Annotated in this window: 47 protein-coding genes (2 of these 47 running past the window's edge); 18 read left to right on the plus strand and 29 right to left on the minus strand. The window is 62.3% G+C overall.

Annotated elements, in window-relative coordinates; translation table 11 throughout:
* The 3 genes in view from ACQ4WM_RS00260 to ACQ4WM_RS00270 are tightly spaced (at most 22 nt apart) and all read left to right on the plus strand, a layout consistent with a single transcriptional unit that may run on beyond the window.
* Positions 1-289, plus strand: the 3' end of a protein-coding gene (locus ACQ4WM_RS00260; protein WP_436544716.1) for a TIGR04063 family PEP-CTERM/XrtA system glycosyltransferase. 959 nt of this gene lie to the left of the window's left edge; the window shows 289 of its 1248 coding nt (coding positions 960-1248); its start codon lies off the left edge, out of view; its stop codon occupies positions 287-289.
* Positions 286-2718, plus strand: coding sequence for a glycosyltransferase (locus ACQ4WM_RS00265; RefSeq protein ID WP_436544717.1), 2433 nt, complete (start codon positions 286-288; stop codon positions 2716-2718). Before ACQ4WM_RS00260 ends, ACQ4WM_RS00265 begins: the two co-directional genes overlap by 4 nt.
* A 22-nt stretch (positions 2719-2740) precedes the next feature.
* Positions 2741-3553 (plus strand): O-methyltransferase, encoded by an 813-nt coding sequence (locus ACQ4WM_RS00270; RefSeq protein WP_436544718.1) that lies wholly within the window; start codon positions 2741-2743, stop codon positions 3551-3553.
* A 15-nt stretch (positions 3554-3568) separates the two neighbouring features.
* On the opposite strand, the gene ACQ4WM_RS00275 is transcribed toward ACQ4WM_RS00270, so the two are convergent.
* The 6 genes from ACQ4WM_RS00275 to ACQ4WM_RS00300 all read right to left on the minus strand — a co-directional run bounded on the left by ACQ4WM_RS00275 (position 3569) and on the right by ACQ4WM_RS00300 (position 12017).
* A complete protein-coding gene (locus ACQ4WM_RS00275; RefSeq protein WP_436544719.1) occupies positions 3569-4567 on the minus strand; it encodes a 2-hydroxyacid dehydrogenase in 999 nt (332 codons plus the stop codon).
* A gap of 79 nt (positions 4568-4646) precedes the next feature.
* Positions 4647-5867, minus strand: a complete 1221-nt coding sequence (locus tag ACQ4WM_RS00280) for a hypothetical protein (protein WP_436544720.1) — start codon at positions 5865-5867, stop codon at positions 4647-4649.
* A 2-nt stretch (positions 5868-5869) separates the two neighbouring features.
* Entirely contained in the window at positions 5870-7399 is a 1530-nt protein-coding gene (locus tag ACQ4WM_RS00285) for an MBOAT family O-acyltransferase (protein ID WP_436544721.1), read from the minus strand.
* The gene (locus ACQ4WM_RS00290; RefSeq protein WP_436544722.1) at positions 7389-8453 is read right to left on the minus strand and encodes a glycosyltransferase; all 1065 of its coding nucleotides are present in this window, start codon (positions 8451-8453) and stop codon (positions 7389-7391) included. Before ACQ4WM_RS00290 ends, ACQ4WM_RS00285 begins: the two co-directional genes overlap by 11 nt.
* Before the next feature lie 9 nt (positions 8454-8462).
* On the minus strand, positions 8463-9947 hold the full coding sequence (locus ACQ4WM_RS00295; RefSeq protein WP_436544723.1) for an oligosaccharide flippase family protein: 1485 nt from the start codon (positions 9945-9947) through the stop codon (positions 8463-8465).
* Positions 9948-9950: 3 nt separating this feature from the next.
* Positions 9951-12017 (minus strand): glycosyltransferase, encoded by a 2067-nt coding sequence (locus tag ACQ4WM_RS00300; RefSeq protein ID WP_436544724.1) that lies wholly within the window; start codon positions 12015-12017, stop codon positions 9951-9953.
* Positions 12018-12160: 143 nt separating this feature from the next.
* Here ACQ4WM_RS00300 and ACQ4WM_RS00305 point away from each other — a divergent pair, with 143 nt between their 5' ends.
* Positions 12161-13462: a putative O-glycosylation ligase, exosortase A system-associated gene (locus tag ACQ4WM_RS00305; RefSeq protein WP_436544725.1), complete on the plus strand. Its 1302-nt coding sequence runs from the start codon at positions 12161-12163 to the stop codon at positions 13460-13462.
* On the plus strand, positions 13459-14394 hold the full coding sequence (locus tag ACQ4WM_RS00310; protein ID WP_436544726.1) for a polysaccharide deacetylase family protein: 936 nt from the start codon (positions 13459-13461) through the stop codon (positions 14392-14394). The genes ACQ4WM_RS00305 and ACQ4WM_RS00310 overlap by 4 nt, the downstream gene beginning before the upstream one ends.
* Here ACQ4WM_RS00310 and ACQ4WM_RS00315 read toward each other — a convergent pair.
* From ACQ4WM_RS00315 to ACQ4WM_RS00325, 3 genes are read right to left on the minus strand one after another with little or no spacing between them, the layout of a single operon-like run.
* Positions 14312-16213, minus strand: coding sequence for an asparagine synthetase B family protein (locus ACQ4WM_RS00315; RefSeq protein WP_436544727.1), 1902 nt, complete (start codon positions 16211-16213; stop codon positions 14312-14314). The two genes, ACQ4WM_RS00310 and ACQ4WM_RS00315, sit on opposite strands and share 83 nt — an antisense overlap.
* Positions 16210-17448, minus strand: coding sequence for a pyridoxal-dependent decarboxylase, exosortase A system-associated (locus ACQ4WM_RS00320; protein ID WP_436544728.1), 1239 nt, complete (start codon positions 17446-17448; stop codon positions 16210-16212). The genes ACQ4WM_RS00315 and ACQ4WM_RS00320 overlap by 4 nt, the downstream gene beginning before the upstream one ends.
* Positions 17445-19070 carry an acyl-CoA ligase (AMP-forming), exosortase A system-associated gene (locus tag ACQ4WM_RS00325; RefSeq protein ID WP_436544729.1) on the minus strand — a complete coding sequence of 542 codons (1626 nt, stop codon included), beginning with the start codon at positions 19068-19070 and terminating at the stop codon, positions 17445-17447. The genes ACQ4WM_RS00320 and ACQ4WM_RS00325 overlap by 4 nt, the downstream gene beginning before the upstream one ends.
* Before the next feature lie 193 nt (positions 19071-19263).
* Here ACQ4WM_RS00325 and ACQ4WM_RS00330 point away from each other — a divergent pair, with 193 nt between their 5' ends.
* The 6 genes from ACQ4WM_RS00330 to ACQ4WM_RS00355 are packed head-to-tail and all read left to right on the plus strand — an operon-like array spanning position 19264 to position 23894.
* The gene (locus ACQ4WM_RS00330) at positions 19264-20001 is read left to right on the plus strand and encodes a hypothetical protein (protein ID WP_436544730.1); all 738 of its coding nucleotides are present in this window, start codon (positions 19264-19266) and stop codon (positions 19999-20001) included.
* Entirely contained in the window at positions 19988-20245 is a 258-nt protein-coding gene (locus tag ACQ4WM_RS00335) for an acyl carrier protein (protein WP_436544731.1), read from the plus strand. The genes ACQ4WM_RS00330 and ACQ4WM_RS00335 overlap by 14 nt, the downstream gene beginning before the upstream one ends.
* Positions 20245-21102, plus strand: coding sequence for a hydrolase 2, exosortase A system-associated (locus ACQ4WM_RS00340; RefSeq protein ID WP_436544732.1), 858 nt, complete (start codon positions 20245-20247; stop codon positions 21100-21102). Before ACQ4WM_RS00335 ends, ACQ4WM_RS00340 begins: the two co-directional genes overlap by 1 nt.
* Positions 21092-21955 (plus strand): hydrolase 1, exosortase A system-associated, encoded by an 864-nt coding sequence (locus tag ACQ4WM_RS00345; protein WP_436544733.1) that lies wholly within the window; start codon positions 21092-21094, stop codon positions 21953-21955. Before ACQ4WM_RS00340 ends, ACQ4WM_RS00345 begins: the two co-directional genes overlap by 11 nt.
* A complete protein-coding gene (locus tag ACQ4WM_RS00350) occupies positions 21952-23235 on the plus strand; it encodes a glycosyltransferase (RefSeq protein WP_436544734.1) in 1284 nt (427 codons plus the stop codon). Before ACQ4WM_RS00345 ends, ACQ4WM_RS00350 begins: the two co-directional genes overlap by 4 nt.
* Entirely contained in the window at positions 23232-23894 is a 663-nt protein-coding gene (locus ACQ4WM_RS00355; RefSeq protein ID WP_436544735.1) for an ABC transporter permease, read from the plus strand. The genes ACQ4WM_RS00350 and ACQ4WM_RS00355 overlap by 4 nt, the downstream gene beginning before the upstream one ends.
* On the opposite strand, the gene ACQ4WM_RS00360 is transcribed toward ACQ4WM_RS00355, so the two are convergent.
* The 6 genes from ACQ4WM_RS00360 to ACQ4WM_RS00385 form a co-directional block, all read right to left on the minus strand.
* Positions 23881-24618 (minus strand): hypothetical protein, encoded by a 738-nt coding sequence (locus ACQ4WM_RS00360; protein WP_436544736.1) that lies wholly within the window; start codon positions 24616-24618, stop codon positions 23881-23883. The genes ACQ4WM_RS00355 and ACQ4WM_RS00360 overlap by 14 nt on opposite strands.
* Complete coding sequence (purT, locus tag ACQ4WM_RS00365) at positions 24615-25835, minus strand: formate-dependent phosphoribosylglycinamide formyltransferase (RefSeq protein ID WP_436544737.1); 1221 nt, start codon at positions 25833-25835, stop codon at positions 24615-24617. The genes ACQ4WM_RS00360 and purT overlap by 4 nt, the downstream gene beginning before the upstream one ends.
* Positions 25836-26119: 284 nt before the next feature.
* On the minus strand, positions 26120-26629 hold the full coding sequence (locus ACQ4WM_RS00370; protein ID WP_436544738.1) for a hypothetical protein: 510 nt from the start codon (positions 26627-26629) through the stop codon (positions 26120-26122).
* Positions 26630-26699: 70 nt separating this feature from the next.
* Positions 26700-27161 carry a hypothetical protein gene (locus ACQ4WM_RS00375; protein WP_436544739.1) on the minus strand — a complete coding sequence of 154 codons (462 nt, stop codon included), beginning with the start codon at positions 27159-27161 and terminating at the stop codon, positions 26700-26702.
* Positions 27162-27351: 190 nt separating this feature from the next.
* Positions 27352-27891 carry a CPBP family glutamic-type intramembrane protease gene (locus ACQ4WM_RS00380; protein WP_436544740.1) on the minus strand — a complete coding sequence of 180 codons (540 nt, stop codon included), beginning with the start codon at positions 27889-27891 and terminating at the stop codon, positions 27352-27354.
* A gap of 77 nt (positions 27892-27968) precedes the next feature.
* A complete protein-coding gene (locus ACQ4WM_RS00385; RefSeq protein WP_436544741.1) occupies positions 27969-29549 on the minus strand; it encodes a methyl-accepting chemotaxis protein in 1581 nt (526 codons plus the stop codon).
* A 407-nt stretch (positions 29550-29956) separates the two neighbouring features.
* Between ACQ4WM_RS00385 and lpxO the strand changes: the two genes are divergently transcribed.
* A complete protein-coding gene (lpxO, locus tag ACQ4WM_RS00390) occupies positions 29957-30856 on the plus strand; it encodes a lipid A hydroxylase LpxO (RefSeq protein ID WP_436544742.1) in 900 nt (299 codons plus the stop codon).
* Between the two features lie 315 nt (positions 30857-31171).
* Here lpxO and ACQ4WM_RS00395 read toward each other — a convergent pair whose 3' ends face one another.
* Positions 31172-31741 carry a DUF1439 domain-containing protein gene (locus tag ACQ4WM_RS00395; RefSeq protein ID WP_436544743.1) on the minus strand — a complete coding sequence of 190 codons (570 nt, stop codon included), beginning with the start codon at positions 31739-31741 and terminating at the stop codon, positions 31172-31174.
* Between ACQ4WM_RS00395 and ACQ4WM_RS00400 the strand changes: the two genes are divergently transcribed.
* The gene (locus ACQ4WM_RS00400; protein WP_436544744.1) at positions 31740-31961 is read left to right on the plus strand and encodes a hypothetical protein; all 222 of its coding nucleotides are present in this window, start codon (positions 31740-31742) and stop codon (positions 31959-31961) included. The two genes, ACQ4WM_RS00395 and ACQ4WM_RS00400, sit on opposite strands and share 2 nt — an antisense overlap.
* A 4-nt stretch (positions 31962-31965) precedes the next feature.
* On the opposite strand, the gene ACQ4WM_RS00405 is transcribed toward ACQ4WM_RS00400, so the two are convergent.
* The 5 genes from ACQ4WM_RS00405 to ACQ4WM_RS00425 all read right to left on the minus strand — a co-directional run bounded on the left by ACQ4WM_RS00405 (position 31966) and on the right by ACQ4WM_RS00425 (position 38335).
* Positions 31966-32925 (minus strand): hypothetical protein, encoded by a 960-nt coding sequence (locus ACQ4WM_RS00405; RefSeq protein ID WP_436544745.1) that lies wholly within the window; start codon positions 32923-32925, stop codon positions 31966-31968.
* Between the two features lie 38 nt (positions 32926-32963).
* A complete protein-coding gene (locus ACQ4WM_RS00410; RefSeq protein WP_436544746.1) occupies positions 32964-33407 on the minus strand; it encodes a hemerythrin domain-containing protein in 444 nt (147 codons plus the stop codon).
* Positions 33408-33508: 101 nt separating this feature from the next.
* On the minus strand, positions 33509-34864 hold the full coding sequence (gene prsR, locus ACQ4WM_RS00415; RefSeq protein WP_436544747.1) for a PEP-CTERM-box response regulator transcription factor: 1356 nt from the start codon (positions 34862-34864) through the stop codon (positions 33509-33511).
* A 28-nt stretch (positions 34865-34892) separates the two neighbouring features.
* On the minus strand, positions 34893-36950 hold the full coding sequence (gene prsK, locus ACQ4WM_RS00420; protein ID WP_436544748.1) for an XrtA/PEP-CTERM system histidine kinase PrsK: 2058 nt from the start codon (positions 36948-36950) through the stop codon (positions 34893-34895).
* Positions 36947-38335 (minus strand): TIGR03013 family XrtA/PEP-CTERM system glycosyltransferase, encoded by a 1389-nt coding sequence (locus tag ACQ4WM_RS00425; RefSeq protein WP_436544749.1) that lies wholly within the window; start codon positions 38333-38335, stop codon positions 36947-36949. Before ACQ4WM_RS00425 ends, prsK begins: the two co-directional genes overlap by 4 nt.
* Positions 38336-38540: 205 nt before the next feature.
* Here ACQ4WM_RS00425 and nadB point away from each other — a divergent pair, with 205 nt between their 5' ends.
* Positions 38541-40154 carry an L-aspartate oxidase gene (nadB, locus tag ACQ4WM_RS00430; protein WP_436544750.1) on the plus strand — a complete coding sequence of 538 codons (1614 nt, stop codon included), beginning with the start codon at positions 38541-38543 and terminating at the stop codon, positions 40152-40154.
* A gap of 87 nt (positions 40155-40241) precedes the next feature.
* Here the strand turns inward: nadB and ACQ4WM_RS00435 are convergent, their stop codons facing one another.
* On the minus strand, positions 40242-41552 hold the full coding sequence (locus ACQ4WM_RS00435) for a toxin-antitoxin system YwqK family antitoxin (protein ID WP_436544751.1): 1311 nt from the start codon (positions 41550-41552) through the stop codon (positions 40242-40244).
* Between the two features lie 309 nt (positions 41553-41861).
* Here ACQ4WM_RS00435 and ACQ4WM_RS00440 point away from each other — a divergent pair, with 309 nt between their 5' ends.
* From ACQ4WM_RS00440 to ACQ4WM_RS00450, 3 genes are all read left to right on the plus strand, one after another.
* Positions 41862-42332, plus strand: coding sequence for a hypothetical protein (locus tag ACQ4WM_RS00440; protein WP_436544752.1), 471 nt, complete (start codon positions 41862-41864; stop codon positions 42330-42332).
* Positions 42333-42406: 74 nt separating this feature from the next.
* The gene (locus ACQ4WM_RS00445) at positions 42407-43591 is read left to right on the plus strand and encodes a helix-turn-helix transcriptional regulator (RefSeq protein WP_436544753.1); all 1185 of its coding nucleotides are present in this window, start codon (positions 42407-42409) and stop codon (positions 43589-43591) included.
* A 99-nt stretch (positions 43592-43690) separates the two neighbouring features.
* Positions 43691-45097, plus strand: coding sequence for an amidase (locus ACQ4WM_RS00450; RefSeq protein ID WP_436544754.1), 1407 nt, complete (start codon positions 43691-43693; stop codon positions 45095-45097).
* 144 nt (positions 45098-45241) lie between these two features.
* Here ACQ4WM_RS00450 and ACQ4WM_RS00455 read toward each other — a convergent pair whose 3' ends face one another.
* The 6 genes from ACQ4WM_RS00455 to purL form a co-directional block, all read right to left on the minus strand.
* Complete coding sequence (locus ACQ4WM_RS00455; RefSeq protein ID WP_436544755.1) at positions 45242-45697, minus strand: tellurite resistance TerB family protein; 456 nt, start codon at positions 45695-45697, stop codon at positions 45242-45244.
* 290 nt (positions 45698-45987) lie between these two features.
* Complete coding sequence (locus ACQ4WM_RS00460; RefSeq protein WP_436544756.1) at positions 45988-47529, minus strand: S41 family peptidase; 1542 nt, start codon at positions 47527-47529, stop codon at positions 45988-45990.
* Between the two features lie 23 nt (positions 47530-47552).
* Positions 47553-48668: a helix-turn-helix domain-containing protein gene (locus tag ACQ4WM_RS00465; RefSeq protein ID WP_436544757.1), complete on the minus strand. Its 1116-nt coding sequence runs from the start codon at positions 48666-48668 to the stop codon at positions 47553-47555.
* Between the two features lie 603 nt (positions 48669-49271).
* Positions 49272-49973, minus strand: coding sequence for a RelA/SpoT domain-containing protein (locus tag ACQ4WM_RS00470; protein ID WP_436544758.1), 702 nt, complete (start codon positions 49971-49973; stop codon positions 49272-49274).
* A 4-nt stretch (positions 49974-49977) separates the two neighbouring features.
* Positions 49978-51084 carry a ParA family protein gene (locus ACQ4WM_RS00475; protein WP_436544759.1) on the minus strand — a complete coding sequence of 369 codons (1107 nt, stop codon included), beginning with the start codon at positions 51082-51084 and terminating at the stop codon, positions 49978-49980.
* 197 nt (positions 51085-51281) lie between these two features.
* Positions 51282-55319, minus strand: coding sequence for a phosphoribosylformylglycinamidine synthase (gene purL / locus ACQ4WM_RS00480; protein ID WP_436544760.1), 4038 nt, complete (start codon positions 55317-55319; stop codon positions 51282-51284).
* Between the two features lie 253 nt (positions 55320-55572).
* Here purL and ACQ4WM_RS00485 point away from each other — a divergent pair, with 253 nt between their 5' ends.
* A complete protein-coding gene (locus ACQ4WM_RS00485; RefSeq protein ID WP_436544761.1) occupies positions 55573-57198 on the plus strand; it encodes a response regulator in 1626 nt (541 codons plus the stop codon).
* Between the two features lie 21 nt (positions 57199-57219).
* Here ACQ4WM_RS00485 and ACQ4WM_RS00490 read toward each other — a convergent pair whose 3' ends face one another.
* A protein-coding gene (locus ACQ4WM_RS00490) for an NAD(P)-dependent alcohol dehydrogenase (protein WP_436544762.1) crosses the window boundary here: on the minus strand, positions 57220-57671 show its final stretch. It continues 601 nt past the right edge of the window; 452 of the gene's 1053 nt are visible here — the last part of the coding sequence; its start codon lies beyond the right edge, outside the window; its stop codon occupies positions 57220-57222.

A 57671-nucleotide genomic window follows, 5' to 3' on the forward strand; every position in this document is an offset into this window, starting at 1 on the left:
CCGGCTAGTGGCCGCGTCGGACGTCGGCGGCCACCGCGAGCTGATCCAGGATGGCCAGACCGGCGTGCTGTTTCGTGCCAACGACGCCGATGCGCTGGCGCAATCGGTGCTGGCCCTGCTGGGCCAGCCGGCCAGTTGGCCGCTGTTGCGCCGCCGCGCCCGTGCCTATGTGGAACGCGAACGCAGCTGGGCCGGCAGCGTGGCGCGCTACGCCGATCTCTATCGGCGCCTGAGCGCGCAACGCACACACGTCGGCATGGTGCGGCAGCCGGCGGAGCGCACACGATGATGCTCGCCGGCATGCGCATCGCGCTGGTCGGCCCGCAAGCGCCGCCGGCCGGCGGCATGGCCAACCAGACGGCGCAATTGGCGGCGCTGCTGCGCGCCGAAGGGGCAACAGTGGAACTGCTGGCCGTCAATGCCAGCGTGCTGCCGCCTTGGCTGGCGCGCGTGCGCTACCTGCGCGCGGCCCTGCGCCTGCCCATCTTCCTGTGGCACCTGTGGCGCGCCAGTCGGAACGCTGACCTGTTCCATGTAATGGCCAACTCGGGCTGGTCCTGGCATTTGCAGGGCGCGCCAGCACTGTGGGTCGCCAGCCTGTGCGGCAAACCCGTGCTGCTCAATTACCGTGGCGGCGAGGCGGCAACCTTTTTTGCGCGCCACCGGCGCCTGGTCGACGCCAGCCTGTTGCGCGCCGACGTCATCGCCGTGCCCTCGCGCTTTTTGCAGGAGATTTTCGAACAGTGCGGCCACACTGCCCATATCGTGCCCAATCTGGTCGACTTGCGCAGGTTCACGCCAGTGCAAATCGAGCGAAAAAACAAGGATCCGGTGATCCTGGTGGCGCGCCACCTGCAGGCGCTGTACGACAACGCCAGCGCCGTGCGCGCCTTTGCCATCGTGCGCGCGGCGTATCCCGGCGCGCGCCTGGTGCTGGCCGGCGACGGTCCCGAGCGGGCCGCGCTGGAAGCCCTGGCCCGCGACCTGAACGTAACGCAGGCGCTGACATTTGCAGGCCATGTGGCCAACGCCGCCATGCCGGCGCTGTACCAGTCCAGCACCATCGTGCTCAATCCCAGCCTGGCCGACAATATGCCGATCTCGGTGCTGGAAGCGCTGGCCTGCGGCGTGCCCGTGGTCAGCACCAATGTGGGCGGCATTCCGGCCTTGCTGCAACACGGCGTGACGGGCCTGCTGGTGTCGCCCGGCGACGCGCCGGCCATGGCGCAGGCCATGCTGGCTTTGCTGCGCGAGCCGCAACAGGCCAGCCGGCTGGCAGCCAACGGCCTGCTGCATGCGGCGCAGTTCGACTGGCGGGATGTGGGGCCGCATCTGGCGGCGCTGTACCGGCGCATCCTGGCCGCGCCGCGTCCGTCCGGCTACGCGCGCCTGGTCGCGCACTGGCTGTTTCCCCTGCATGAAAAGCTCAAGCGGCACGACAGCGTGCGCCTGCTGCGCCGCATGGAGCGCTCGCAATGGTGGACTCCGCTGCAGCTGGAGCGCTGGCGCCTGGCGCGGCTGCGCCGCCTGCTGCGCCATGCGGGCGCCCATGTGCCTTATTACGGCGCGCTGTTCCAGCGCATCGGCTTCGATCCGCGCCAGGTGCACAGCTTGAGCGACCTGGCGCGCCTGCCGCTGCTGCGCAAGAACGATATCAGCGCCGCGCGCGAGGCCTTCAAGTCCGACCGCGCCGATGGCCTGCGTCCGTTCTCCACCGGTGGCTCGAGTGGCGAGCCGCTGCTGTTTTTCCTTGGACGCAGGCGCATCAGCCACGATATCGCTGCCAAATGGCGTGCCACGCGCTGGTGGGGCGTCGATATCGGCGAGCGCGAAGTGGTGCTCTGGGGCTCGCCCATCGAACTGCACGCCCAGGACCGGCTGCGCCGCCTGCGCGACTGGCTGCTGCGCAGCACCCTGCTGCCGGCGTTTGCCATGTCGCCCGCCAGGGTCGACGGTTTCATCTGCCGGCTGCAGCGGCTGCGCCCGCGCATGCTGTTCGGCTATCCATCGGCGCTGTGCCGCATCGCCAGCCATGCCGGCGCGCATAGCGTGCCGCTCGACGACCTGGGTGTGAAGGTCGCTTTCGTGACATCCGAACGCCTCTACGACGAACAGCGCACGCAGATCGCCACCGCCTTCGGCTGCCCGGTGGCCAACGGTTACGGCGGGCGCGACGCCGGCTTTATCGCCCACGAATGCCCGCACGGCGGCATGCACATCACGGCCGAAGACATCATCGTCGAAATCGTCGACACGGCCGGCCAGCCGCTGCCGCCAGGCAGCCTTGGAGAAATCGTCGTCACCCACCTGGCCACGCGCGACTACCCCTTCATCCGCTACGCCACCGGCGACGTCGGTGCGCTGGGCGTCAACGCCTGCGCATGCGGGCGCGGCTTGCCGCTGCTGCAGAAAATCGAGGGCCGCAGCACGGACTTTCTCACCGCCACCGATGGCACCGTGATGCACGGCCTGGCGCTGGTCTATATCCTGCGCGAACTGCCGCAGGTGCGCGGCTTCAAGATCATCCAGGAAAGCCTGCTGCACACGCGCGTGCTGCTGGTGTGCCTGCCGCTGCTGGACGGGCCGACCCGCGCGCTGATCGTGGCAGGCTTTCGCGCCAGGCTGGGCGAGCAGGTGGCGATCGACATCGAAGAGGTGGACGAGATCGCCGTCGAGGCGTCAGGCAAATACCGCTATGTCGTCAGCAAGGTCAGCTGATTTTTCCTTGAAAGGTCTTTTCATGTCCAACTACCTCACTGTCCTGCTGCTGGCCGCCACGCTGCTGCTGTGCGCCTGGACCTTGCACAAGGTGCGCCAGATCCACCTGCTGGCGCATCAGTTGCGCGACCAGGCAGACAGCGCACCGGCCGCCCTGTTCCACCAGCTCGAAGCGCTCGATGGCCTGCAGCGCGAGCTGCAGCTGGACAAAAGCCTGCCGCGCACGCGGGGCTGGGCCGGTTCGCCCGATTTTTTGCTGGAACTGGCGCGCCATGCGCGCTCGGCACGGCCGCAGCTGGTGGTTGAATGCAGCAGTGGCACCTCGACCGTGGTGCTGGCGCGCTGCATGCAGCTGCAGGGAGCGGGCCAGGTCTACAGTCTGGAGCACGATGCTGCGTATGCGGCGCAGACACGCGCCGAACTGGCGCGCCACGGCCTGTCGGATTGGGCGCAGGTGATCGATGCGCCGCTGCGCACGCACCAGTTGCAGGGTGAAAGCTGGCTCTGGTACGCCGCCGAGCGCCTGCCCGCCGGCTTGCCGATCGACATGCTGGTGATCGACGGCCCGCCGCAGGCGACCGGCAAGCTGGCCCGCTACCCTGCCGGCCCGCTGCTGTTTCCCCGTCTGGCGCCGGGCGCGGCCGTCTACCTGGACGACGCCGCACGCAGCGACGAACAAGCGATTTTGCGGCGCTGGCGCAGCGAATTTCCGCTGCTGCAGCAGTCCCGGCTGGCCTGTGAAAAAGGCTGCGCGCGGCTGGTGAATGAAGAGCTGGCGGCAGATGCGCAGCTTGCGCCAGCGTTGCCGCAGGCGATGCTGGCGCCGCAACACTGAGCGCCGGCTTGAACTTTAGGCCACGCTGTTGCCGCAATCGCCGCCGTTGCGGAAGCAATCGAGGTTGTGAAAGGTGATGGCGGCAATTTCACGCAATGCTTCGATGGTGAAAAAGCCCTGGTGGCCGGTCACCAGCACATTCGGGAACGTCATCAGGCGCTGGAACACGTCGTCATCGATGATGTCGGATGAGTGATCGTTGAAGAACAGACTGCTTTCCTGCTCGTACACATCGATCGCCAGGGCACCCAGCTGGCGCGACTTGAGCGCATCGATCACGGCGCCGGTGTCGATCAGGGCGCCGCGCGAGGTATTGACCAGCATGGCGCCACGCTTCATCTGCGGCAAGGTGGCCGGGCCGATCAGATGGCGCGTGCTATCCTGCAACGGGCAATGCAGCGAAACGATGTCCGCTTCGGCCAGCAGCTGCGGCAAGTCCACCATCGTGCCCAGTTCGGCAAAGTCAGGCGAGGGATAGGGATCGTGGCCCAGCACCTTGCAGCCAAAGCCCCTGAAGATGCGCGCCGTGGCCAGGCCGATCTTGCCGGTGCCGACGATGCCGACCGTCTTGCCATGCAGGTTGAATCCCAGCAAGCCATCGAGTGAAAAATTGCCTTCGCGAACGCGGGCATAAGCGCGGTGCGTATGGCGGTTCAGGGTCTGCACCATGGCCAGGGTGTGTTCGGCCACGGCTTCGGGCGAATAGGCCGGTACGCGCGCGACAAAAAATCCCAGCCGCCTGGCCGTCGGCAAATCGAGGTTGTTGTAGCCAGCGCAGCGCAGCAGGATGGCGCGCACGCCGTAATCGTGCAAGGCGGTCAGTACGGCCGCGTCAAGTACATCGTTGACGAAGACGCAGACGGCCTCGGCACCGCGCGCCAGGATGGCCGTTTCTTCAGTCAGCAAGGCGCTGTGATAGCTCAGTTCAATGTTGGGTGCGTCCGGCTGGGACGACAAGGCTTCGTCAAAGAAGCGGCGATCATAGGGCTGGCTGCCGAAAAAGGCGATTTTCATGTTGCTTTCCGAGAATTATTGAGGTGATGACAAAAACGTCATCATAGCGCATGCCTGCCGGCATGCCGAAAACGGCGGGCTATGGCCGTACGCGCGGCAAGGTGATCAGCTTGCGCACGAAGGCGGTTTCCTGCGGATGCTCCTGGTGAAAGCGGTCGCGCGCAGTGCGCATGGCCTGTTGATGCGCGGCCAGGTTCTCGCTGCTCAGTTCGATGCCGAAGTCCTCGGGTGGCACGGGGCTGCCCTCGCTGCCGCCGAACAGGCGCGACAAGATCATGCGGCCCACATTGTCACGGTAGTGAGATGCCTCCCAGTAATAACGCATTTCTCGCGCACCGCCAAATTGCGGTATGGCTTCGCTGGTGATGCTGTTAAAGCCTGAAAAGTCGACCAGCCGCAGGTCGCAGCCCTGGCCCCGGTGGCGTTCGGCCAGCGCGGTGATATCGGCTTGCCACTGCTCCATGGCCGGCCACTTGCCGCGCCAGTACAGCACGTCCATCGTCAGCGCATGCGTGGGATTGATATACAGGCGCAAGCGCGTGCCGTCGCGACACAGCATGCCGACGGTGGCGTCGAACGCCTGCAGCGCATCGGGCGTGGGGCCTGCGCCGGTGCCGAACTCCTGCAAACGCGGCACCATGGCTGGCGCCGTGCCGCCCCAGCCCCTGATGCGATCGCTGAAACAGCGGTGGTCGCGCTGGCCGTGCAAGGCCAGGCTGGACAAGCACACGCTGCCGAAACTGCCCTGCAACAGGCGCAAGGTGTCTCGCGTCATGTCGAGCGTCAGGCCGCGCTTGACGTTAAGCAAGGCGCGCCGTGCGAAAAACGCCGGACCGGCCTCCGTCAGGCCGGGCTCGATGCCGGCCGAACCCTGCTCCATGGAAAACGAGGGCGCATCGATGCCCCACACCATGGTATCGACATGGCTGACCTGCGCCGCGTGCCGGGCCAGCAGCATGGCGTCGCCGATCGACGCGCCCGAGACGGCGCTGTTGAAGACGGTCTTGCCATCGAACAGCGTGCGCACACCGGCCGGCAGGCCCATTTCCGTGCGCGAATTGCCGATATACACGACGGCCGGCCGGTAGCGCGCCACGGCATAAGTCTTGCCCCACACGCTGAGCTTTTCGCGCGTCGGCTGCAGCCGCTGCAGCAGCGGGCTGTCCCACTGGTGCAGCAAGTAAGGATCGACCTGGTAATTGACAGTGGAAACGAGCAGCAGCGTACCGGCCACGCAGCCGCAGAACACGGCGACATAGCGGCGCAAAGACAAGGTATCCGAGGTATCCGGGTTATCCATGGTCAGAATTGAAAGTAGAGAAATTCGGTAACGCGGTTCATGCCGAAGATGCAGGCGACAAACAGCGCCGCGAAACCCAGGCTCCAGCGGCGCGTGGGCCGCCAGTGCCAGGCCAGGCGCCCCAGCTGGGCATTTTGAAATATTCTTTCAATACCGGGCTTGTAATGAATAAAAATTTCTTGTGTATTGGGCGCCCTGAAGGCCAGCAGCATGGCCAGCAGCAGCACCGGCAGGCCCGGTCCTCCCAGCTCGATCCAGCGAACGCCGTCAAAGGCAGGCTGCCAGCCCCAGTGCGCCAGCGGCACCGCAAGGGCTTCCAGGCCGCGCGGCAAGCTCACGCCATTCGCGCCGAACAGGGCGCCGGCGATGTCCCGGGCGGTGGCCACGTCGGGCGCGCGAAAGAATATCCAGGCCAGCATGACGGCAAAAAACGTCAGCGCCGGTGGCCACCAGCGGCTGCGCGCGACGCCGAACCGCTGCTGCCAGGCTTGCTGCACCACCAGGTACAGCCCGTGCAGGCCACCCCAGATGACAAAGGTCCAGCCAGCGCCATGCCACAAGCCGCCCAGCAACATGGTCAGCATCAGATTGCGATAGCGCCTGGCTTGTCCGTGCCGGCTGCCGCCCAGCGCGATATACAGATAGTCGCGCAGGAATCGCGACAAGGTCATGTGCCAGCGGCGCCAGAACTCGGCGATATTGACGGCTTTATAGGGCGAGTTGAAATTGAGCGGCAGCCTGACGCCGAACAGGCGCGACAGGCCGATGGCCATGTCGCAATAGCCTGAAAAATCAAAATACAGCTGGAAGGTATAGGCCAGCACGCCGATCCAGGCCTCGATCAGGGTCGGCCCGGCACCGGCAGCAAATACGGGAATGGCCATTGGCGACAGGTTGTCGGCAATCAGCACCTTCTTGGCAAGACCGAGCACGAAGATCGACAAGCCAATGGCAAAATTGCCGGCATGCGGGCGCGTATTGGCCGCATCGGCAAATTGCGGCATCATTTCGCGGTGATGCAGCACCGGCCCGGCAATCAGGTGCGGAAAATAGCTGACAAACAGCACGTAGTGGATAAAGCGGTATTCGCGAACCTCGCCCCGGTAGCAATCGACCAGGAAGGCGATCTGGGTAAAGGTAAAGAAAGAAATGCCGATCGGCAGGATGACCGCGAGCGGTGGCAAGCCGCCAGCGCCAGCCGCCGCAGCCAGGGCATTGACGCTGTCGACGAAAAAATTGGCGTATTTATACCAGGCCAGCAAGCACAGATTGGCGCTGAGCGCCGTCACCAGCACACGCTTCCTGGCCGGCCCGGTGCAAGCGCCGATCAGCCGCCCGCCCAGGTAGTTGACGGTGATTGACGCCAGCAGCAGCGGCACGTAGCGCACCTCCCAGTAGCCGTAGAAAAACAGCGATGCCAGCGCGAGCCAGGCGGCAGGCAGCAGCGGCCGGCCCGACTGTCCCAGCAAAAAATAGCCGGCCAGCACGATCGGCAGGTAAAAAAACAGAAAGCTGAAGGAATTAAACAGCATGAGCGCTCCCGGCATGCAGCTGGACATAGCATTCAGCAATCTGCGCCGCCACCCTGTCCCAGCTGAATTGGCTGACCAGCGCCTGCACCCTGGCGCGCTCGGGTTGGCGGGCCACCAGTTGTTCGATGAGCAGGCGCTGGGCGGCGCCATCGTTCCAGCGCACCTTGCGCAGCGCAAACGCGGAATCGGGCAGGTCGAGCGCGCTTTGCGCCGTCATCACCACCGGCGTGCCGGCCGCCAGCGCTTCAAGCACGCACAAAGGCAGCACTTCGCCCTGGCTGGGCAAGGCCATCACGGCGGCCGCATGGTAGGCGCTGGCCAGCAGCGGATCGGCGTGTTCCAGGCCGCCCAGCCAGGTGACATGCGGCAAGGCCAGCAATTGCTGCAGATACGGCAATTCGTGGCGCGCCGCGGCGCCGATCAGCACCACCGGCAGCGTACTGCCGGCCAGCGCCAGCGCCAGGCCCAGTTGGTTTTTATACGGCGAGATACTGGCGACCATCAGCACGAAGGGGCCGGCAATGCCCGTTTCTTGCCGGAACAGCTCGCCATTGGCCGTAAAGAAATGCGGGTTGACGCCATTTGGAAACACACGGATTTTTTCAGAAGCGACGCCGTATCCCTGCGTGATGGCGTCGCGCTCGGCCTCGCCCAGGGCAATCACCAGGCTGGCCAGTTGCAGCGCGCGCTTGGTCTGGGCGTAGCTGGTTTGCACCGTCCAGTCCGTCAAGCGGCCGACCAGCCGGTCCGCCAGCGCGGCGCGGCGGGCGGTGGCGCGGTTCCAGCTTGGTGCCAGCAGTGGTGACAGCACCACCGGCAGGCCCAGCTCGCTGGCCATTTCGACGATGCGAAAATTGCCATTGATCGCAGAAAACACATGGATCAGATCGTAGTCGGCCAGCCGCTCGCGATTGGCATCGACAAGTTGTACCTGCAATGGCTGCCCGGCGCACGGTGTCAGGCGGTTCAGTGCGGCAAGGGTTTCGCGCAGCTGTATCTGCAGGCCGCCATCGCGCTGGAACAGCATGGGATAAGACAGGATGCCAACTCGCATGGTATGCCCTCAAGGCGGTGTCCTGGCCGCCAGCAGCATGCCGGCCAGCCTGCGCTGCAGCAGTAAAAATTCGGCAGCGAGTTCATGTTTCAACAGAAAAATGCCGGCGATCCAGCACACCAGGCTGGCCAGCCCGCTTGCCAGCAGCACCAGCAGCGCCAGCAAGGGCATGGCCTGCGGCAACTCATTCGGCAACCACAGTGATGCCAGCAGCGGCGCCGGCGCGGTACAAGCACACAACAGCAGGCTTTTTCTGACCGTGCGCAACAGCAAGTACCCATCGAGATTGCAGGCCGCGCGCAGCGAACGGTAGCTAAGTGCGCTGCGCAGCAGCAGCGCCAGCACTACCGCCCAGGCCACCGCCACCAGGCCAAACGGCGCCGCCGCCAGCACCAGTGCCACCTTCAGCACGCCGGACCAGGCATCGATACCGACTTGCAACCGCATCTTGCCGGTGGCCACCAGCAGGTAGCGCGCCATGCTGAACATGCTATACACGGCCGATGACAGGCACATGATGCGGATCAAGGGCACACAGGCGATCCACTGCTGTCCGTACAGCAATTTGACCAAGGGCAAAGCCATGCACGCAAGAAAGAAGAAAAACGGCCAGCTCAAGGCCGTCATATAGCTGACGGTGCGCAGATAGGCCGGCGCTGCCCCACCCTTCCCGCCGGCGCGCTCGTTGGCAGCGAACAGGGGAAACACCACCGGCGAGATGGCGCTGGTAATGAGCTGATTGAACATATTGAGCACGCTTTGCGCCTTGCCGAACAGTGCCAGGCTTTCGATATCGATCAACTTGCCGATAATCAGGTCCGGCGCCGCCACGCTGGCTTCATCGATCAGCCCGCCGCCGGTTGAATACGCCCCAAACGCCGCCACCGTGCGCATGCCTTGCCGCCCCGGCAGCCACGGCAGTGCACGCGGGCGCAGCAGCAGGCTGGCCAGCAGCGATGCCAGGCTGCCCGCCAGTGCCGCCCATACCAGGCTCATGTAGCTGTAGCCCAGCAACGCCAGGCCGACCGCCACCAGCAGATTCGTCATGCTGTTGGCCGCATTGATGGCGTAGATGGCGCGAAAGCGCAACTGCCGACGCAGCAAGGGGATGGTCAGCGCGCTGAAGGGGATCAGGACGAAATTAATCGACAGCAATTGCAGCACCAGCCGCAAGCGTGGCTCCTGGTAAAAGCTGGCAAGCGGCCCGCTGGCTGCCAATACCAGCAGCGCCAGCAGCCAGGCAACGAGCACGCTGGTCCCCAGCGCCGCGCGCAGCTTGACGATATCGAGCTGTTTTTCCTGGATCAGGTATTGCCCTACGCCAAAGTCGCGTACCACCTGGGCCAGGGCCACCAGCACCGCACCGAGCGAATACACGCCCACTTCGGCTGGCGTGAGCAGGCGCGACAAGATCATGGTGGCAAGCACGCCCAGCAGCAGCACTGTGTATTTTTCGGCAAAGGAAAACAGCAGGGAGTGGCGGGTGGCGCTCATGGGTCAGACCAGGCCAGCATAAAACTGACGCAACTGCCGTTCCAGGCGCGGCATCGAGTAGCGCTGCTCGGCTTCCCGGCGGGCCGCCAGCGCCATCGCCGCGCGCCGTGGCGCATCGTGCAGCAGGCTGGCCACCGCCTCGCAGGCCGCCAGCTCATCGTCCAGCGGCAACAGCAGCCCGCCGGCGCAATCGTGCAGGATATCGCGGGTGCCGGGCACATCCGTCCCCACGGCCGGCACGCCGCAGGCCATCGCTTCGATGGTGGCGATGCCAAAGCCTTCGTTGCGGCTGAGCAGCAAATGCAGGTCGAATGCCGGCATCAGCAGCTCGATGCGGGCCTGGTAACCGGTAAAGATCACCTGCCCATCGACACCGGCCGCCTGCACCTGCAGCCGCAGTACCGCTTCCAGCGGCCCGCTGCCGGCCAGCACCAGGTACAGCCCGGGAAAGCGTGGCCGCAGGCGCAAGAACATGGCCAGCAGCGCCTCGGGCCGCTTTTGCGGCGACAGCCGGGCCACCGAGCCGAGCACCAGTGCGTCTTGAGGCAAGCCCAGCTGTTCGCGCGCCAGCCGCCGCCGCTCGGCAGACACGGTAAACAGCGCGGTATCGACGCCGTTCGGTATCACGGCCAGGCGCGTGCCAGGCGCCAGCATGTCGCGGTACAAGTCCATGAAATGTTGCAAGGCCGACGGCGAGACGGCATACACGCCCTTGACGCACTGCATGGCCGTGGCCAGCAGCGGCCGCTGCCAGGCGCTGAACGGCTCCAGGGGAAACGCATTGTGCACGCTGACCACGGCTGGCAGCCGGCAGCGGCTGGCCTGCCACAGGATCGAGGCGCCAAAGGCAGTCCAGCACAACGCCACGTGGACCAGGTCGGGCCGGTAGCGCCGCAGCTGCCAGGCGCCCGTCAGCCGCGCGCGCAGCAAATTGAGCCGGCGCCATCGCCAGTGCTCGATGAACAACGGCGGCTGGTACACGCTGATGCGCACCTGCTGGGCCAGCAAGCCTTGTGCCCACCGTTCGAAGCCGGCAAAGCGCCGCAGCGCCAGCAGGCTGTGGTAGCCGGCGCCGTCGAGCATGCGCGCCTCTTGCGCCATGCGCAGTTCCATGCCGCCCAGCTCGCCCGAGTAACTGGTAATCAGGATGCGCGCGGGGCGCCGCAACTTGTTTTGCCACGCCTCCTGGCAATACCCGGCGATATTGGCCAGCTCCCAGCGCAGGACGAATACCTGCTTATGGTCGCGCCGCAGCCAGGCGCCCAGCCATCCTGTACTGTCGCGCAGGAAACGCCCCAGCATCCAGCGCGGCACGGCCCTGTCTGTTTGCTGGCGGAAACGCCCCCGTCCATGCAGCCAGGCGCGGCGCAGCACCCACGACACGGTCACCTGATGCACGCGGATAATATGCGCCACACATGCTTGCGGGCAAAACCAGGCCAGGTGGCCCGCTTGCGCCAGGCGCAGGTTGAAATTGACTTCGCCCCCCATGGCATAGCTGGCGCCATTCGGGCCGATGCTGTCGTCAAAGCGCAGGCCGTCGGCAAAAATGCGCCGCCGCACCGCCATGTTCGCGCCCCACACCAGTCCCGGATAGATCGGGCCGTCCTGCAAGCCGGGTTCGGTCAGGCCCCAGGTCAGGCCCGCTGGCGTATGTTGCCGCAGCCAGGGCGCGGGAGGCAAACGCCAGGCGGGCACGATGGCGCCGCCGAACAGCGCGTGGCCGGGCTGGCGCGCAGCGCATTGCTGCAGGCGTCGCAGCCAGTCCACCTTGGGAATCGCATCGTCGTCGGTAAATACCAGCAAATCCTGGCCGTCGCCGCCCTGGCGCAAGACCTGTTCCAGCGCCGCGTTCAAGGCAGCATTCTTGCCGCGCCGCGCCACCTGCAAGCTGCTCAAAGGCAAGCGCCCCTGGAAGGCGGCGATCACCAGCGCGGTGCCATCGCTGCTGCCATTATCGGCAATCACCAGCCGCCAGCCGCCGGCGGGCCTGGCCAGCGCAGTGTACGCCTGCAGTACTTCAGGCAAGGTGGCAGCGCCGTTGTAGGTCGCCATCAGTACGGTCAACAAGCGCGCGTCTCCTGTGTGTTGGGTATGCAAGGTTACCGAGCAGTGTACTGAGCACATTTCCCCAGCCGTTGACAGGCGTCAATGCAAGGCGCCTGCGATGCGATAACACTTAGCGACACCGCCAGCCAGGAAGCCCTCTCTCCATGCGCGACATACTGATTACCCTGATCGTGTTCGGCTCGCTCCCCTTTATCTTCAAGGTGCCCGCCACTGGTGCCCTGATGTGGGTCTGGGTCAGCGTGATGAACCCGCATACACAAGGCTGGGGCTTTGCCACCCAGTTGCCATTCGCCATGATCATCGCGGTGGCCACCATGTTCAGCATGTTGCTGTCGCGCACGCCCAAGCGCTTGCCGATGACCCCCGTCAGCGCGTTGTTGCTGCTGTTCGTGCTGTGGATGAATGTGACAACCCCGTTTGCGCTGCTGCCCGAACCGTCCTGGGTGCAGTGGAACAAGGTGATGAAAATCATGCTGATGAGCTTTGTGGTGATGATGCTGATACGCAGCCGCACCGATATCATCAGGCTGGTCTGGGTACTGGTCGGCTCGATCGGCTTTTATGGCGTCAAGGGCGGCATATTTACCATCCGCAGCGGCGGCACGGAACGGGTCTGGGGGCCGGAAGCGACTTTTATCGGCGACAACAATGCGCTGGCACTGGCGCTGATCATCACGATTCCGTTGATGTATTACCTGCAGCAAAATAGCGGCAAACGCTGGATACGCCATGGGCTGACAGGCGCAATGGTGCTGAGCGCCCTGGCTGCGCTCGGCTCGTATTCGCGCGGCGGGCTGCTGGCGATCGCCGCCATGTGCCTGTTCATGTGGATCAAGAGCGGCAAGAAAGTGGCTCTGGGTGCGCTGCTGTGTTTGCTCGGGCCGCTGCTGCTTGCTTTCATGCCCGAACGCTGGACCGCGCGCATGGACACCATCAATACTTTCCAGGAAGACAGTTCGGCCCAGGGCCGCCTGAATGCCTGGCAGATGGCGTACAATCTGGCCCGTGACCGTTTCCCGGGCGGCGGCTTCGAAGTCTCCGATGCGGGCATTTTTGCCCGCTACGCGCCCGATCCGCAGGACGTGCATGCGGCCCACAGCATCTATTTCCAGGCCCTCGGTGAACACGGCTTTGCAGGACTGGCAATCTACCTGGCGCTGGGCTGGGCCACCTGGCGCACGGCCGTCGCGATTATCCGTTTGTCGCGCGGAAAGCCCGAGCTGGCCTGGGCGCTGGGCCTGGCCACCATGTGCCAGGCCAGCATGGTAGGCTTTGCCGTAGGTGGCGCTTTCCTCAGCCTGCTGTATTTCGACATGCCCTATTATCTGATGGCGGCACTGATCGCCACCCGCATCCTGGTCGAACAGCATGTGCAAGCACAGCGAACGGTGCCGCTGCGCAAGGCGCCCGCACAGGCCGAGTCCGGCATGGCGGGCCAGCCATGAGCGGGGCCGAGCTGTCGATCCTGATCTACCACCGGGTCCTGGCCCGGCCCGACCCGCTGTTCCCCGGCGAAGTCGACCGCGCCCTGTTCGAACGCCAGTTGCGCGTGCTCAAGCGTTTTTATACGGTGCTGCCCCTGCCGCTGGCCGTGCAGCGCCTGCAGGGCGGCAGCCTGCCGCCGGGTGCCGCGTGCATTACCTTCGACGACGGCTACGCCGACAATGCCGAACACGCGCTGCCGTTGCTGCGGCAATACGACCTGCACGCCACCTTTTTTATCGCCACCGGCTATTTGAATGGCGGCCAGATGTGGAACGACAGCGTGATCGAAGCCGTGCGCCAGTCGCCGGGGGCCACCCTCGATTTGCGCGACCTGGGGCTGGACTGTCTGGCGCTTGCCAGCCTGGCCCAGCGCCGCGCCGCCATCGACCATGTGCTGGGGCGATTGAAATACCTGCCGTTCGAACAGCGCCAGCGCCTGGCGTTTGATATCGGCCGGCGCGCCGGTGGCGCCATGCGCACGCCAGCCGCTGCGATGCTCACGACTGCTCAACTGCAGCGGCTGCACGCGGCCGGCATGGGCATCGGCGCGCACACGGTTAGCCACCCCATCCTGGCCGCCCTGTCCGACCGCGCGGCGCGCAACGATATCGCCAACGGCAAGCGCGAGCTGGAACAGCTGCTGCAAGCGCCTGTGACCCTGTTTGCCTATCCGAACGGCAAGGCCGGCAGCGATTACGGGCCGTCCCATGTCAACATCGTCAAAAGCCTGGGTTTTACTGCGGCGCTGACCACCGACTGGGGCGTGGCGCGGCCCGGCGCCGGGCTGGACCTGTTCCAGTTGCCCCGTTTTACGCCATGGGATAAAGGACGCCTGGCGTTTCTGTGGCGGCTGCGCCAGAACCGGCGGCAAAGCCCAGTGCATGCGCGCTGAGCCATTGTTCCAGCATCATCAGGATCCATACCATGGTGCCGTGATAAGCGGGATGTTCCAGCAGCAAGCGGCCTTGAAGATCGTCGATAAAGGCCGGCCGCACGATGCCGCGCCGGCGCAACTGGGCCAGGTTATCGAAAGCAAACTCGCGCAGCGGCGCGTGGCTTTGCAGCCACAGGCCGAACGGCAGGCCAAAACCGTGCTTTTTCTTGCGCAAGATGGCCGGTGGCAAGATATCGGCCAACGCCTGCTTGAAAAACGGCCGCAGCCGCATGCCCCGCAGCTTGTCACCGGGCGGCAGGCTGGCGGCAAACGCCACCATCGCGTCGTGCAGGAAGGGAAACGCCGCTTCCACGCCAGCCAGCTCGCAAGCCTTGCGCACCTTGGGCAAGTCGTTGTCGGCCAGCGTAAAGCGCATGTCGAGCGCCAGCAAGGCATTGATCTGGCTCAGCTGGCGTTCCGGTCGCTGCAAGTACGCGCTGTTCACGCGATCGAGCGCCATGCCGGGAACGATGGTTTCCAGGAAAGCGTCTTCCAGCACCGTGCAATGGCCATAGCGCTGCAGCAAGTTATAACTTTCCAGCCGTGCCGGCAGCGCCATGGTGGCTTGCACTATGTAGCTGCGCGCCTTGTTGCCCAGCCGTGAAGACCGCGTCCTGTTTTTGCGGAACAGCAGCGGCTCGATCAGGCCCTGGCGCAGCAGGGCCGGCAGGCGTTCATAGCTGGACAGCAAAGCCTGGTGCGCATAACGTTCGTTGCCGCCAAACAACTCATCGCCACCGTCGCCGCCCAGCATGCGCGTCATGCCGTCGTCGCGCGCCATTTTTGCGCAATAGTAGGCGGGAATCGCCGAGGCATTGCCGAACGGCTGGTCAAAGACGGCGGCCATGGCGGGAATCGCGGCCAGCACATCGGCCGCCGTCACATAGTACTCATGGTGTACGCAGCCGGCGTGGCTGGCGGCCAGGTGCGCATAGGCCATTTCGTCGTAGCCGGGCGCATCAAAGCCGATCGAATAGGCGCGCGCGCCCGATCCCGTGACTTGCCTGACGATAGCGGCGATGGTGGAACTGTCTGTGCCACCGCTGAGAAAGGCGCCGGTGACCGCCGCCGCGTCGCCCAGGCTGCTTTCCACCGCCAGGCGCAAGGTGCTCAGAAAAGCCTGCTGGCGGCTGGCAAAGGTGGCGATGGTTTTTTCCTGGAAAGCCAGCGACCAGTAACTGCCCTTGCATTGTTTTCCCGCGCTCACCTGCAGGTATTCGCCCGGCAACAAGCGCTGCCAGCCCAGCCATGGCGTTTCCGGCGCCGGCACCATATGGAAAAACAGATAGTGATACAGGGCCTGCGGGTCGAGTGCAGCGCGGAGGGCCGGATGGGCCAGCATCGCGTCGTTCGAGGAGGCAAACAACACGCCCTTCCCATTGGTGACATAACTGAGCGGATAACTGCCGGCGCGGTCGACCGCCAGCAGCAGTTGACCGGCAGGGCCATCAAGGATGGCCAGCGCAAATTCGCCGGACAAGGCCGCGCAGGCCGCCGCACCGCGCGCCAGCCAGACGGGCGCGAGCCGCTCAGCCACATTCAACCCGGAGCCATCGAGTACGGGGTGTCCCCATAGGGCGACCAACAAGTCATCTTGCTGATACAGGTGGCTGGCGCCGTCGCAGGCGGCCACGGCGACAGCACTACCGCTCACAGTGCGCAGCTGCAAGGGGGCATGATCGAAGCGCGACAACGACGCCGCCATGGCCGTGATCGCCGAAACGGCATCGACGCCGGCGTCAGCCGCGTTCGCCAGCCAACCACACAGGCCGCTCATACCAGTACCTCGGCCGGCAGCGGATGGCCGAGAAACGCGGTCGGACTGGCGCTCAGGCCATACGCGCCCGACTGGAACACCACCACCAGATCGCCCTCGTCCGCGCGCGCCATTTCCATCTGCTCGGCCAGCAAGTCCAGCGGCGTGCACAGCGGCCCCACCACGGACACCACCTCGCGCATGCCGCCGTGCAGGCGGTTGCCGATCGCTACCGGATAATTCTTGCGTATCATCTGGCCGAAATTGCCCGAGGCGGCCAGGTGATGGTGCAAGCCGCCATCGGTGACGAGAAATACCTGGCCATGCGACATTTTGCGCTCGATCACCGTGCACACATAAATACCGGCCTCGGCCACCAGATAGCGGCCCAGCTCGATATTCAACCGGGCGCCGGGCGCCGCCCTCGCCAGCCGGTCCAGTTGCCGCTGCAGGTTCTCCGCCAGCGGTGCCAGGTCGAGTGGCATGTCGCCAGGAAAATACGGCACGCCGAAGCCGCCTCCGATATTGAGCACGCGCAAGGCAGACGGTGCGTCATGGGCCAATTGCAGCGCCAGTTCGATACTGGCCGCCTGGGCTTCGGCCAGCGCCAGGGCCGACAGGTTTTGCGAGCCGGAAAACAAGTGAAAGCCGTGAAAATCGAGCTGCAGCTGGGCTATGCGCGCCAGCAAGGCCGGCACCAGCGCCGCATCGACGCCAAACGGCTGGGCACCGCCGCCCATGCGCATGCCGGCGCGGCGCAGCGCGAAATCGGGGTTGACCCGCACGGCGACCCGCGCCGCCAGGCCCAGCCGGTCGCTGGCCAGGGCCAGCTTTTCCAGCTCTGCGCGCGACTCGACATTGATCAGCACGCCCGCCGCCACCGCACGCGCCAGCTCGTCTTTGCTTTTGCCGGGACCCGCAAAGCTGATGCACGCTGGCACCATGGTGGTGTCGAGCGCGGTGGCCAGTTCGCCGCCCGACGCCACGTCGATGCCGTCGACCAGAGCGGCCAGCAACTGCACCACGGCGGGCATCGGATTGGCCTTCATCGCGTAATGCAGGTGCACGCCGGCAGGCAGCGCGCTGCGCAAGCTTGCCACCCGTGCCGTGATCTGCGCGCGGTCGTAGGCATAGAACGGCGTGCGCCCCACGCGCTGCGCCAGCCGGTTCAAGGGCAGGCCACCAAACTGCAACACATCATCGTGCGTTGCCAACAGTTGCAAGGCCGCATGCACGGGCAAGCCGCGCGCGTTCATGGCCGCTCTCCGGCGTTGACAGGGATGGTGGCAAGCACCTCGGCAATCTCGCGCGCCAGCAGGGCCCGGTCGATCTTGCCGTTGGGATTGCGCGGCAAGGCCTCGCTGCGGATATCGACCCACAGCGGCATCATGTAGGCAGGCAAGCGCTGGCGGCAGGCCGACAACAACGCCTCGCGCCCCAGTTCAACGCCGGGCGCGGGAGTCACCAGCAAGGCGATGGCCGCGCCCAGCAAGGGGTGCGGCACGCCCAGCGCGACCGCTTCGGCCACCAGGGCGCTGGCATACGCCACTTCCTCGATCTCGGCCGGGCTGACCCGGTAGCCCGAGGTCTTGATCATTTCATCGTTGCGGCCGACGAAATACAGATAACCGTCGGCGTCGCGGCGTACCGTGTCGCCCGACCAGACAGCCAGTTCGGGCAGCACCAGCCCATCGGCCTGGGGTGGCAACGGCTTGAAGCGCTCGGCGGTGCGCGCCGCATCGTTCCAGTAGCCGAGCGCCACCAGCGCGCCACGGTGCACCAGTTCGCCCGGTTCTTCATCGTCGCACACGCTGCCGTCGGGCCGCAGCACCAGCACTTCGGCATTTGGAATCGCCTTGCCGATCGAGTCCGGGCGCGTTGCCAGCTGTTCCGGCGGCAGGTAGGTGGAGCGGAACGCTTCCGTCAAGCCATACATCAGGAAAATTTGCGTATGCGGCAGCTGTGCGCGCAGCTTGTCGACCGTGCCCGGCTGCATCACGCCGCCCGAATTGGTGATGTAGCGCAGTGGTGTCGACAGCGGCCAGCTCAGTTGCGACAGTTGTATCCACAGCGGCGGCACCGCCGCCAGGCCGGTGATCGCTTCCTGTTCCACCGCTTCGATAATGTCGCGCAGCAGCAAGTAATTGATCAGCACGGCGCAGGCGCCGCTGGCAAACGCGGTGGTCAGCTGGCTCAGGCCATAGTCAAAGCTGAGCGGCAGCACGCACAGCAGCCGGTCTTGCGGCGTGTTGCGCAAGTAGCAAGATACGCTCGCTGCGCCGGCCACCATATTGCGGTGTGACAGCACCACGCCCTTGGGCCGGCCGGTGCTGCCCGAGGTATATAAAATCGCCGCCATGTCCTTGTCGATCATGGCGTGCTTGATCGTATCGTGGAACTTGGCCGCCAGGTCCGCGCCCAGCGCCAGCACCGACGACCATGACAGAATCTGCACGCCACCCGGGGCGGCGTCCGGACCGCGCTCGCCGGTGACGATAATGGTGCGCAAGCGGGGGCAGCCTGCCAGCGCCGGTGCCAGTTGCGCCAGCCGTTCGCGCGAGGTGACCAGCACGGACACGCCGCAGTCTTTCAGAATATATGCGACCTGTTCGGGTTTCAACAGCGGATTGACGGGCACGAACACGCCGCCGGCTGCCGCCGCGCCGAACATGGCAATTACGTTTTCATGGCGTTTTTCCAGGTAGACAGCCACGCGCCCGGCGCGCTGCAAACCCAGCTGCAGCAGCGCGTCGGCGCAGTCGCGCACGCTTTGCGCCAGCTCGCCATACGCCAGCGTCACGCCCTGGTAGCTCAGCGCCGGCGCGGCGGGCGCCTGGCGCGCCGTCTCGAAGATAAAGTCATGGATCAGTGTCGCCATCGTCGTCCCTCGTCTATGCAGGCATGATGCATTTCATGCATCCCCCTATGATTGAGACAAACGCCGTCGCGGTTCTTGATTCTTATCAACTTACACGGCCCGGTGGCACGACTTGAGGCGGCGCAAGACTCATCAACGCCGCTGCGCTCTAATGGACAACGTTGGCTGCCCAGCCGCCTTATCCCATTCCATCATGGCCTGGTTCCTGAACTTCGTACACCGTATCGCCGCCTCGCTGCGCCAGCTGGGCTGGATAGACGGCGCCTGGCATGCATGCGCGCGCCTGCTGCAGGCGATTCCCGGCGGGCGCTGCGCGCTGCACCGCTATCAATTCGTGGCCCAGCCGGTGGCGCCCGGTTCCCTGTGCCGTGGCCGCGGCAAGGCGATCGCCGTCACGCCCTGCCTGGCGGCCGAAGCGCTGCCACCTGGCCCCGAGCGTCCGTTGACGGTACTGCTGGACCGCTACCATCAGGGCGCGCAATGCCTGGTGGCGCGGGTGGGCCAGGCCAATCATGCGGCGCCGTCCATGGCCGGCTGGCTGTGGCTGCTGCACGGCGCCTGCCAGGAAGACGAGGTGCGCGCGCGCTATGTGCTGGCGCCGCAGCTGTCGTGGGACCTCGACGTGTGGGTGCATCCGCAGCAGCGCGGCGCGCTGGTATTCGCCCGGCTGTGGGAAGAAGCCAACGCCCGGCTGCATGTCCAAGGCGTGCGATGGTCGTGCAGCCGCATCTCGCGCTTCAACCGCAGCTCGCTGGCGGCCCATGCGCGCCTGGGCGCCATCAACCTGGGTACGGCCACTTTCGTGCGCTGCGGCCGCTGGCAATGGATGTTCGCCAGCCTGCCGCCCTATCTGCATTTGTCGCGCCACCCCGCCAGTTTCCCGAGTTTCCGCTTTGACCATTTACCCTGGAGCCGCCATGCCGCCACTTGATACCATCACCGCCATCCTGCGCGCCACGCTGGGACTGGGCACGCAGCCGCTGGCGCACGATACGCCGCTGCTGGGCAGCTTGCCGGAACTCGATTCGATGGCGGTGCTCGGCGTGATCGCCGCGCTGGAAGAGCATTTCGGCTTCACCATCGAGGACGACGATATCCACGCCCGCCATTTCGCCACCGTCGGCACCTTGCAGGCGTTTGTCGACACCAAGCTGGCGCAAGCGGACTTGCGCTGATGCGGGGCGCCACCATCAGCTTGCTGCCGTTTTTCATGCCTGCGCAAGGCGGCCAGCGCTACTGCCTGCTGCACCTGCCGGCGCCGGGCCGGCCCGCGCGTGGCGGCATCGTCTATATCCATCCGTTTGCCGAAGAACTCAACAAAAGCCGGCATGTCGCCGCGATGCAAGCGCGCGCCTTTGCCGCCGCTGGCTACAGCGTACTGCAGCTCGACCTGTACGGCTGCGGCGACAGCAGCGGCGACTTCGGCGACGCACGCTGGAGCATCTGGCGCAACGACCTGCACCTGGCCTGCGCCTGGCTGGCGCAACGCGTCGATGGTCCCTTGATGCTGTGGGGCTTGCGCCTGGGCGCCCTGCTGGCGCTGGAACTGGCCGCGCATCCACCGGTGCCAGTGCAGCGATTACTGCTGTGGCAACCGGAACTGGACGGCCGGAGCGCCATCGACCGTTTCCTGCGCCTGCGCCTGGCCGGCCGCATGCTGGCCGGCCAGGCCGAGGCACCCGGCCATGCGCGCGCCGAACTTGCGGCCGGTCGCGCCGTCGAAGTGGCAGGCTACCTGCTGGCGCCGGAACTGGTGCAGGCCATCGATGCGATCGATGCTGCCAGCTTGCGCCCTTTGGCGCCCGTCTACTGGCTGCAATACCAGAGCGGCGAGGCCGCTGTGCTGCCAGTAGCGGCCGCCAGCCTGGCCGGGCAATGGCGCGCTGCGGGCGTGGCGCTGTACATCGCCGGCTTTGCCGATGGCCCGTTCTGGAACAGCGCCGAATTGCTGGAGTGCCCGCAATTGCTGGACGCGACCGCCAGCGTCTGTCACGACTGGCTCGACGAAGGAGAATGCCAGCATGCACGATGAACTTTCCACCATCGCGCCCTTGTCCGCCGTCCATCAGTTGGCGTTGCGCTTTCGCTGCGCCGACGACGCCGAGGCGCGCCTGGTCGGCATTCTGACCGTACCGCCAGCGCCGGGCCCGCGCGGGGTGCTGATCGTCACCGGCGGACCGCAATACCGGGCCGGCAGCCACCGTCAATTTGTGTTGCTGGCACGCTTCCTGGCCGCGCGCGGCATCGCCGTGCTGCGCTTCGACTACCGCGGCATGGGCGACAGCGAGGGTGAACTGCGCGACTACCGCAGTGTCGATGCCGACATCGCCGCCGCGCTGGCGCAGTTTTTCGCCGCCGTGCCGGCCCTGCGCGAGGTGGTGCTATGGGGCCTGTGCGACGGCGCCACGGCGGCCGCCTGCCATGCGCCGCGCGACCCGCGCATCAGCGGCCTGATACTGCTCAATCCCTGGGTGCGCAGCCCGGCGATCCTGGCCCGCGCCACCTTGCGCCACTATTATTTGCCGCGCCTGCTGCAAGCTGCGTTCTGGCGCAAACTGGCAGGCGGCAGCGTGCGCCTGGGTGACAGCCTGGCGTCACTGCGCCAGGCTGTCACCCTCAACGAGCAGCAGCAAGCGCAGGCGCCGGCAAGCCTGCTGTTCGAGGCGCTGCGCTGCTTTCGCGGCAAGGTGCTGCTGATACTGAGCGGCGACGACCTGGGCGCGCGCGAATGGAGCACCCTGCTGGCGAATGACCGCGCCTGGCGCGAACTGGGCACCAGCCGCAGCTGGCGCCAGGAGGAAGTGCCCGGTGCCAACCACACTTTTTCCAGCGCCGCCGCGCGCTCCAGGGTCGAGCACCTGTGCGCCGACTGGATCGCTGCATGATCACCGTGCAACCGGGCCTGCGCCCGCGCCGCCTGCTGATGGTGGCCTACCATTTCCCCCCGCTGCAAGGCGGCAGCGGCGTGCTGCGCACCCTGGGTTTCGCGCGCTACCTGCCCGAAGCGGGCTGGCAGCCGCTGGTGCTTAGCGCCAGCCCGCGCGCCTATGGTCACACCAGCGACCAGACCAGCGGCGACGGCCAGCTGACGGTGCGGCGCAGTGCGGCGCTCGATGCGGCGCGCCATCTGTCGCTGCGTGGGCGCTATCCCGCCTGTCTGGCCCTGCCCGACCGCTGGAGTTCCTGGTGGCTTAGCGCCGTGCCGGCCGGGCTGGCCATGATACGGCGCTACCGGCCCGACGCGATCTGGTCCACCTACCCGATCGCCACCGCCCACCTGATCGGTTTGACCCTGCATAAACTGACGGGCCTGCCCTGGATCGCCGACCAGCGCGACCCGATGATCGACGACAGCGACCCTGAAGCGCTGTATCCCGCCAATGCCCGCGTGCACCGCCTGCATGGCTGGATCGAACAGCGCATCGCGGCGCGCAGCGCGGCCATCGTCTGCACCACGCCGGGCGCCATCGACAGCCACCGCCGGCGCCTGACGCAAGTGGACGCCAAACGCTTTTGCCTGATCGAGAACGGTTACGACGAGGCGGGCTTTACAGAGTGCGCCAGCCACGCGCGGGGCAGGCACCGCAGCCGCTTCCTGCTGCTGCACAGCGGCGTGATTTATCCGTCCGAGCGCGATCCGCAGGCACTGTTTGCTGCCCTGGCCCGGCTGAAGCAAGGCGGCGCGCTGGCCGCGCACAATTTCCAGCTGCTGCTGCGCGCCACCGGCCATGATGACTGGCTCTCTGGCCTGCTGGCCCGCTACGGTATCGCCGACCTGGTCACCCTGGCACCATTGCAGGCGCACCACGAAGCGCTGCGCGAAATGCAGTCGGCCGACGGCTTGCTGCTGTTGCAGGCGGCCAACTGCAATGGCCAGATTCCCGCCAAGCTATATGAATATCTGCGCTGCCGCCGGCCCGTGCTGGCCCTGACCGACCTGGCCGGCGACAGCGCGGCCAAGCTGCGCCTGTGCGGCATCGACACCATCGGCCAGCTGGCTTCCAGCAGCGACTGCGCACGCGCCCTGCTGCGCTTTCTCGACCTTGCCCGACAAGGCTGCGCGCCGCTGGCCAGTGACGGCGCCATCGTGCTGCAGTCGCGCCAGGCGCGCAGCCATGCGCTGGCCGAGCTGCTCGACCAGGTCACCCACCGGAGTCCACCATGAAAAACCTGCTGATATTTTGCGCCTTGCTTGCCGCCACCGCTACCGCTGGCGCGCAATCGAGCTGCCCGCCGTATGTCAAACACGATCCGGGCGGCGACTACACCAGTTCCGACGACCGGGCCGGCCTGGCGGTGGTCGAGCAATACCATTTTTCACGCAACGTGGAGACCCTGAAACAGGGCATGACGGGCAGCCTGGGCGGCGACATCAGCTACACGCTGGAGCACTTCCCCAACCACCATCGGGCACTGGCCGCGATGGCGAAACTGAGCCTGCGCGACAAGCGCGTGCAGCCGGTGGGCGCGCGCTACACGGTCAGCTGCTACTTCGAGCGCGCGATTGCGTATGCGCCGCACGATACGACGGCGCGTATGGTGTTCGGTAACTACCTGCTGGCCACCAGGCAGGACGCGGCGGCGCTGGAACAACTGCAGGAAGCGGCGCGCCGGTCGCCCGAACACGCCACCCTGCAGTACAACCTGGGCCTGCTGTACGTCAAGCGCAAGGAGTATGCGCAAGCGCGCGAGTACGCGGCCAGGGCCTACGCGCTGGGTTTTCCTTTGCAAGGCCTGAAAAACCAATTGCAGAAAGCCGGCCAGTGGCAGCAGCCAGCGGCGGACATCAAGGATGCGGCCAAGGATGATACTAAGGCAGAGTGACGGCCGGACGATCCGCCACGCTCAGGCGCCCGCTCGGCGATGCGGCCAAGGCCCTGGCCAGTGCCGCGCGTGCCTCGGCGCGGTTTTCGGCTTCGCCGATATACGCCAGTTCGGCCGGCTGCAGCACGGTGGCCGTCAGCATCATCACCGGCCCGTACGGGGTATCAAAGGCAGCAGGGATACCTGGCGCCGTCGCGTCGAGCAGCACGCCCACCTGTTCATTCTCGTCTTCCAACCCGCTTGGCGACGCCTGCAGGTCGAGCGCCATCGACACGCTGCCGTGGCGTTCGACCAATAGATCAATCGAACCGTGATCGGCCACGTTCTGGCTCAGCTGATACACCAGGTCAAACAGCCAGGAACCGGCAATGTCGCCATCCTCGAAGCAGGACAGCGGCGCTTCCACGCACACCTCCACCAGATGGCCCAGCGGCTCGAAAATATCGTCGTCATCCTCGAACGGATCGCTGAGGCCATCGCTGGCAATAATGATGGAGTCGGGGCGGCGTATCACGCGCCAGGCCTGGCGCAGCGACGGCCAGCGCGGCCCGCCCATAAACGACGGGTTCACCAGCGGGGCCAGCACATCGCTGTCGACAGCGCCCAGGCTGGCATAAAAAGCGTCACGGGCGGCGCAGGCGTTGGACAGCATCTTCGCGCCGGCTTCCTTGCCGGTCACCGCGTGCTCGGAAGGTTCTACATCGGGGATCTCTTGTTCGCTCATTTTTTCTCCACAGGTTGGACTTTCGAGGCGGCCAGCACGGCGCGCTGGCGCGCAGTATCAATATCATCGGCCGTGGCCAGCGCCACGCCCATGCGGCGGCGCGCAAACGATTCGGGCTTGCCGAACAGGCGCAAATCCGATCCCGGCACGCTCAGGGCATCGGCCACGCCTTCAAAAGCGATGCCCTTCGCTTCCAGCTGGCCATAGATGACAGCCGAGGCGCCCGGCGAGCGCAGCGCCACATTGACGGGCAAACCCAGAATGGCTTTCGCGTGCAGCTCGAATTCGCTCTGCACCTGGCTGACCATGGTCACCATGCCGGTGTCGTGCGGGCGCGGGCTCACTTCCGAAAACCACACCATATCGTCCTTCACAAACAACTCGACGCCGAACAGGCCCAGGCCACCCAGGTCATCAGTCACCTTGCGCGCGATCTCGCGCGAACGCTCCAGTGCCAGCGGCGCCATGCGCGCCGGCTGCCATGACTCCACATAGTCACCCTGCACCTGCAAGTGGCCGATCGGCTCGCAAAACTGCGTCTCGACCTGGCCCGAGGCGCCGATGGCGCGCACCGTCAGCAAAGTGATCTCGTAGTCGAAATCGATAAAGCCTTCGACGATGACCCGGCCCGTATCGACCCGGCTGCCGCTGGCCGCATAGGCCCAGGCGGCTTCCACGTCTTGCGCGCTGTCCAGTTTCGACTGGCCCTTGCCCGACGAGGACATGACCGGTTTCACCACGCAGGGAAAACCGATTTCCTGGCAAGCGAGCTGCAATTCCTGCAAGCTGCTGGCAAAGCGGTACGGCGAGGTGGCCACGCCCAGTTCCTCGGCCGCCAGCCGGCGTATGCCTTCGCGGTTCATGGTCAGCTGCGCCGCGCGCGCGGTCGGGATGCAGGTAATCTGGCCGGCCGCTTCCAGCGCCGCCAGGGTATCGGTGGCGATCGCCTCGATTTCGGGCACGATCAGGTCCGGCTTTTCCAGCTCGATCAGGGCGGCCAGCGCCACGCCGTCACTCATGTCGATCACATGCGAGCGGTGCGCCACCGGATGGCCGGGCGCGTTCGGATAACGGTCCACCGCAATCACCTCCACGCCTAGGCGCTGCAAGGCAATAATCACTTCCTTGCCCAACTCACCGGAACCGAGCAGCATGACTTTGATGGCGGTGGAAGATAAAGGCGTACCGAAAGTGCGGGGTGTGAGAACGTTAGTCATGGGCAGGATCATGTAGGGCTGAAGGAAAGATGGCTGGAACTATAACAAATGCCAGCGTTCTTTGACAGCGCGCGTCCTGCCGTGCGGCCTGGCATTGGTTACTGCGCTGTTGCTGCTGTACCTGCTGCGCCCGGCTCCGGCTCAGGCGTCGAAGCCATAGGCGACGGCAAACAGCAAAAAGGCGTTATTGCAGGCGCGAGGGCAGTGAATCGTGCGGCAATGCCATTGCCGATTCGCCGAAACAAGATTGGATATGACGAGGATATGGGGCAGTGAAACGAATACTAACGATCGACGCCAAACGTGGTGAGGTCAATCGGCGACACTGTCACGATGTTAATTTCGTATACTTTCTCGATATAGGTTTGAAAGAACCAGAAACTGAGGGCAAGAATGACTATCCCGATGACGGTACTGCTCAGCTCAAAGGTACCGCCGCCCATTCTGAATGTGATGCTGGAACTGTGCCCGCGCCGAAAATCGGTGTAGAACTGCAAACCGCTCAACACCAGGCCAAACCCCACCATGATAAATACCATGATGGAAATCGCGGTAGTCTGCCATTGCTGCTGAGTGAGTTTCTGCTCCATGTCTGCCATCATTTTTTCCTGATGCTGCGCTATGCGCTGCAGGTAAGCACGTTGAATAGCGTACGTCGAATCGCGGTAGTTTTGATAAGCGCCTACGGTGGGCGCAGCGCGCACGCAGGCCATGCACGAAAACAGTAGCAGCATAGCCAAAACAAACGTTTTCATGATGCTGTCCTTCGCCTGATCACTATCGTCAGTTGCCATAACCAGCTTGCTGCCATGATGCCGATACCGTGCCAGGCAGAACTGAGACGCGCTACAGGCTGGTGTGCGCTTAGCGTTTCCTTGTTCTGGCAAGCAGAAGCTGGTACAGATCATCACTGATCATGAGGCAGGTGCCGTTACACTCCGACTTGTCTGCCGAGACGCATTTGCGTGCGCTCCCGGCGACGGCGCTACCAAAGGAGGAGGCGCCGACGTTGCCGCCAACAATCGTCGCGCCGCCGATGGAAATGACCGTCGAGCAGCTTGGACAGGCCTGACGAATTTTCTCCGCCAGGTCCTTCAGTTCCGACTTCTTCAGTTCATCAACGGGTGGGGCCACCAGCACTGCAGACGCTACGGGCTCTGCCGGCTTCAGCCTTTGCCGCTGCCATATCTCCATCATGGATTTTTCCGCCATGGGGGTGGATGGCCGCTGCGCAGAAGGGGCGCCCCCTGACGGTTGTCCTGCCGCGTTCAATGAGGTCATCAGCATGATGGCGGGTAACAGAGACAATATCGCAGTCGAACGCATGGCTACTCCGTGGGTCAGGTGCAATATGGCAAGGATGTCAAACCGTGGTGGAAGCTTCGCCGCCTATCTGTCACGGTATGCCGCGTGGCGCAAGATGGCAAGCCTGCCTGACGCTGGCCTGACGTGCATCAATGCATTATCGTCCTGATCATTGTTTGCAAGAAAAACGATCCAAGAACCCGGCGCCGCCTCAGGCATCAATGCCGTAGGCGACGGCGATCAGCAGCAAGCAATTGTTAACGGCGCGGGCCAGGGCGGTGGTCGCATAAGCGGACGCCACGCCAGGCTCGCGGTAGCGCAGATAAACCAGGCTGAACATGGCGCCGGACCCGAGCGCCACGATTGCATGCAGCAAGCCGCCGCTCAGGTAATGGACGATGGCCCACACCACGGCGCCAATGAAGATGCTGACAGGCTGGTTGACCCGAAAGCGCCGCAGGATTTCCAGCGGCAGCAGCTGGCCGACGAAGGTTTCAAGAATGGGGGAATAGAGCACGACCCAGAACAGCAGCAGCGGCAGCGACATTTCGCGCTCGAAACGGGCCAGGCCCGTGTGCGCCCCCCAGTATTGCGGCGGCAACAATGCCTTGGTAATGGCCAGAATGGCAAAGCATACGCTGCAAGTGAGTACCGCCCAGCCCATCGCGCCGGCGACATGGCGCAGCACCGGCACTTTCGCGCTCGGGGCACTTTCCGGGCTGTTCGCCTCGTCACTCTGGTGCAGCTGCATATACGATCCTGGGAGCGCTGGTCCGGCTTCCATTGTAGCGCGTAAAACAGCACTTGCACGTCCGGCGAGGCAAGTGATCAGTTGGCCGTCAGCAGCGGCCGGCTGTGCACCTGTTCCAGCTTGAAGATGCCCACTTCCTGTTCCAGCTGCTCGGCTTGCTGCTGCAGTTGCAGCGCCGCAGCCGCCGCCTGCTCGACCAGCGCCGCGTTCTGCTGCGTGACTTTATCCATGTCGACGATGGCGCGGTTGATTTGCTCGATGCCGGCGCCCTGTTCCTCGGTGGCGTGGCTGATCTCGGTCATGATGCCCGTCACACGGCCGATGCCGGCCACCACCTCGTGCATGGTGGCGCCCGCTTTTTCGACCAGCACGGTGCCGGTGCCTACCTTGCTGACCGAATCGTTGATCAGCGCCTTGATCTCGTGCGCGGCGGCGGCCGAGCGCTGGGCCAGGCTGCGCACCTCGGTGGCCACCACCGCAAAGCCGCGTCCCTGCTCGCCGGCGCGTGCCGCCTCGACGGCGGCGTTGAGCGCCAGGATATTGGTCTGGAAGGCAATGCCGTCGATCACGCCGATAATGTCGACAATCTTGTTTGACGACGCATGAATCAGGCCCATGGTGTGTACCACTTCGGCCACCGCCTTGCCACCCTGCTCCGACACGGTCGACGCTTCGCGCGCCAAATGGTTCGCCTGCCGCGCGTTTTCCGCATTCTGGCGCACGGTGGCGATCAGCTGCTCCATTGAGGAGGCGACCTCTTCGAGCGAGCCGGCCTGCTGCTCGGTGCGCTGTGACAAATCACGGTTACCGGAGGCAATATCGGTCGATGCGGCGGTAATATTTTCGGTACCGAGACGCACCTTGCCAACAATGGCCGACAGATTGTCTCGCATGGTTTTCATGGCAAACAGCATGCTGCTGTCGTCACCTGGCCGCGTCACGACTTCGATGCCCAGTTGGCCATGGGCGATACGGTCGGCAATCGCCGCCGCGTAATCGGGCTCGCCGCCCAGTTGGCGCAGCAGGCGGCGCGTAATGATGGTGGCCACCACCACGCAGACAAGCACGCTGATGGCGGCGAGCACGGCAATCCAGCGTACCGAATGGCCATAAATGGCGTGCGCCGCTTCGCTGGCCAGCATGGACTCGCGCTGCACCGATTTCAATACCGTGTCGATATCGGCCACGATCTGGCGCCGCAAGGGGCTGCAGTCATTGACCAGGAAGGCACCGTATTGTTCCATCTTGCCCGCTTCGCGCAATTGGCGCGGCCGCAGCAGTTCTTGCGCCATCTTGTTCAAACCAGTGCTGACCTTCTCGAACTGCGGATCGCCCCTGAACATGGGTGTCAGTTTCGACAAGGCTTCCAGATACAGCGCTTTTTGCTGGTCGACAATCGCCAATTCCCTGGCGGCTGCCGCTTCATCGTGGAAAATATAGGCATTGCGAGCGGCAAGGCCCGTCTGGTCAAGCGCTTCGCGCGCTACATACAGCGGCTCGAGCTTTTGCTGCTGCACAGTTTCCTGGGCGCGCATGGCGTTCGAAATGGCACCGATGCGCAGCAAAGCGAAGGCGGCCAGCACCAGCATCAGTACCACCAAGGCAGCGAAGCCGAGGCTCAGGCGCATGCCAATGGTCAGGCGACGTTGTGAGTTCATGATATATCCTTTTCCTGTAGTGAAAACGCTTGCCGGATAATGCCGGCCTCAAGGTGGCAGAGGCGGCGTACTGTGTGATGACGCGGCCGGTGACGAGCGTTTTCTAGGCTGTCGGATAGTTTGCTGAAAGAATAGCGCGGGGGTGGTCCGGCGCTTCAGCGAGTCAAATTATACCCCAAAGGAAACAAAAAATATTTCCAGCAACTCAATTGTAATACCTAAAAGAACTACATATTTACTTTTAATAACGTTAACGCATTTTTCCGCCGCAACATGCAATACCGTGCCAATTGCTGCGCCGGCCGGCGCCGGTTGCCATCAACCGAAGAATCGAACGGACTGCCGTGGTCCGCAGGGCCGTCCATTAACTGGTTATAATTGCTCATTATTTCAAATCGAGGTTGTGTATGAAGTGGGCCTTGCTGGGCATTTTTGTGTTTTCCGTTTTACATATCCATTTCCGGGGCAAGGTGCGCCTGCCGTTCCGGCGCCAGATTTTCGACCACTCCTCGTTCATGGCGCCGCTGAACCTGTTCATGCACACGTTTTCAAAAGTGCCGGCCACGCCCTACCTGGCCGTATCCGACTTTCCCGAGCTGGCGCCGCTGCAGCAGAACTGGCACATCATCCGCGATGAAGCGCTGCGCTTGCAGGAACTGAAAAAGATCAAGGCGGCCGAAAAGAACGACGATGTCGGATTCAACTCCTTCTTCAAATACGGCTGGAAGCGTTTTTACCTGAAATGGTATGACGCCAGCCACCCTTCGGCGCAGCAGATGTGCCCGCAAACCTATGCCCTGCTGCAAGCGATTCCGTCGATCAAGGCGGCCATGTTTGCCGAACTGCCGTCCGGCGGCAAGCTCAACCCGCACCGCGACCCGTTTGCCGGCTCGCTGCGCTATCACCTGGGCTTGCAGACACCGAACGACGACCGCTGCTTTATCGATGTCGATGGCGAGCGCCACAGCTGGCGCGACGGCCAGGCCGTGATGTTTGACGAAACCTATATCCACTGGGCCCGCAACGACGCCGACAGCGACCGCATCATTTTGTTCTGCGACATCGAGCGCCCGATGCGTTTTCGCTGGGCACAGGCGCTGAACCGCTGGCTGGGCCGCACCCTGATGACGGCCGCCGCTTCGCCCAACGAACTGGGCGATCAGGCCGGTGGCATCAGCAAGCTGTTCCATATCTCGGCGGCCATGGGCCAGTACCGCCGCCGCTTCAAGGCGTGGAACAAGACAGCCTACAATCTGACGCGTATTGCGCTGGTGGTGGCCATCGTTGCGCTGATCTACTATATCTGAGGCGTACCAGACCCAAAGAAACCTATTGCCGTTAAGTTAAGCTGCCTGACGTATTTAAAGGCGCAAGGCGTAGAAGCTTAAAAAATGGCGGGCCGGAGACGCGAGCCCGAGAAAATGCCGATGGCTGCGTTGCAGCTCCTAGGCGTACATGCGTACTGTCGTCGTCGCTGCGCCTTGCCCTCGACATTTTTCGAGCCCGCTTGGCCCGATATGCCTGTGCTGGCGACTGGGGCTTTAATCGGCTTTGCAGGTTTACTGATGGCGTAGTGGCGCTAACCGGTCATTACCGCCTTCGGGCGGTTTTTCATGGCTGTCTTATTTCACCGGTTGAAACGTTACCACCAGCCCGTTGGGGGTGGTGCGCAATTGTGTCGGCACAAACTGCACGCCCGCATAGCGCAGCTCCTCGGGCTTGAAGGTGTAGATCGGCGTTTCATGCATCAACTGGTCGGCCACCAGGCTGGCCACCTTGGCGAACTGGCGCTGCTGCGATTCGTCCATGCCGTCGATGCTCACCCGGTCCACGCTGGCGTCAAACAGGTACACCGCATTGCGCTGCGGGTCGAGCTGCAGCCGGCCCGAAATGGCCAGGTTGCCGCGCCAGTGCTGGCGGATAAACGGTGGCGTGACAGCCGCATCAACCGATAGCGCGACCCGTTCGCGTTCAGCCTGCAATGACAATTGCGGATTGCTGACTTTGACTTCCAGCACCGACAGCACCCGCTTGTCGATCGGAAAACGGCGCTCCAGGCCCTGCTGCATCTTTGCCAACGATACAGTCACATCGCGCGGCCCGATCAGGGTCGAGCACGAGGCCAGCATGCTGCCGGCAAGCACCGCGATGGTGGCGGTTTTCAGGAAGGAGCGCAAGGAAGTGGCAGTCATGGACATTCTCGAAAAAGTGGTGCGGCTATCTTACACAGCCGCCTCGTTCTCAACAAGAAAATCGGGCGCAGACCTTGCGGCATGCGCCCGATTTTTCACCGCGTCCGCAGTGCGGAAATGCTTAGCGGACGAAGATGGCGATCAGGATAATGATCGGCAGGGGGATACCCAGCAACAGCAAGAGGATGGAACGCATGGAGTTTCTCCTGTAATAAGATGAGTAATTAAATCGACACGTGGCGCAGCACGCGTTCGTGGTCACGCTGGCGACCGCCGAAAGTTGCTGCCAGGGCGGCGACAAATGCGCCGAGCAGCAGGGCGACAAACATCCACAGTGCAGTATGCGCACCAGCCTTGCGTGCCGTTTCGGCCGCTTGCTGTGCCTTGGCCTTGGCATCGGCGGCAGCCTTGGCGGCGCGGCCATAGACGGCGTCGACGCGCGCTTCGGCTTCGGCCTGGGTCAAACCGGTGCGCTTCGCAACCATTTGGCCCAGGTAGGCGCGGTCATGGGCAGCCAGGGAGCCGTTCGACAGGCTGGAAGCGAAAATACGGCCAACTTCGACGCGCTGGTCGGCGGCGTTCACGGGTGCATCAGACATTGGCATGGCAGGCGCGCCGCTTGCGGCGGCTGTGGCAGCGCTCGATACAGGCGCTGGTGCCGCGCGCAGCAGCATGTCCGAGAAATAGTCGAGCGGATTGGTGCCACTGCCACCCTCGCCAGCATTGGCTGCGGCCGCACCGGCACCCGCTGCGGCCGCAGGCGCCACCGCCGCTGCCACGCCAGTGCCGGCGTCGATGGCGCCGCTCAGCACGGCGCGCGTACCGCCGGCCAGCATGGCTACCGTCAACAGCGTTGCCACGGCCCAGGCCAGCAAGCCGTGGGCGGTATCGCGGAAATGCACTTCATCGGTATGCACCGAACTCCATTTGGCGCGCAGGCGGCCGGCCATATAGCCGCCGATACCGGACGCGGCCAGTTGCATGAACGCGAGCCAGACGATGGTGCCCACGCCAATCGCGGTCGCATTGAATGACCATGGCGAGACCGATGACAAGCCCAGGCCTACACCGAGGATCAGCAGGATGAAGGACAAAGCGGCGGCCGCCGCAGCGCCGGCGATGACGGCGCCCCAGGAGACGCCAGGTTGATTCAGATCCGAGACGGACAATTGCGTAGCTTGCATGAGGTTTCCCTGTTATGAAATTTGTGTGTGCTGCGAATTCAGGCGCCCGTTGCGCTCAGCTCTTCCTTGCGCGCAGCGATTTGCTCGCCCAGCGCGTCGAGGTCAACTCCGGTCTTGCGCACCTTGGGAAACATGTCGCTCTCTTCTTCCTTGACGTGGTGCTCGATCTGCTCGGACAACACGGTGACCTTGGCGTCATACAGGTCTTCGCTGGGGTCCATGGCGAGGATTTGCGCGATCAGTTCCTTGGCGCTGGCGTGCTCGACCACCGCTTCGTCCATCAGGTCGCCGTCATGGATGGGCCGGCGCACGGCCGGATAGAAGATTTCCTCTTCCACCTGGGTGTGCACGGTCAGTTCGTGGCAGATTTGCTCGGCCAGTTTTTTCTTGGTCGCGAAAGAACGGTCGCTCAAGCCTTCGTACTGGGTAAACAGCGCCTTGACGTTCTGGTGATCCTTCATTAATAAGCTGATTGCGTTCATGATGCCTCCTTGTAGTTGACCAGACCAAGGATGCCGCGCCGCGCCGCCTGCGTATGTGCGACGTCATACACAAACTTGATATTTGAACCATTCCGGAGCAGCTATTTGATGCCGTGGTGGTTCATCAGGTCGTACAGGGTCGGGCGGCTGACGCCCAGCAATTCGGCCGCCTTGACGATATTGCCGTCGGCCCGCGCCAGCGCGCGCACCATGACCTTGTATTCGGCTGCGTCGCGCGCCTGGCGCAGGTTGACGCTGTCGTCCGGTGCCGCCGCGTGCGCCTGTTGCGGCAAGCCCAGGTCGTCGAGCGTGATGTGCGGGCCGTCGCACATGATGACGGCGCGCTTGATGCAATTTTCCACTTCACGCACATTGCCGGGCCAGTCATACGACTCGATCGCCTGCAGCGCCTCATTGCTGAAATGCAGGCTGGAACGCCCTTCGCTGGCGCAGAACTTGTTCTTGAAATGGTGGGCCAGCAAGGCGCAATCGCCGGTCCGCTCGCGCAGCGGCGCAATGCGCAGCACGATTTCGCTGAGGCGGTAATACAAGTCTTCGCGGAAACGCCCCTGGCCAGCCAGCGCTTTCAGGTCCTGGTGGGTGGCACAGACGATGCGCACGTCGACCGCAATCTCGCCGCGCCCGCCCACGCGTTCGATCACGCGCTCCTGCAGGAAGCGCAGCAATTTTGCCTGCAGCGCCAGCGGCATGTCGCCGATTTCATCGAGGAAAAAAGTGCCGCCGTGGGCAAGTTCGATTTTGCCCAAGGTTTGCCGCGCCGCGCCGGTAAACGCGCCCCGCTCATAACCGAACAGCTCGCTTTCGAGCAGGTTGTCTGGAATTGCCGCGCAGTTGATGGCGACAAAGCGCTGGCTGCTGCGGCTGCTGAGCGCATGCAGGCCGCGCGCGATCAATTCCTTGCCGCTGCCCGAGTCGCCCAGCAGCATCACGCTGGCCGACGAAGGTGCCACTTTTTCCACGCTGCGGCACAGTTTCAGCATGCCGGGATCGCGGCTGACGATGCCGGCCAGCGGCGAGTCCGCCTGGGTCTGCAGCATGCGGCGGTTTTCCTGCTGCATCGCGTGCAAATAAAAGGCGCGCGCGATAACCAGGCCCAGCAGGTCGGCGTCGAACGGTTTCTGGTGAAAATCATAGGCACCCAGGGCGATCGCCTTTAACGCATGCGCGCGGTCCTGGTTGCCCGACAGGACAATGATCTTGGTGTCGGGCGCCAGCGCCAGGATCTGCTGCAAGGTGGCCAGTCCTTCGGTGGCGCCGTCCGGGTCGGGCGGCAAACCGAGGTCCATCGTGACGACGGCGGGCCGGTGGCGCCGCACCAGCGCCAGCGCCGCTTCGCGCTCGCCGGCCAGCAGCACCTCGTAGCTGTCAAAACTCCATTGCAGCTGCTTTTGCAGGCCGGAATCGTCTTCGATCACCAGCAGTTTCTGCTTGCCCATGCGGTTTCCTTTGCGCTGGCGAGGGGTTTCAGGCGGGATGCAGCGGCAAGATCACGCGAAACGTGGTGCCCACCTGCGGCTCGCTGCGCACTTCCAGGCTGCCGCCCACTTCGCGGAGGTATTCGCGGCTCTCGAACACGCCGATGCCCATGCCCGCTGTCTTGGTCGTGTCGAACGGCTTGAACAAGCGTTCGCGGATGAATTGCTCGCTCATGCCGGCGCCGGTATCGCGCAGTTCGACCACCGCCGTGCGCTGTTCGCGCCGCAGCAGCACGGCTACCTGGCCGCTGCTGGCAGTGGCCTCGATGGCGTTCTGAAGCAAGTGTCCCAGCACCCGCTCCAGGCGCAGGCGGTCGGCCAGCACCGTCAGTTCGCCATCGACTATGTCCAATTGTGGCGCCGGCGCCAGGCTGGCCTTGGCGGCCACCGCCTGCCGCAGCAGGCCATCGAGCTGCAGCGGCGTGGCGACGTCGGGCGCTTCGCCGCGCGCCAGTTTCTGCAGCAAGGTCTTCATTTTCTGCACGGAATGCTCAAGCGTGGCCAGCATATCTTGCTGGAAGGCGGGATTGGCGCGGTGCTTTTCGGCGTTGCTGAGCAGCAGCGACAATTGGAACACCAGGTTTTTCAGGTCATGCACGATAAAGGTCGACATGCGGTTGAACGAGTCGAACTGGCGCGCCACCGTCAAGGTATCGAGCGATTCGCGGTGCGCCAGGTAGCTGGCAGCCTGGCTGCCGGCAATTTTCAGCACATCGCGGATTTCCCAGTTCAGACCAATGCGGGCCCGTGGCCGCGCCAGCGCCACCATGCCGAACAGTTTCCCATGCAGCATCAATGGCACCAGCAGCCAGATGGCGGGCAAGGCCAGCAGCGCGGGTGGCAACACCAGGCCGCCGTACTGTTGCGGCGCTTGCTGGCAGTCAGGTACCTCGATCACCCATTGCCGCGCTTCCAGGAAGCGGCACAGTGGTCCATCTGCCGCTTCGGCAGGCAGCTGCGGCGGCCAGTTCCAGCTCGCTACCGGCGTCAATATGCCCGTCTCGCGCACGATCCACAGCCCGCCGGCCGGGCTTTCCACCAGTTGCGCCACCGCCTCGATGGTGCGCTCGCCAAGGGCCGGGCCATCTGCGGACAGGGCGCGCGTAAAGCGTAGCCATTCTTCGCGGTAATCAAAAATCGCCTTGTAAAAATGTTTATTGATAAACACCTTGAGCCTGGCGCGCAATGCGCCGGAAAACAGCACGCCGACCAGCAGCAGCATGGCGCCGCCCAGGTAGGCCATCTGCATCAGGGAACCCCAGGCGCCACCGAAATAGCGCAGGTAATAGGCGCTGGCCGCCATTGCCAGCAGGTAGATGGCCGAACCGAGCAAGGCGGCCGAACGGAACAGCATCTGGCGCGACACTGACAAACCCAGCGCCCAGCCCGGATTGCGCGCCGCCGATACGGCCAATAGCGGCGCGCACAATGCATCGACGATGCCGCGCGCGGCCCAGATATCGTTATTGATCTCGCGAAACAGCAAGGCATCGCTGTACAGGTAAAAATCATACGCAAACAGGCCGCCAACGCCCAGGCACGCAAACTTGATGCCCCAGCGCTTGAGCGGCGGCGTGTTGCGGTACCACTGCTCCACCAGCAGCATGCCGAGCACCGCCAGCAGCAGCCGGCAGGCGATGGCGGCGGTGCGCGCAAACGCCGCCTGCCCGACACCCAACTGCGGCAAGGCCGACCACCACAGCACCAGGCCGATCGCCGCCACGCCACTGCCTCCCGCCACCAGAGCCAGCAGGCGCGCGCGCCCGGGTGCAATCAGCAACAGCAAGAAAACCAGCCAGGCCAGCGTGCGCAGCAATTCCAGTGCATCGCCAGACAGCGACCAGCGCCGCTCCAGCAGTATCAGCCCGACGACGCCGGTGGCCCATGCGCCCGTTACCAGGCAGGCGGCCAGCAAGGCGCGTGCGTGCCGGCGTGCGCGCCAGTTGCTGATCAGTAAAAGGGAAAGCAGGAAAAACGCCAGCGACGCGACGCCATGGCTGAGCGCGGCAGCGTCAGCCACAACCACCAAGGCGGGTTCGGGGCTCACCGGCTACCCTTGCCGAAAAGAACCACTTGCACCGTTTCCAGCAGGATCAGCAGGTCGAGGAACAGGCTGTTGTTTTTCACATAATACAGATCGTATTGCAGCTTCCTGACGGCGTCATCGACCGAGGCGCCGTACTGGTAGCGCACCTGTGCCAGGCCCGTGATGCCGGGCTTGATGCTGTGGCGAATATTGTAATATGGCACCTGCTCCTTGAGCTGGTCGACAAAGTAGGCCCGCTCCGGCCGCGGCCCGACGAAACTCATTTCGCCGCGAAACACATTGAGCATCTGCGGCAGTTCGTCGATGCGCAGCTTGCGTATCCAATGGCCGATCCGCGTCACGCGGCTGTCATTGGCCTGGGCCCAGGTCGGCGTACCGTCGCGCTCGGCGTCGCAGCGCATGCTGCGAAATTTCAACACATTGAAGGGCGCGCCATCGCGCCCCACCCTTTCCTGCTCGTAAAACACCGGGCCGCCGTCTTCCAGGCGGATGCACAGCATGGTCAGCAGCATCAGCGGCAGCGTAGCGAGGAAAATGGTGGCGCTGGCGGCCAGGTCGAACAGGCGCTTGGAAGCTGCACGGAAAAAACTCTGGTCGAAACCGCCGCCATAGATCAGGTAGCTGGGCTGCAGGGAATCGATGCGGATCTGGCACGTTTCGCGCTCGAAGAACGTGGCCGCGTCGATCACGCGCACGCCGCCCAGCGCACATTCGAGCAACTGGCGTGCGGGAAAAGCACCATTGCGCCGGTCGCTGACGGAGACCACGATTTCCTGCGCATCATAGCGCCTGGCCATGGCCAGCAACGACAAACCGGGCGGCAACATGGACGAGGCCGGCACGCAGCATTGCTCGCCCGGCACATCCATACAGCCCACTACCGTGAATTGATGAAAACCGATCTTGCTGGCCGCCAGGTCCATGCACTCCCTGGCCAGCGCACCGCCACCAACCAGGATCAAACGACCTTCCATCAGCGCCGACTGCGACGATTTGAACACCACCAGCCGCGCCAGCAGCACGCCGATGGCGCCCAAGCCAAAGATCATCACGCTGCCGCGCCCGAAATGCAGCGACGGCACGAAGCGCACCAGCAGGCTGAGCACGGCGAAACCGAGCGCAAAAGCGGGCAGGATGCGCAGCAAGGTGTTGCGGATATCCTCGCGAGAACGGTGCTGGTACATGCCCAGCGCACTCATCGACAACACCATCACAAGTGCGAAGATCGACGAGGCCAGGTAGACCTCGCCCGCGCGCAGCATGTTACGGCCGTCGGCCAGCCCGACCAGCGAGGTGAAGGTCGCCGAAAACAGCAATATCAGAATTTCCAGCAATAACAGCACAAAAGCTGTCTTCGACACGTAGTGGCTGAATATGCGGATCATGTCTCCCCCGAAAGCAAGGCCGCTGCTACCAGGAAACTGGCAGGCTGGAACTGGTCTTGCAATCATGGCCAACTGCTCTACGCAAGCCTTGATGAGCCGCAAAGCGTAACCTCAACTATCTTTTATCGACAGTATTTATCTCAACACATGTCCGTTCAATGTGAAATGGACTATAGTATGCTTCCCCTAAAAAAATATAAATGTCATGAAATTTGATGTAGCGATTGTCGGCAGTGGCCTGGCGGGTCTTTCGGTTGCACTGCATTTGGCAGAGACGCGCACCGTCGCGATCATTTCAAAACGTGCGCTGCTCGATGGCGCCAGCAACTGGGCGCAGGGCGGCATCGCCGCCGTGCTCGATTCGGGCGACAGCCACCAGCAGCATATCGAAGACACCCTGATCGCCGGTGGCGGCCTGTGCGATGAAAGCGCCACGCGCTACATCGTCGAGAACGGCCGTGCAGCGATCGAATGGCTGATCGAACAAGGCGTACCGTTTACGCGTGACGCGACCGCCGAGATGGGCTTCCACCTGACACGCGAAGGTGGCCACAGCCAGCGCCGCATCATCCACGCGGCCGATGCCACCGGCCACGCCGTACAAGTGACGCTGGAAGAAAAAGTCCGCAAGCATCCCAACATCAGCCTGTTCGAACATCACTGCGCGATCGACCTGATTACCTCCGACAAGCTGGGCATGAAGCCGGTGCAGCGCAATGCGCAGCCGCACTGCCACGGCCTGTACGTGCAGGATGAAAAGACCGGCAAAGTGCTGACCTTTGCCGCCGAACATACCGTGCTGGCCACGGGCGGCGCCGGCAAGGTATATCTGTACACCACCAATCCCGACACGGCCAGCGGCGACGGCATCGCCATGGCCTGGCGCGCCGGCTGCCGCGTATCAAACATGGAATTTATCCAGTTCCACCCGACCTGCTTGTATCACCCATATGCCAAGTCATTTTTGATCACCGAAGCGATCCGTGGCGAGGGCGGCTTGCTGAAACTGCCACCCGAAGCGGGCGCGGCGGCCGGCCAGCGCTTTATGCTGGCCCACGACGAGCGGGCCGAACTGGCGCCGCGCGACGTGGTGGCGCGCGCCATCGACTTCGAGATCAAGAAACGCGGCCTCGATTATGTGCACCTGGACATCAGCCACAAGCCGGCCGAATTCCTGATCGAACATTTCCCGACCATTTATGCGCGCTGCCTGGAACTGGGCATCGACATCACCAAACAGCCGATCCCCATCGTGCCCGCTGCCCACTATACCTGTGGCGGCGTGGTGACTGACCTGGCCGGCCGCGCCGACCTGCCGGGCCTGTATGCGGTCGGCGAGACGGCCTGTACCGGGCTGCATGGCGCCAATCGCCTGGCCAGCAATTCGCTGCTGGAATGCATCGTCATCGGCCGCGCCTGCGCCCAGGATATCGAAAGCAAGGAAAAGCTGGGCACGCCCTACCTGCCCGACTGGGACGAAAGCCGGGTCACCGACGCCGACGAGGAAGTGGTGATTGCCCATAACTGGGACGAATTGCGCCGCTTCATGTGGAATTATGTCGGCATCGTGCGCACCACCAAGCGCCTGGAGCGGGCCCAGCACCGCATCGCCCTGCTCAAGGAAGAGATCGACGAGTACTACCGCAATTTCCGCATCACGCACGACCTGCTGGAACTGCGCAACCTGGTCGACGTCGCCTCGATGATCGTCAATAGCGCCCTGTCGCGCCGCGAAAGCCGCGGCCTGCACTTCAGCCGCGACTATCCGGAAACCTTGCCGAAGGCAATTGCCAGCGTGCTGACGCCGCCGCACCGGTAAAAGCAGCTTGCTTGCCTTCCCCAAAGTGACGGGGTCGTACGGGGATTCCGCGTCCCCGAGGGTACGACCCCAGTCTTCGCTGTTTGGCTATCTGACGTAGCACCCCTGCCCTTCCCCCTTCACAAAACGGCACTCTTGCTCCAAGCTGCCATCCTGGCGCCAGATCCGGGTCCAGCCCTGGCGTTCGCCATCGACATAGTCCGCCACTTCCTTCGGCTTGCCATTGTCATGCCATGACTTGAAGCTTCCCTGCTTGCGCCGTTGCGCGTCCCACTGCCTTTGCGCGACCAGCAGGCCGGCAGTGTTGTACAGCAGTTCGCTGCGCATCACCGCGCCAGCGCCGTAGACGCGCTCGGCGGCCAGCTTGCCGCCCGGATGGAACTCCCGGCCCTCGCCCTCGGCATAGCTGTTGACGTAGTCCTGGGTACTTTTCACCGTGCCATCGGGATAGTAAGAGGTAGTGCGACCATTGACTTGTCCCTTGATCCTCGTACTGCGGCTTTCCAGGGTGCCGTCCGGATAATATGTCAGCAGCTCACCGTTCATCTCGCCGTCGACGTAGTTGGTGCTTGAGCTGAGCTGGCCGTTATCATGGAAAGTCTCCGCTTGGCCATCGGCCCGCTCGCCATTGCGGTAAACGATCTCTTCGCTCAGCTTGCCGGACTCGTGGTAGCTGCTATGCTTGCCTTCCCGCACGCCATTGCGCCAACTGCCGCGCGCCTGCACGCTGCCATCCTCGTTGTATTGAACCGCTACGCCGTCTTGCAGGCCCTGCGCATTTTGCGCCACCTGCAGTGCGACCTTGCCGTTTGGAAAATAAACCGTATAGCCATTGACGCGCTTGCCTTCAAGATAGTCGGGGGCATCGATCTGCGTGGCCAGGCGCAAGGTCTTGCCTTGCTTTGCATCATAAACCGCGACCTGCCAGGTATTTTTTTGCCTGCCCGGTGGCAGCGGTACCACCAGCACATAGGGCGCCGCGCGATGGTCCTGCGGCGTCAACTCTTCACTCAGATACAGACGGGCCTGGTCATCCGCACAGGCAGCAGGATCGCAGGCGGCCAGCCGGCGGATCACGGGCACGGCGGCATCGCCGACGCTGCCTGGCGCCGGACATGCGTCCAGAATCACCAGCATCGGCGTGTGTATCTGTTTGGCCAGTTTCCGCTTCATGGCGGCATAGTCGGCACGCAACATGCCCAGCGATGGCGCATCCATGCGCAAGAGCTTGCCGCCGCAACCAGTCGTGTTTGCCATGGTCAGCACGTCGGCACCGTCAGCATCTTGTTGCGCAGCGATCTCTGTAATCACTTGCCGCTGCACGATATCCGCGCTGGCGATAGCGGGCAGCACGAACAAGGCAGCCAGGCTGGCTGCATGGCGTAGTTTGATGGTCATTGCTTGCATCCTTCGAGGTGTCCAGTTTGTACAGCCTGGCCTTCATCCTTGACAACGCAGCATTTTTTCCACGCTGCCCCCTCGCGCCAGGTCCGACGCTATCCTTCGTGCTTGATGCATGTTACATGGTCGAAGTATTTCCACAGCACATGATTGCTTTTTGCTATCAAATTGAATACCAATAAAAGATGTTTTTCTCATTCGGACGAATGATGTGTGCCTGACATCGCCTGCCTACACTGCGGACAGCCTGCTGCATGCGCCATCCGGCCCATGCGCGCCAGGCAAGATTATCCGAGGAGTGTCATCATGTTTGCGCTTGCTTCAGCCAGACCCCTGGCCGTCATTGCCGCCACCATCAGCCTCAGCCTCTGCCTGGCTGCTACCGCCCAAACCCTGCCCGAAACACGAATCGTCGAAGTGCCCGGCAACGCCAGCCGCGCGCCCAGCATTGACCTGCCAGCCAGGGCGCACTACATGCATCCGGACGACTTCAAGCCTTTTGCCGGCACCTATGAGCTGTCGAACGGCGACACACTGTCCTTGCGCCGGTCCGGCGGCGCCATGTACGCGCAAATCGGCGATGGGCAGGAACACCGCATCATTGCCAGCAGCAGCAATTCTTTTGTTGCGCTGAACCGCAACCTGAAGGTACGCATCGACCATCACAGCGACGGCAGCGTCGGCGGCGAAGTGGTGATGCTGGTGCCACCGAAGCAGCTCGCCGACGGCACGCGCACGGCAGAGAGCATTGCCTCGCTGGGCATGCCGGCGCGCTGAATCGCCACGGCTGACGTTGCCTGACTGGCCCAAGGTGGTCTATTGTGTACTACAGCCCCTGGAAGCCAAGCACCATGACAGATCACCTGACGCCACAGCAACAAGCACTGATCGGCCGCTTGTATGACGCAGCGCTCGATGAAACGCTGTGGCGAGCGCTGTGCACCGACATGATGGCCGCCTTCGGCGATGCCAGCGACGTGGTGATCATGCTCAACCGGCACCACAGCCTCAGGCTGGTCTGCGACAGCCCGCATGTCAACGATGAGGCCTTACGCGCCTACGAAGCTTATTACTGGCAGCACGATATCTGGATCAAACTGGCGCGCAAGCTGGGCGTCGGGCATATCCACAGCAGCGCCGAGCATATTGGTGCACGTGAATTGGAAGGCACCGAGTTCTATGCCGATTTCTGCCGGCCCATCGATCTGTATCATGTGATCGGCGGCGCCCTGCCCCTCTCCACTGGCGAAACGGCGCTGCTGGGCGTACACCGACAGCGCAGCCAGGGGCCGTTTGCCGACGGCCAAGCGCTCAAGGCGCAGTTGCAGGCGCTGGCGCCACACTTGCAGCGCGCCTTGCAGATCAGCAGCCGCCTGGCGCGCAGCAATCTGGCCGAACGTAACGCCCGAGCCGCCCTCGACTGCCTCGATACCGCCGTGCTGCTGATCGATGCGAAACTTGAAGTGCAGTACGCCAACGCCTGCGCCATGACACTGTTCGCGCCCGATTTGCCGCGCAAGCTGCACAGCCACCTTGCACCAGGCAGCAGCGACCCTCGCGATATCCGCTGGAGCATGCTGCCGCAACTGGCCCAGGGCATCCGACAGGCAATTGCCGGCACGCCACCGCAGGCACATGAGCTGCGCCTGGCGCGCCTGCCAGGGCCGGACCTGTTCCTGAGCGTTGTACCATTCAAGGTCGAACACGGCCCGTTTTGCCAGCAGGCCTGCGCCATGCTGCTGGCGCGCAATCCCGACCAGGCGCCAGCCGAGGCGCACATGCTGCAACGCCTGTTCGCGCTGACGCCTGCCGAAGCGCAGGTCTGCCAGGCCCTGGCGCGCGGCAACGCCATCGACAGTATCGCTGCCGGCGCGCATATCTCCATCAACACCGTGAAAACGCATTTGCACCATATCTACGACAAGACCGACACCGCGCGCCAGGGCCAGCTGATAGCGCTGTTGCACCAGTGCGCCACCGGTGCCCTGGCAGCCAAGCGATTGACAGCAAACTCGCTGCCGCCACGCCAAGGCTGAACAGCAGGCTCTTTTCTGTTTTTTCCGCGCATAATAGCTTGAAGCAAGGCAGGCTAAACGCCGCCATCAGCCCCCCATCAAACAAAGGACCCACGATTCATGAGCCAATTCAAGCGCAACCTGGCAGAACCCGACGCAGTTCACCTGCTGGACGACTTGCGCCGTGGCGCGACTACCGCAACGCAACTGGCCGAAACCCATCTGGGCCGCATTGAACAGGCGCACGCCAGCATCAATGCGGCAACGCATGTTTTCCGCCAGCAGGCGCTGGAACAAGCGCGCCAGCTGGACCTGCACGGCGACAAATCGCTGCCGCTGTTCGGTTTGCCATGCAGCGTGAAAGAAACCTTTGGCCTGGCCGGCCACGAGGTAACGGCCGGATCAAAGCGCATGCAGCCCGAGCCGCATGCACAAGACGCCGAGATCGTGCGCCGCCTGAAAGCTGCCGGGGCCATCGTGATCGCCCGCAGCAATATTCCGGAGCTGGCCATGACCGCCGAATCGACCAATCTGCGCTACGGGCGCACCAACAATCCGCTCGACCTCAGGCGCGTGGCGGGCGGCTCCAGCGGCGGCGAAGGCGCGCTGGTGGGGTCAGGCGGCTCGGTGTTCGGTGTCGGCTCCGATATTCTCGGCTCGATCCGTATTCCGGCCGCATTTTGTGGCGTGGTCGGCTTCAAGCCGCATTCAGCTGCCGTCAACCAGCGCGGCACCTGGCCGGTGGTCACCGGCGCCACCAAAAGCTGGCTGGGCCTGGGTCCGCTGACGCGCAGCGTGCGCGACGCCGAACTGGTCTACAACGTGATTGCCGACGCGCCTGTGCCGCCGTCCCAGTCGGGTTCAGCACGGCTGGTGGTGCCGCGCGGCTTTGCGCTGACCATGCAAAACCCCTGCATCAGCGACGCGCTGGCAACGGCAACGGCCACATTGGCGCAGCATGGCTACCAGCGCGACGAGCTTGACTTCAGCGATATCGGCAAACTTTATCTGCAGATACCCAAGTTGATACTCGATGATTTTTATAACAGCTGGATACGTTTGCTGTCGTCTCCGGCGCAGCGCTTCTCGCCGTGGAGGGAACTGTTGGCGCAACTGACCGGCAAACCCACCATCGATTCGGGCCTGCTGCGCTGGATGCTGATTGCGCCAGTCATGAAACCGCGCAGCGCGGCCAAGGTAGACGCCATCACCGCCCAATTTTCACGTGCGCGCGAGCATTACCACGCACTGCTGGGCACCGACGCGGTAATGGTGCTGCCCACGCTGGGCCTGCTCGCGCCCGAACATGGGCAAATGAACCGCTTGTCGCTCAAGCCCGGCATCAACGGCAGATTCACCTCGCATACCATGGGCAACTATCTGGACCTGCCGTCGATTGCCATCCCGGCCTGGAAGTTCCGCGATGCAGCGAGCGGCCTGCCGCCCAGCATTTCAGTCATGTGCGCGCCGGGTGCAGAAGCGAAGCTGTTTGCCGCCGCCCGGCTGGTCGAGGCGGCGCTCAACTAGCCATGGGCAACGCTGGTTTTCAACTCACAAGGCTGGTCTGCTGGCCGCTGGCCGCACTGGCATTGGCCGTAACGTCAGTGATCGCTGCCTGAGCCAGGCAGCTTGCAAGCGGGGGCGTCGTGCAGACGCCCACCGATGAACCGCTTATTGCAATTCGAATTCCGCCGGATTCAAATTCAATTCCTTGGCAATCTTGCTGGCCACGCGCTGCTCGTTGGCGTCAAAATTGCCATCCGACGAAGCAATCGCAATAATCATGCGCACCAACAGACGCGACGCTTCCACATTCGACTTCATCTTGCCCAGCGCCTGATAGGCCTTGGCTTCGCCGATATCCTTGTCAAACTCCAGCTGGCTGACAAAATCCTGGAAAGCCTTGATCACATCGGTGGTGGGAAATACCGACAGCGCATCATTGGTTTCTATAAACTTGACCATCTTCTGCTTCTCTTCCGAGCTGACGCTGCCGTCCGCCATCGCGATCAGGGCCGAGCCGGCCATCGCGGCGTTCAGGAAATCCTTGTTCTTGTACTTCAGCGCTTCAGTCTTCAGTTCGCTGGCTTTGGTTTTCAGTTTGGACAGAAAGGAATCAAAACTCATAAGGAATCTCCGGGTTGGTTGGGTTTAAGCAGCGATGAACACTACCACTGGATGCCAGCTGGGGGCGCGAGCTTGAAATACAAGCGAGCGCCGGATTGAATGACGTGCGCCAGGCGGAGGCAACGCATCAGCTACGCGGCAATAATACGTTGCGGGCGGCACCCCGGCAACGATTCCGGGCCAAAAAAAACGTTAGCAAAATGTTGGGGTCAGGTGCGGCAATCCGACACAAATTCATCTTTTAAGCGGCCGAGGCCGTGTACAAATGCCGGACCTGACACGGTGCCTTTCTACCTGGCAAGCTGCAGCACCGCCTCCATCTCCTCGTCACGCCCCTGCGCCTGCACTGAAAAATAACGCTGGACGGTAACATCAGGATGAATGCTGGCGTCGGGCGTACCTGAGCCATAGCTGCTTGCCAGTAACGGAAAATCGACAGCCACGCCCGAGTGCGGCAGCGTGACCCAGGCCAGCTGGCCGCCGTTCAAGCCGCGCAGATTGCCGCCGGTGGGCTGGCCAACTAATGTGGCCACGCCCGACTGCTGTGCCAGACGGGCCAGGGTGAATGTCGCGGAGCTGTTTTCCGGTCCGATCAGCAGCCAGGTCTTGCCGGTATAGCGTGTCAAGCGCGGGGTGATGGTACGCAGTTGCCGCGCCTTTGGGCGAAAGCGCCAGCGGCCAGCCTGCGGACCGTCGCTGATACTGTCCACTGCGCCCGTGCGATCAAAAAAGTCGAAGTCCCAAGTATCGAGATAACGAGCAAGCTTATACGGTACGCGCTCGTACATCGTCACGGACTGATCCGAGATATCGGTGATTGGAGCAGCGGCCAGCCAGCCCAGCAACTCCATGCCGATACTGTCGTCACCGCCCTCGTTGTTGCGGATATCGATCACCAGGCGGCTCACTTGCCGGCGCCGCAGTTCTGCGAAACTGTCGGCAAAAAACTGGCGCCAGTCGAACGCGTCGCGATACAGTGCAAAGCTTGGCAAGGTCATGACGGCGATACCGCCTTCTATGCGCAGTTTCCACTTTTCATCAGGAGCTTGGATGCCCTGGACTTTCAAATCGGCGCTGCGGGCAGCCAGGGTAATAGCCGGTGCATCAATGTTGTGGATCGCGCCCTGGCCAGTCCTGACGGCAAGCCGGTAGACGCCTTTCGCTGGTGGCGATAACAGCGGCCAGACGATATCCATCATGCTGTAATCCATCCTGTCATGGTTTAGCTGCCGCAAACGCTTGCCATCGCTGCTGCCGTCGGCACGCAGATAAGGCATCATCATCGCCACCACCTCGCCGCTGCTTTTTCCATCAATGGTGAGCAGTTCGTCGCCGGTTGCGATGCCCGCCACCGCACTGCCGAGCACCAGCCAGCGCCCTTCGACCAGGCGCATGGTCAGCGGCAACTTGTCCTGCGCACCTAGCAGACGCTGGCTGAGCGCGGGCTGCTGGTTGAGGATATTTGTCCAGGTATGGCCGCAACGTATCGATGCTGTCAATTCGGTCGCCGCCAGATACATGGCTGCTGCGCTGCGCGCCGTGCCGACACGCTCCCGGAAACGGGCAAACGATGCATCGACCTCGGCCTGGCTCCGGTATTTGTCCAGCGCCGGATGCAGGGCGCGCAAGGTGCTGACAAGGACGACCGCATCGCGGCTGGCCTCCTCGGGCGTCAGCGTATCGGCCGCTGTGGCGCAAACTGAAGAGAAGAGCACGATCAAGCCGAGCAGGAAAGGGAAAATGCGAGAAAACATAAGGCGCCTGGGCAAAGTGGACATGGTGGACAACTCTAGCCCCTTCTTTTGCCTGTGGCGTCGCAAAATCCATTGCACGCCCACAAATACCTTATATGAGACTAGCCGGAAGTTGAGACCTGCGCCGACAGCAGTGCCAGACGGCGGTATTCGGTTGGCGTATTGCCGGTGTAGAGCTTGAAAGCGCGATTGAAGCTTGCCTTCGAGTTAAAACCTTCCGCGATCGCGATGTCGAGCACGGGCGTGTCCGGCTGCCTTGTCAGTGCGACCAACACCGCATCGACCCGCATGCGATTGATCATTTCGTTGAAGCTGACGCCCAGGCCGTCATTGAGCGCGCGCGACAACGTGCTGGCATTGGTACCGAGCAACCGTGCAAGGGTCGCCAGGTCAAGTTCGGGATCGCGCCACCAAAGTTTCTCGATTATGGTGGCGCGCCAGTCATCGGCCAATTGCGCAAGCGTGACAGTCCGGGAGCCACCAACCTTGTTAGATATTTTGTCGCTACCCTGCGCGGCAACGGGCTTGACAGGAAATGCAGGCGCTACTTCCGCTATGGCAACACCATGACGATAGCCTTCCGTGCCGAGGTAGCACAGCAGCATCGCCATCCAGAGATAGAACGGAAAGCGCTGGAAATAACTCAGTTCCGAGAAAGCAAATTCACAGACGATCATGATCAGCCATAAACTGACCGTCAACCCCAAAGCAACCAGAATATTGCGCATCCACTCTCGTGCCATGGCGCGAGGCTGCGCGAAACAGCGCCAGGCCAGCAAAAAATAGACGACAAGCGACACCATCAGAAGCAGCGTTTCCACCGGCTCCACATAAAGCCGATGGACGTCGCGATCCCAGCTAGTCTTGAAAGCAAGCGACTGCGCGAAAACGCAGCTGTAGTACAGCAGCTGCACCAGCGCCGGCAGCAGATGCAGCGGCCAGTGGCGCCGTCCCTTCCAGCTTGCTGCGCAAACAGCATGCACATATAAATAAATCAGCGGCCCTACCGCCAGGCTGAGGTTATATGGTGCAAAAGATAACCAGGGATAGGCGTCGTAATAGCCCGCAAAACCGATAGCATACGGCGCCGTATATAACGCCACTACAGCGATCAGCAGCGCCAGCGCTGCGTTGCCAAACCGGTTGGTGGGCACCGATACCAGCATCGCAGCGCGCATGATGCCGTAGAAAATGCAGCACAGCAGGACGATGCTCATGGGACCGAAACGTATCATCAGGGCGTATGCGGGCAGGTGGACAGGTGGGCAAGGCTCGATTTTACCCCTTATTTACCCCTTATTTACCACTTGACAAGCTGACGGCCTGAACATCTGGCGCCATCAAGTACAAAATCAAGCTGTGCAGCATGGGTGCAGATGGGTGCCTCACCATCAACCAATGTCAGGGTCAACGTCAGAACGTCAGGGTCAGCAGAACGTCAGGGTCAGGTCCGGCAATCCGACACGAACTCATCTCTTAAGCGGCTGAGGGTGTGTACAAATGCAGGACCTGACCCTGATGCCCGTATCATCAGGGCGAATGCGGGCAGGTGGGCAAGCTTGGATTCTAACCCTTATTTAGCCCATTAATACGCTCACGGCCTGACATCTCGCTTCATCAAGTACAAAATCAAGCTGTTACAGCACGGGGTGCAGATGGCGCCCCACCATCAACCAACGTCAGCAACGTCAGGGGCAGGTCGGGCAATCCGGCACGAACTCATCTTTTAAGCGGCTGAGGCCGTTTACAAATTTCGGACCTGCCCTCGATGCCGCATGCTCCATGCCCCACAATTAATTCTTAAAATAAAAAACTCTCACTTACACCTTCCCCTCATCATGAATTTTAAATATTGAATCTGCCAATCTAGATCCTGTCGAAACCAGCTTTGATAGTACCCTTAGCTGTTCAATATTTGCCAACTTATCAGTCTTTACTGGGTAGTTTATGGAGTGATCTATTTCCCCCCACACCTCCTCAAATAACGTCCTAACTTGAACCTCACAACAAGTTCCGTCCAGCCTATTAGCGGGGGCAATTAAAAAATGGACACTAGTATAATAAGATGACTTCAAAGATGTTTTAATTTTATATTTCTTGAAATACTCAACCGACTCTGGATCCCACGTGTAAGCAACAGGCTTCTCTAACAACCTCCAATTTTTTGTCTTAATTTTATCATCAATAAATTCGTAGATTGAAGAGAATTGATTTTGGTGCAAGTGAAGAATACGCAACCCTGCAAAATCTGTGATTTCACTGAGAATATTATCCTCATTAAGCAATCTTCCCTCAGAAATTTTCCTCACAATTTTCTCATACATGTGTGACTCATCTTTGATCCTACTCCGGACAGAGTGGATAACCGATGGCACACCCGTATTCAACTCAGGACTTGATAGAAAATCATTTTCAACAGATTGGCTGAACAACTCAAATAATCTTCTTTTCTTTTTGAAAATGTCTACCAACTTATTGACATCCACAGTCACTGAAGCTGGACTCGCCATATTTTTCACCATTAAATTATCCAAGGAGTTTAATACGTTCAATCAGTGAATTGGAAAAATTAGTGTATTTCTCCATGGTGCCAAAAATATCTGGCTTCTGACCATTAATAGTATTTTGGTGCTCTTTATCTATTCTGTTAACATCTGGAATTTTCCACATCGGGACGCGATAGTGTTGAGCTAACGTAGGGAAAGTATTATGACTATGCATTATTGATTCACCACCGATAGGCTCAGCTAACAACTCATCTGATATATTAGCACGCAAATCTTTCCCTATATAATCATGAATAATACCTGGAATTGCTAGTGCATACTTTAAGTGGGCCTGAGCTAAATTCCACTTAGCACCCGGCTTAGTATATTTTCTAGCATTATAAATTGTATAACCCAAGAATTGAACAAATTCTTTTGGGAAAAGCTTTCTTTTATCACTTGATATTAATTTATATATAATTTCAAACTCATCATGCCACTTTCTCAAACTACTCCCAATATTTCTAATTCCATATAATGAAAACATATCTGGCGCAGCTGGAACAAAAAAACCATCAACCGTCGAGATGATTGTTTTATTTAAAGCACCAAGGCTGGGAGAAGTATCGATAATCACATAGTCGTATTTCAACCTTTTCCCATACTCTTCAGCGATTGACCTAATCCGAGTTATTGTCCTTATTGCAAGTGCATCACCGCGATATGCATCACTCCATCTAGACGATATTTTTTCTTCGAACTCATGCAAAGAAAGCCGTCCAGGTATCATGTCTAAATTTTTCGTTATTTTTAACGGAGGTGAGAGGGCATCATACTCTCCTGTACCATCACTTGTTGGCATTAATAAATAATGCAATGATCGAGGCTTAGCGTGAAGGGCTTGCACCTTTTTCTGTGTAGATTTTTTTCTAAACTCTTCTATCCCCATTTCTATACATTCATCCTCGTCCTCCCATATCTTATGAATTTCTTCGACTTTCATAGAATAAATTGTTAGATTGCATTGAGGATCAGCATCGATAATCAATACTTTATTCCCCAATTCACTTAAAGAGTGAGCCAGATGATATGTGAGCGTCGTTTTTCCTACGCCACCCTTATTATTAAAAACGGATAGAATTTTCATTGATTTTAGACCCACGGAATTTATTGTTGCTAGAAATAACACTTTACAGAAAAATCAAAAAATATCAAGTATTAATGTCTTATGAGCATCCAGATTTTATATATTTTTCGAAAGAGTCTTAGCTCCTCAAAACCACTATTGCAATAAAAAGCCGATGTCTGATGGCATCGGCTTCAATAAAAACATATGGGTAGAACTTACCCCACAAACTTCCGCGCATTCCTGAACATCCTCATCCAGGGCGAATCCTCGCCCCAGCTTTCAGGATGATAAGACTGTTGAACGCTCCGGAACACCCGCTCCGCATGCGGCATCAGCACCGTAAAGCGGCCGTCCGGCGTGGTCACCGAAGTGATGCCTTCCGGGGAGCCGTTCGGGTTGTACGGGTAGGCTTCGGTGGCTGCGCCACGGTTGTCGACAAAGCGCATGGCCTTGTGGACCTGGGTGATGTCGCCGGTTTGCGAGAAGTCGGCGTAGCCTTCGCCGTGGGCAATCGCGATACCTGCTTGCGTGCCGGTCATGCCGTTGAAGAAGATCGATGGGGAGTCCATCACTTCGACCATCGCGAAGCGGCCTTCGAATTTCTCCGACTTGTTGCGCGTAAACTTCGGCCAGGCGTGGGCGCCGGGGATGATGGACTTCAGGTTGCTCATCATCTGGCAGCCGTTGCAGATGCCGAGGCCAAAGCTGTCGGTGCGGGCGAAGAAGCGCGCGAACTGGTCGGCCAGGCTGGCGTTGAACAGGATGGTTTTTGCCCAGCCTTCGCCGGCGCCCAGTACGTCGCCGTACGAGAAGCCACCGACGGCGATCACGCCCTGGAAGTCGTCCAGTTTTACGCGGCCGGCGATCAGGTCGCTCATGTGCACGTCGATGGCTGTAAAGCCGGCCTGGTGCATCACGTACGCCGTTTCGATATGCGAGTTGACGCCCTGCTCGCGCAGGATGGCCACGCGCGGGCGCACGCCGGTGGCGATAAACGGTGCGGCAATATTCTCGTTCTGGTCGAAGGTAACAATCGGCGTCATGCCCGGGTCTTGCAGGTCCAGCAGGCGGTCGTATTCGGCGTCGGCGCAGGCCGGGTTGTCGCGCAGGCGGGCGATGCGCCAGCTGGTTTCGCTCCACAGGCGGTGCAGTTCGGCACGTGGCTGAGTGTAGATCAGCTTGGCGTCACGCGTGAATTCGATCACGTCGCGGTCGTTGAGCTTGCCGATAATATGGCTGCAGGCGCCCAGGTTGAAGGTGCGCAGCACATCCATGACGATCGATTTTTCTTCGGCACGCACCTGGATCACGGCGCCCAGCTCTTCGCTGAACAGGGCGCGCAAGGTCAGTTCGTTGCGGCGCTCGGCCACCTGGCCGGTCCAGTTCTTGGCGTCGCCCCAGTCGCTGGCGTGTTCGCCTTCCATGGTCAGCATGTCGAGGTTGACCGACATGCCGGTGTGGCCCGCAAACGCCATTTCCGTCAGCGTGGCGTACAGGCCGCCGTCCGAGCGGTCATGGTAGGCCAGCAGACGGCCAGAGCTGTTCAATTGCTGGATGGCGGCGAAGAAGCCTTTCAGGTCTTGCGCGCTGTCGACGTCCGGCGTGGCATTGCCCAGTTGCCCCATGACTTGCGCCAGCGCCGAGGCGCCCATGCGGTTCTTGCCACGGCCCAGGTCAATCAGGATCAGCGAGGTGTCGCCGGCGTCGGTTTTCAACTGAGGCGTGAGCGACTTGCGCACATCCGTCACTGGCGCGAACGACGAGACGATCAACGATACTGGCGACGTGACGGACTTGGCCGCGCCGTTGCTTTCGTCTTTCCAGGTGGTGCGCATCGACAGCGAATCCTTGCCGACCGGGATGCTGATACCCAACGCCGGGCACAGTTCCATGCCGACCGCTTTTACCGTGTCGTACAGGGCCGCGTCCTGGCCAGGCTGGCCGCAGGCGGCCATCCAGTTGGCGGACAATTTGATGTCGGAGATGTCGCTAATCGCAGCGGCGGCGATATTGGTGACAGCCTCGCCGACGGCCATGCGGCCGGAAGCTGCGGCGTCGATCACGGCCAGCGGCGTGCGTTCACCCATCGCCATCGCTTCGCCCAGATAGCCTTCGAAGCTCATGGTGGTGACGGCGCAGTCGGCCACCGGCACCTGCCAGGGGCCTGCCATCTGGTCGCGCACGGTCATGCCGCCCACGCTGCGGTCGCCAATCGTGATCAGGAAGGATTTGTCGGCCACGGTCGGCAGCAGCAGCACTTTTTGTGCCACGTCGACCAGGTCCATGCCGGTCAGGTCGATCGCCGGGAAGTCGTTGGCCACGTGGACCACGTCGCGCTGCATCTTTGGCGGTTTACCGAGCAACACATCCATCGGCATGTCGACCGGCTCATTGCCCAGTTCCGTGTCGATCAGTTTCAACTGGCGCTCTTCGGTGGCCACGCCGACGGCGGCGAACAGGCAGCGTTCGCGTTCGCACATGGCTTTGAACAGTGGCAGGCTTTCAGGGGCGATCGCCAGCACATAGCGTTCCTGCGATTCATTGCTCCAGATTTCTTTCGGCGCCATGCCCGATTCTTCCAGCGGCACTTTGCGCAGGTCGAAAATCGCACCGCGTTTGGCGTCGTTGGTGATCTCCGGGAAGGCGTTCGACAAGCCGCCCGCGCCCACGTCATGGATCGAGATGATCGGATTGTCGGGGCCCATCTGCCAGCACGCGTTGATCACTTCCTGGGCGCGGCGTTCCATTTCCGGGTTGCCGCGCTGGACCGAGTCAAAATCGAGGTCGGCCGTGTTGCTGCCGGTGGTCATCGACGACGCGGCGCTGCCGCCCATGCCGATACGCATGCCGGGGCCACCCAGCTGCACCAGCAGGCTGCCGACCGGGATATCGTTTTTATGCGTGTGCTGCGCCGAGATATTGCCGATGCCGCCGGCAATCATGATCGGCTTGTGATAGCCGAACACGGCGTCCTTGTCGGCGCCCACGTTCTGCTCATAGGTGCGGAAGTAGCCGCCCAGTACCGGACGGCCAAATTCGTTCGAGAACGCGGCGCCGCCCAGCGGACCTTCAATCATGATCTGCAGCGGCGAAGCGATGCGTTCAGGCTTGCCGTATTGTGGCGCTTCGGTGCGGCCGGCCAGCGGCGCGGTTACCGAGGCGGCGGTTTCCCAGCTGCGCACGGCGCCCGGCAGCGACAGATTCGACACGGTGAAACCGGTCAGGCCAGCCTTCGGCTTGGCGCCACGGCCGGTTGCGCCCTCGTCGCGGATCTCGCCGCCGGCGCCGGTCGAGGCGCCAGGGAATGGCGATATGGCGGTCGGGTGGTTATGCGTTTCCACCTTCATCAGCGTGTGGGTCAGTTCCTGCGAGGCGGCGTATTCATGGCCTTCGCCGCGTGGGTAGAAGCGCGAGACGGTGGCGCCTTCCATGATCGACGAATTGTCGCTGTAGGCGACCACGGTGCCTTTCGGCTGCAGTTCGTGGGTGTTCTTGATCATGCCGAACAAGGACTTTGGCTGCGCCACGCCGTCGATGGTCCAGTCGGCGTTGAATATCTTGTGGCGGCAATGCTCGCTGTTTGCCTGCGCGAACATCATCAGTTCCACGTCGGTCGGGTTGCGGCCGGCTTTGGTAAATGCCGCGTCCAGGTAGTCGATCTCGTCTTCCGACATCGCCAGGCCCAGTTCGACGTTTGCCGTTACCAGTGCAGCCTTGCCCTGCCCCAGCAAATCAATCGATTCCAACGGGCGCGCTTCCAGGGTGCGGAACAGGTCTTGCGCCTGGTCGGCGCTGCGCAGCACCGATTCGGTCATGCGATCGTGCAGCAGGTCGGCCACGGCCTGTACCTGTTCAACAGCGAGCTTGCCGGCGCCCAGCGCGCTGCCCAGGATGCCCGCTTTCAGGTTGATGCGGAAAGCGATGCCGCGCTCGACGCGCTTGATGTGCGCCATGCCGCAGTTGTGGGCGATGTCGGTGGCTTTCGAGGCCCACGGCGAGATGGTGCCGAAACGCGGAATGACGAAGAACTCTTCGAACGCGCCATCGGTATTGTCAGGCTGCGCCGGCTCGCCGTAAGTGAGCAAGGCGCCCAGGCGCGTGCTGTCGTCGTCGGACAAGGCCGCACTGGCATCGATGAAATGAACGTACCGCGCCTGCACCGCAACGATGGCGGGCGAAACAGCTTGCAGTTGAGTCAGCAGACGGTGGCTACGGAAGGCGGACAGGGCATTGGAACCCGGCAGTATCAACATGGTTGGAAGGTGGTTGATGCAGCGTGGCTGCGGGTTAAAGGTAGGTATGACAAGACAGGATCACAGTGTGGCAAATTTCCTTTGCGCGCATTATACCCGTTTTTAACCCCTCTTTTTAGCCGAAGTTGGCCTGCATAGGCCACTTGCGCACATCGCCGCCCGGCTTTGCAGTATGCTGATAAAACCCGGTGGCCACGACCACCTGCCTGCCGCGTGGCGCCTGACGGCCAAACGGACCAACGAGAGCTGAACGATGCCAGAAAATAGCGACTTATCTGTCCTGATTGTCGACCCCAACCCCAGCATGCGCAGCAATTTGCACAATATGCTGAACCAGGCCGCCATCAACAAGGTGGAATATGCCGTCAGTTCGGGCACCGCCATCCGCCTGCTGAACAAGAAAGCCTTCGACATCATCCTGTGCGAATACGATCTTGGTAGTGGCGCAGACGCCCAGGACGGGCAGCAATTGCTGGAAGACCTGCGCCACCATCAGTTGATCAAGCCGTGGACCATTTTTATCATGCTGACCTCCGAGGCCATCCACGGCAAGGTCGTGAGCGCAGCCGAGCTGACGCCATCGGACTATATATTGAAACCGTTTACGGTCGATGTGCTGAGCGGGCGCATCGCGCGCGCCATCGAACGGCGTGCGATTTTCCTGCCCACCTACCAGCTGATCGACAAGGGAGATTTGCGCGCGGCCGTTGCCAGCTGCGAGGCGGCCGAATTGCGCCACCCTCGCCTGGCCGCAGATTTTGCGCGCCTGCGCGCCGAGCTGCAGCTGTCGCTGGGCGAATGGAAGGAGGCGGAACAGATCTATGCCGACATGCTGGCCACGCGGCCGATGGCCTGGGTGCGCCTGGGCCTGGCGCGCACCCTGTTCGCGCAGCAGCGCCACGCGGAAGTGGAAGCGGCGCTGCTGGAACTGATCGAACAGAATCCCCGCTTCATGGCCGCCTACGATCTGCTGGCGCAAAACCACGAGGCGCTGGGCCAGCCGCTGCTGGCCAAGAAAATCCTCGAAGACGCGGTGACGATTTCACCGCACGTAGTGCGCCGCCTGCGCCACCTGGGCGGCATGGCGTTCGAATCGGGCGATATCGGCGCGGCCGAACGGGCTTACAAGCAGGTGGTGACGAAGGCAAAATATTCGGAATTTCGCGACCCGGAAGACCATGTCAACCTGGTCAGAACGCTGGTTAAAAAGGGCGATGCACCGCAGGCCAGCGGCGTGCTGCGCGACATGGAGCGCTCGCTGCGCAGCGGCGCGAACGTGGAGGCCTGCCGCGCCATCTCAGCCGCCATGCTGCATGAACTGGCCGGCAACGACCTGGCCGCCGCCAGCGAACTGCGGCAGGCCGCCACTGCCGCCAATATGGCGCAAGGCCTGTCGACCCGGCTGAAGGTGGGCCTGGTGCAAAGTTGCCTGAAAAACAACCTCGACGACGCCGCCGCGGAAGTCATGATGAAAATGGTCAATGAAGCCGACAGCGAAGTGAACATGGAACAGGCGGTGGGCGTGTTCGAGCAGGCCGGCCGCCACGACCTGGCCAGGGACCTGGGCCAGCAGATCAACCACCAGGTACAGGAACTGCTGCAAGACGCCGCCGGCAAAACCGACAGCGGCGAATTCAAGGACGCCGTCTTCATGCTGCGCCAGGCCCTGCGCCGCACGCCGGGCAACCTGCCGGTGCTGTTCGCTTCGGTCGAAGCGATTTTGCGCCAGTTGAATATGCTGGGCTGGGAGCCAGTGCTGGCCGAACAGCTGGTCGATCACTTGCAGCTGATCCGCAAGATAGACCCTGCGCATCCGAAGCTGGAATCGCTGAAGCAGCAGTACCGGGCCACGCAGCACAAATATGGTATTGCAACGTAAGCCCGGCAGCTTGCAGCTCGCTTACTGCGCCAGCGAGGCCATGTCGATCACGAAGCGATAACGCACATCGCTTTTCACCACGCGCTCGAACGCTTCATTGATATCCTGGATGCGGATCAATTCGATATCGGAGACGATATTGTGCTTGCCGCAGAAGTCCAGCATTTCCTGGGTTTCCTTGATCGAACCGATCATCGAGCCCGACAGGCTGCGGCGCGCGCCGACCAGGCCGAAAGCGCTGACCGGTGGCACGGCGCCGTCGGGAATGCCGACGATGACCATGCTGCCATCGACCTTCAGCAGGTTGATGTACTGGTTCCAGTCGATGGATGCGCCCACGGTGCAGATAATCAGGTCAAAGGTGCCGGCCAGTTTCTCGAACGTGGTGGCGTCGTTGGTGGCGTAGTAATGCGCGGCGCCCAGGCGCAGGCCGTCTTCCTGCTTCGACAGGGTCTGGCTCAGCACCGTCACTT

It is taken from the genome of Janthinobacterium longum (assembly GCF_051380735.1).
GTDB lineage: Bacteria > Pseudomonadota > Gammaproteobacteria > Burkholderiales > Burkholderiaceae_D > Janthinobacterium.

What these genes read in the sequence shown, in the direction of transcription:
- ACQ4WM_RS00450 (WP_436544754.1), top strand. Translation starts at nt 43,691, where the DNA reads ATGAGCCAATTCAAGCGCAACCTGGCAGAACCCGACGCAGTTCACCTG.
- ACQ4WM_RS00405 (WP_436544745.1), bottom strand. Translation starts at nt 32,925, where the DNA reads ATGCAAGCTACGCAATTGTCCGTCTCGGATCTGAATCAACCTGGCGTC.
- ACQ4WM_RS00345 (WP_436544733.1), top strand. Translation starts at nt 21,092, where the DNA reads ATGCACGATGAACTTTCCACCATCGCGCCCTTGTCCGCCGTCCATCAG.
- nadB (WP_436544750.1), top strand. Translation starts at nt 38,541, where the DNA reads ATGAAATTTGATGTAGCGATTGTCGGCAGTGGCCTGGCGGGTCTTTCG.
- ACQ4WM_RS00315 (WP_436544727.1), bottom strand. Translation starts at nt 16,213, where the DNA reads ATGAGCGGCCTGTGTGGTTGGCTGGCGAACGCGGCTGACGCCGGCGTC.
- ACQ4WM_RS00320 (WP_436544728.1), bottom strand. Translation starts at nt 17,448, where the DNA reads ATGAACGCGCGCGGCTTGCCCGTGCATGCGGCCTTGCAACTGTTGGCA.
- ACQ4WM_RS00465 (WP_436544757.1), bottom strand. Translation starts at nt 48,668, where the DNA reads ATGAGCATCGTCCTGCTGTGCTGCATTTTCTACGGCATCATGCGCGCT.
- ACQ4WM_RS00280 (WP_436544720.1), bottom strand. Translation starts at nt 5,867, where the DNA reads ATGGATAACCCGGATACCTCGGATACCTTGTCTTTGCGCCGCTATGTC.
- ACQ4WM_RS00325 (WP_436544729.1), bottom strand. Translation starts at nt 19,070, where the DNA reads ATGGCGACACTGATCCATGACTTTATCTTCGAGACGGCGCGCCAGGCG.
- ACQ4WM_RS00395 (WP_436544743.1), bottom strand. Translation starts at nt 31,741, where the DNA reads ATGACTGCCACTTCCTTGCGCTCCTTCCTGAAAACCGCCACCATCGCG.
- ACQ4WM_RS00330 (WP_436544730.1), top strand. Translation starts at nt 19,264, where the DNA reads ATGGCCTGGTTCCTGAACTTCGTACACCGTATCGCCGCCTCGCTGCGC.
- ACQ4WM_RS00455 (WP_436544755.1), bottom strand. Translation starts at nt 45,697, where the DNA reads ATGAGTTTTGATTCCTTTCTGTCCAAACTGAAAACCAAAGCCAGCGAA.
- ACQ4WM_RS00310 (WP_436544726.1), top strand. Translation starts at nt 13,459, where the DNA reads ATGAGCGGGGCCGAGCTGTCGATCCTGATCTACCACCGGGTCCTGGCC.
- ACQ4WM_RS00425 (WP_436544749.1), bottom strand. Translation starts at nt 38,335, where the DNA reads ATGATCCGCATATTCAGCCACTACGTGTCGAAGACAGCTTTTGTGCTG.
- ACQ4WM_RS00380 (WP_436544740.1), bottom strand. Translation starts at nt 27,891, where the DNA reads ATGCAGCTGCACCAGAGTGACGAGGCGAACAGCCCGGAAAGTGCCCCG.
- ACQ4WM_RS00355 (WP_436544735.1), top strand. Translation starts at nt 23,232, where the DNA reads ATGAAAAACCTGCTGATATTTTGCGCCTTGCTTGCCGCCACCGCTACC.
- ACQ4WM_RS00435 (WP_436544751.1), bottom strand. Translation starts at nt 41,552, where the DNA reads ATGACCATCAAACTACGCCATGCAGCCAGCCTGGCTGCCTTGTTCGTG.
- ACQ4WM_RS00290 (WP_436544722.1), bottom strand. Translation starts at nt 8,453, where the DNA reads ATGCGAGTTGGCATCCTGTCTTATCCCATGCTGTTCCAGCGCGATGGC.
- ACQ4WM_RS00485 (WP_436544761.1), top strand. Translation starts at nt 55,573, where the DNA reads ATGCCAGAAAATAGCGACTTATCTGTCCTGATTGTCGACCCCAACCCC.
- ACQ4WM_RS00445 (WP_436544753.1), top strand. Translation starts at nt 42,407, where the DNA reads ATGACAGATCACCTGACGCCACAGCAACAAGCACTGATCGGCCGCTTG.
- ACQ4WM_RS00275 (WP_436544719.1), bottom strand. Translation starts at nt 4,567, where the DNA reads ATGAAAATCGCCTTTTTCGGCAGCCAGCCCTATGATCGCCGCTTCTTT.
- ACQ4WM_RS00440 (WP_436544752.1), top strand. Translation starts at nt 41,862, where the DNA reads ATGTTTGCGCTTGCTTCAGCCAGACCCCTGGCCGTCATTGCCGCCACC.
- ACQ4WM_RS00410 (WP_436544746.1), bottom strand. Translation starts at nt 33,407, where the DNA reads ATGAACGCAATCAGCTTATTAATGAAGGATCACCAGAACGTCAAGGCG.
- ACQ4WM_RS00370 (WP_436544738.1), bottom strand. Translation starts at nt 26,629, where the DNA reads ATGGCAACTGACGATAGTGATCAGGCGAAGGACAGCATCATGAAAACG.
- ACQ4WM_RS00305 (WP_436544725.1), top strand. Translation starts at nt 12,161, where the DNA reads ATGCGCGACATACTGATTACCCTGATCGTGTTCGGCTCGCTCCCCTTT.
- purL (WP_436544760.1), bottom strand. Translation starts at nt 55,319, where the DNA reads ATGTTGATACTGCCGGGTTCCAATGCCCTGTCCGCCTTCCGTAGCCAC.
- purT (WP_436544737.1), bottom strand. Translation starts at nt 25,835, where the DNA reads ATGACTAACGTTCTCACACCCCGCACTTTCGGTACGCCTTTATCTTCC.
- ACQ4WM_RS00400 (WP_436544744.1), top strand. Translation starts at nt 31,740, where the DNA reads ATGGACATTCTCGAAAAAGTGGTGCGGCTATCTTACACAGCCGCCTCG.
- ACQ4WM_RS00475 (WP_436544759.1), bottom strand. Translation starts at nt 51,084, where the DNA reads ATGAAAATTCTATCCGTTTTTAATAATAAGGGTGGCGTAGGAAAAACG.
- ACQ4WM_RS00375 (WP_436544739.1), bottom strand. Translation starts at nt 27,161, where the DNA reads ATGCGTTCGACTGCGATATTGTCTCTGTTACCCGCCATCATGCTGATG.
- ACQ4WM_RS00350 (WP_436544734.1), top strand. Translation starts at nt 21,952, where the DNA reads ATGATCACCGTGCAACCGGGCCTGCGCCCGCGCCGCCTGCTGATGGTG.
- ACQ4WM_RS00285 (WP_436544721.1), bottom strand. Translation starts at nt 7,399, where the DNA reads ATGCTGTTTAATTCCTTCAGCTTTCTGTTTTTTTACCTGCCGATCGTG.
- ACQ4WM_RS00340 (WP_436544732.1), top strand. Translation starts at nt 20,245, where the DNA reads ATGCGGGGCGCCACCATCAGCTTGCTGCCGTTTTTCATGCCTGCGCAA.
- ACQ4WM_RS00385 (WP_436544741.1), bottom strand. Translation starts at nt 29,549, where the DNA reads ATGAACTCACAACGTCGCCTGACCATTGGCATGCGCCTGAGCCTCGGC.
- lpxO (WP_436544742.1), top strand. Translation starts at nt 29,957, where the DNA reads ATGAAGTGGGCCTTGCTGGGCATTTTTGTGTTTTCCGTTTTACATATC.
- ACQ4WM_RS00470 (WP_436544758.1), bottom strand. Translation starts at nt 49,973, where the DNA reads ATGGTGAAAAATATGGCGAGTCCAGCTTCAGTGACTGTGGATGTCAAT.
- prsR (WP_436544747.1), bottom strand. Translation starts at nt 34,864, where the DNA reads ATGGGCAAGCAGAAACTGCTGGTGATCGAAGACGATTCCGGCCTGCAA.
- ACQ4WM_RS00265 (WP_436544717.1), top strand. Translation starts at nt 286, where the DNA reads ATGATGCTCGCCGGCATGCGCATCGCGCTGGTCGGCCCGCAAGCGCCG.
- ACQ4WM_RS00335 (WP_436544731.1), top strand. Translation starts at nt 19,988, where the DNA reads ATGCCGCCACTTGATACCATCACCGCCATCCTGCGCGCCACGCTGGGA.
- ACQ4WM_RS00295 (WP_436544723.1), bottom strand. Translation starts at nt 9,947, where the DNA reads ATGAGCGCCACCCGCCACTCCCTGCTGTTTTCCTTTGCCGAAAAATAC.
- ACQ4WM_RS00360 (WP_436544736.1), bottom strand. Translation starts at nt 24,618, where the DNA reads ATGAGCGAACAAGAGATCCCCGATGTAGAACCTTCCGAGCACGCGGTG.
- ACQ4WM_RS00270 (WP_436544718.1), top strand. Translation starts at nt 2,741, where the DNA reads ATGTCCAACTACCTCACTGTCCTGCTGCTGGCCGCCACGCTGCTGCTG.